Origin of the sequence: Cohnella baijiui (genome assembly GCF_020731285.1) — a bacterium.
Taxonomy (GTDB): Bacteria; Bacillota; Bacilli; order Paenibacillales; family Paenibacillaceae; genus Cohnella.
Genome location: NZ_JAJFOW010000025.1, coordinates 57,672 through 102,784, shown reverse-complemented (window position 1 = coordinate 102,784; position 45,113 = coordinate 57,672). Strand labels below are relative to the sequence as shown.

At 60.3% G+C, this 45,113-nt stretch carries 45 protein-coding genes (1 of these 45 only partly in view); 34 read left to right on the top strand and 11 right to left on the bottom strand.

Features of this window, described 5'->3' with window-relative positions; translation table 11 throughout:
* Positions 1-333 (bottom strand): RNA 2',3'-cyclic phosphodiesterase (gene thpR / locus LKX83_RS20675; RefSeq protein ID WP_227884434.1); only part of this gene is annotated, 333 nt, incomplete at its 3' end.
* Positions 334-459: 126 nt separating this feature from the next.
* Here thpR and serC point away from each other — a divergent pair.
* From serC to LKX83_RS20655, 4 genes are all read left to right on the top strand, one after another.
* Entirely contained in the window at positions 460-1,548 is a 1,089-nt protein-coding gene (gene serC / locus LKX83_RS20670; RefSeq protein WP_227884432.1) for a 3-phosphoserine/phosphohydroxythreonine transaminase, read from the top strand.
* A gap of 137 nt (positions 1,549-1,685) precedes the next feature.
* Positions 1,686-2,153 carry a tRNA (uridine(34)/cytosine(34)/5-carboxymethylaminomethyluridine(34)-2'-O)-methyltransferase TrmL gene (trmL, locus tag LKX83_RS20665; RefSeq protein ID WP_227884429.1) on the top strand — a complete coding sequence of 156 codons (468 nt, stop codon included), beginning with the start codon at positions 1,686-1,688 and terminating at the stop codon, positions 2,151-2,153.
* 161 nt (positions 2,154-2,314) lie between these two features.
* Positions 2,315-2,557: an AbrB/MazE/SpoVT family DNA-binding domain-containing protein gene (locus tag LKX83_RS20660; RefSeq protein ID WP_227884428.1), complete on the top strand. Its 243-nt coding sequence runs from the start codon at positions 2,315-2,317 to the stop codon at positions 2,555-2,557.
* Positions 2,558-3,007: 450 nt separating this feature from the next.
* Positions 3,008-4,201 (top strand): aminotransferase class I/II-fold pyridoxal phosphate-dependent enzyme, encoded by a 1,194-nt coding sequence (locus tag LKX83_RS20655; protein ID WP_227884426.1) that lies wholly within the window; start codon positions 3,008-3,010, stop codon positions 4,199-4,201.
* 64 nt (positions 4,202-4,265) lie between these two features.
* Here the strand turns inward: LKX83_RS20655 and LKX83_RS20650 are convergent, their stop codons facing one another.
* Positions 4,266-4,571: a Rieske (2Fe-2S) protein gene (locus LKX83_RS20650; protein ID WP_227884423.1), complete on the bottom strand. Its 306-nt coding sequence runs from the start codon at positions 4,569-4,571 to the stop codon at positions 4,266-4,268.
* Positions 4,568-5,566, bottom strand: a complete 999-nt coding sequence (locus LKX83_RS20645; RefSeq protein WP_227884422.1) for a DUF2161 family putative PD-(D/E)XK-type phosphodiesterase — start codon at positions 5,564-5,566, stop codon at positions 4,568-4,570. Before LKX83_RS20645 ends, LKX83_RS20650 begins: the two co-directional genes overlap by 4 nt.
* Before the next feature lie 321 nt (positions 5,567-5,887).
* Here LKX83_RS20645 and LKX83_RS20640 point away from each other — a divergent pair, with 321 nt between their 5' ends.
* Both LKX83_RS20640 and LKX83_RS20635 read left to right on the top strand, forming a co-directional pair.
* Positions 5,888-7,783 carry a PrkA family serine protein kinase gene (locus LKX83_RS20640; RefSeq protein WP_227884421.1) on the top strand — a complete coding sequence of 632 codons (1,896 nt, stop codon included), beginning with the start codon at positions 5,888-5,890 and terminating at the stop codon, positions 7,781-7,783.
* A gap of 281 nt (positions 7,784-8,064) precedes the next feature.
* Positions 8,065-9,414, top strand: coding sequence for an MATE family efflux transporter (locus LKX83_RS20635; RefSeq protein WP_227884419.1), 1,350 nt, complete (start codon positions 8,065-8,067; stop codon positions 9,412-9,414).
* Between the two features lie 174 nt (positions 9,415-9,588).
* Here the strand turns inward: LKX83_RS20635 and LKX83_RS20630 are convergent, their stop codons facing one another.
* On the bottom strand, positions 9,589-10,494 hold the full coding sequence (locus LKX83_RS20630) for an SDR family oxidoreductase (protein WP_227884418.1): 906 nt from the start codon (positions 10,492-10,494) through the stop codon (positions 9,589-9,591).
* Positions 10,495-10,560: 66 nt separating this feature from the next.
* The gene (locus LKX83_RS20625; protein ID WP_227884416.1) at positions 10,561-11,964 is read right to left on the bottom strand and encodes a SpoVR family protein; all 1,404 of its coding nucleotides are present in this window, start codon (positions 11,962-11,964) and stop codon (positions 10,561-10,563) included.
* 179 nt (positions 11,965-12,143) lie between these two features.
* Here LKX83_RS20625 and LKX83_RS20620 point away from each other — a divergent pair, with 179 nt between their 5' ends.
* The 3 genes from LKX83_RS20620 to recQ all read left to right on the top strand — a co-directional run bounded on the left by LKX83_RS20620 (position 12,144) and on the right by recQ (position 17,574).
* Positions 12,144-13,295: a GIY-YIG nuclease family protein gene (locus LKX83_RS20620; protein ID WP_227884414.1), complete on the top strand. Its 1,152-nt coding sequence runs from the start codon at positions 12,144-12,146 to the stop codon at positions 13,293-13,295.
* A gap of 85 nt (positions 13,296-13,380) precedes the next feature.
* Positions 13,381-15,726 (top strand): RNA polymerase recycling motor HelD, encoded by a 2,346-nt coding sequence (gene helD, locus LKX83_RS20615; protein ID WP_227884409.1) that lies wholly within the window; start codon positions 13,381-13,383, stop codon positions 15,724-15,726.
* 33 nt (positions 15,727-15,759) lie between these two features.
* Positions 15,760-17,574 carry a DNA helicase RecQ gene (gene recQ, locus LKX83_RS20610; protein ID WP_227884407.1) on the top strand — a complete coding sequence of 605 codons (1,815 nt, stop codon included), beginning with the start codon at positions 15,760-15,762 and terminating at the stop codon, positions 17,572-17,574.
* A 42-nt stretch (positions 17,575-17,616) separates the two neighbouring features.
* On the opposite strand, the gene LKX83_RS20605 is transcribed toward recQ, so the two are convergent.
* From LKX83_RS20605 to LKX83_RS20595, 3 genes are all read right to left on the bottom strand, one after another.
* Complete coding sequence (locus LKX83_RS20605; protein ID WP_227884404.1) at positions 17,617-18,225, bottom strand: 3'-5' exonuclease; 609 nt, start codon at positions 18,223-18,225, stop codon at positions 17,617-17,619.
* A gap of 185 nt (positions 18,226-18,410) precedes the next feature.
* On the bottom strand, positions 18,411-18,857 hold the full coding sequence (locus LKX83_RS20600; RefSeq protein ID WP_227884403.1) for a hypothetical protein: 447 nt from the start codon (positions 18,855-18,857) through the stop codon (positions 18,411-18,413).
* Between the two features lie 14 nt (positions 18,858-18,871).
* Positions 18,872-19,573: a hypothetical protein gene (locus LKX83_RS20595; RefSeq protein WP_227884401.1), complete on the bottom strand. Its 702-nt coding sequence runs from the start codon at positions 19,571-19,573 to the stop codon at positions 18,872-18,874.
* A 209-nt stretch (positions 19,574-19,782) separates the two neighbouring features.
* Here LKX83_RS20595 and LKX83_RS20590 point away from each other — a divergent pair, with 209 nt between their 5' ends.
* The 5 genes from LKX83_RS20590 (at position 19,783) to LKX83_RS20570 (ending at position 23,849) form a co-directional block, all read left to right on the top strand.
* Positions 19,783-20,262: a hypothetical protein gene (locus LKX83_RS20590; RefSeq protein ID WP_227884400.1), complete on the top strand. Its 480-nt coding sequence runs from the start codon at positions 19,783-19,785 to the stop codon at positions 20,260-20,262.
* Positions 20,259-20,753 (top strand): hypothetical protein, encoded by a 495-nt coding sequence (locus LKX83_RS20585; RefSeq protein ID WP_227884399.1) that lies wholly within the window; start codon positions 20,259-20,261, stop codon positions 20,751-20,753. The genes LKX83_RS20590 and LKX83_RS20585 overlap by 4 nt, the downstream gene beginning before the upstream one ends.
* Before the next feature lie 161 nt (positions 20,754-20,914).
* On the top strand, positions 20,915-21,769 hold the full coding sequence (locus LKX83_RS20580) for a phospholipase D family nuclease (RefSeq protein ID WP_227884398.1): 855 nt from the start codon (positions 20,915-20,917) through the stop codon (positions 21,767-21,769).
* A 77-nt stretch (positions 21,770-21,846) separates the two neighbouring features.
* Complete coding sequence (locus tag LKX83_RS20575) at positions 21,847-22,635, top strand: lipase family protein (RefSeq protein ID WP_227884439.1); 789 nt, start codon at positions 21,847-21,849, stop codon at positions 22,633-22,635.
* A gap of 866 nt (positions 22,636-23,501) precedes the next feature.
* On the top strand, positions 23,502-23,849 hold the full coding sequence (locus LKX83_RS20570) for a hypothetical protein (RefSeq protein ID WP_227884397.1): 348 nt from the start codon (positions 23,502-23,504) through the stop codon (positions 23,847-23,849).
* Between the two features lie 122 nt (positions 23,850-23,971).
* On the opposite strand, the gene LKX83_RS20565 is transcribed toward LKX83_RS20570, so the two are convergent.
* On the bottom strand, positions 23,972-24,808 hold the full coding sequence (locus LKX83_RS20565) for an AraC family transcriptional regulator (protein WP_227884395.1): 837 nt from the start codon (positions 24,806-24,808) through the stop codon (positions 23,972-23,974).
* A gap of 127 nt (positions 24,809-24,935) precedes the next feature.
* Between LKX83_RS20565 and LKX83_RS20560 the strand changes: the two genes are divergently transcribed.
* From LKX83_RS20560 to LKX83_RS20550, 3 genes are all read left to right on the top strand, one after another.
* Positions 24,936-25,907 (top strand): Gfo/Idh/MocA family protein, encoded by a 972-nt coding sequence (locus LKX83_RS20560; RefSeq protein ID WP_227884394.1) that lies wholly within the window; start codon positions 24,936-24,938, stop codon positions 25,905-25,907.
* Positions 25,908-25,941: 34 nt separating this feature from the next.
* Positions 25,942-26,706, top strand: coding sequence for a hydroxypyruvate isomerase family protein (locus LKX83_RS20555; RefSeq protein ID WP_227884392.1), 765 nt, complete (start codon positions 25,942-25,944; stop codon positions 26,704-26,706).
* A 198-nt stretch (positions 26,707-26,904) separates the two neighbouring features.
* Entirely contained in the window at positions 26,905-27,411 is a 507-nt protein-coding gene (locus tag LKX83_RS20550; RefSeq protein ID WP_227884391.1) for a DUF2179 domain-containing protein, read from the top strand.
* A gap of 15 nt (positions 27,412-27,426) precedes the next feature.
* On the opposite strand, the gene LKX83_RS20545 is transcribed toward LKX83_RS20550, so the two are convergent.
* Positions 27,427-28,338 carry a helix-turn-helix transcriptional regulator gene (locus LKX83_RS20545; RefSeq protein WP_227884389.1) on the bottom strand — a complete coding sequence of 304 codons (912 nt, stop codon included), beginning with the start codon at positions 28,336-28,338 and terminating at the stop codon, positions 27,427-27,429.
* 194 nt (positions 28,339-28,532) lie between these two features.
* Between LKX83_RS20545 and LKX83_RS20540 the strand changes: the two genes are divergently transcribed.
* The 14 genes from LKX83_RS20540 (at position 28,533) to LKX83_RS20475 (ending at position 40,827) form a co-directional block, all read left to right on the top strand.
* The gene (locus tag LKX83_RS20540; protein WP_227884387.1) at positions 28,533-29,615 is read left to right on the top strand and encodes a glycoside hydrolase family 172 protein; all 1,083 of its coding nucleotides are present in this window, start codon (positions 28,533-28,535) and stop codon (positions 29,613-29,615) included.
* Positions 29,616-29,853: 238 nt separating this feature from the next.
* Positions 29,854-30,879, top strand: a complete 1,026-nt coding sequence (locus LKX83_RS20535) for an acyltransferase family protein (protein WP_227884385.1) — start codon at positions 29,854-29,856, stop codon at positions 30,877-30,879.
* A gap of 189 nt (positions 30,880-31,068) precedes the next feature.
* Complete coding sequence (locus tag LKX83_RS20530) at positions 31,069-32,565, top strand: spore germination protein (RefSeq protein WP_227884382.1); 1,497 nt, start codon at positions 31,069-31,071, stop codon at positions 32,563-32,565.
* 12 nt (positions 32,566-32,577) lie between these two features.
* The gene (locus LKX83_RS20525) at positions 32,578-33,672 is read left to right on the top strand and encodes a GerAB/ArcD/ProY family transporter (protein WP_227884380.1); all 1,095 of its coding nucleotides are present in this window, start codon (positions 32,578-32,580) and stop codon (positions 33,670-33,672) included.
* Positions 33,669-34,778: a Ger(x)C family spore germination protein gene (locus LKX83_RS20520; RefSeq protein WP_227884378.1), complete on the top strand. Its 1,110-nt coding sequence runs from the start codon at positions 33,669-33,671 to the stop codon at positions 34,776-34,778. Before LKX83_RS20525 ends, LKX83_RS20520 begins: the two co-directional genes overlap by 4 nt.
* A gap of 86 nt (positions 34,779-34,864) precedes the next feature.
* Entirely contained in the window at positions 34,865-35,626 is a 762-nt protein-coding gene (locus LKX83_RS20515; RefSeq protein ID WP_227884377.1) for a class I SAM-dependent methyltransferase, read from the top strand.
* Positions 35,627-35,743: 117 nt separating this feature from the next.
* Positions 35,744-36,340, top strand: coding sequence for a bifunctional transcriptional activator/DNA repair enzyme AdaA (locus LKX83_RS20510; protein ID WP_227884375.1), 597 nt, complete (start codon positions 35,744-35,746; stop codon positions 36,338-36,340).
* Positions 36,337-36,867, top strand: a complete 531-nt coding sequence (locus LKX83_RS20505; protein ID WP_227884373.1) for a methylated-DNA--[protein]-cysteine S-methyltransferase — start codon at positions 36,337-36,339, stop codon at positions 36,865-36,867. The genes LKX83_RS20510 and LKX83_RS20505 overlap by 4 nt, the downstream gene beginning before the upstream one ends.
* A gap of 249 nt (positions 36,868-37,116) precedes the next feature.
* A complete protein-coding gene (locus LKX83_RS20500) occupies positions 37,117-38,079 on the top strand; it encodes a D-2-hydroxyacid dehydrogenase family protein (protein ID WP_227884369.1) in 963 nt (320 codons plus the stop codon).
* Positions 38,080-38,202: 123 nt separating this feature from the next.
* Positions 38,203-38,358, top strand: a complete 156-nt coding sequence (locus LKX83_RS20495) for a hypothetical protein (RefSeq protein ID WP_227884366.1) — start codon at positions 38,203-38,205, stop codon at positions 38,356-38,358.
* Positions 38,355-39,491 (top strand): response regulator, encoded by a 1,137-nt coding sequence (locus LKX83_RS20490; RefSeq protein WP_227884364.1) that lies wholly within the window; start codon positions 38,355-38,357, stop codon positions 39,489-39,491. The genes LKX83_RS20495 and LKX83_RS20490 overlap by 4 nt, the downstream gene beginning before the upstream one ends.
* A gap of 112 nt (positions 39,492-39,603) precedes the next feature.
* Positions 39,604-39,888 (top strand): hypothetical protein, encoded by a 285-nt coding sequence (locus LKX83_RS20485; protein ID WP_227884362.1) that lies wholly within the window; start codon positions 39,604-39,606, stop codon positions 39,886-39,888.
* A gap of 193 nt (positions 39,889-40,081) precedes the next feature.
* Complete coding sequence (locus LKX83_RS20480) at positions 40,082-40,591, top strand: zinc ribbon domain-containing protein (RefSeq protein ID WP_227884360.1); 510 nt, start codon at positions 40,082-40,084, stop codon at positions 40,589-40,591.
* Positions 40,592-40,623: 32 nt separating this feature from the next.
* Positions 40,624-40,827: a nuclear transport factor 2 family protein gene (locus LKX83_RS20475; protein ID WP_227884359.1), complete on the top strand. Its 204-nt coding sequence runs from the start codon at positions 40,624-40,626 to the stop codon at positions 40,825-40,827.
* Between the two features lie 201 nt (positions 40,828-41,028).
* Here the strand turns inward: LKX83_RS20475 and LKX83_RS20470 are convergent, their stop codons facing one another.
* Positions 41,029-41,958, bottom strand: a complete 930-nt coding sequence (locus LKX83_RS20470) for a TraB/GumN family protein (protein WP_227884357.1) — start codon at positions 41,956-41,958, stop codon at positions 41,029-41,031.
* 220 nt (positions 41,959-42,178) lie between these two features.
* Here LKX83_RS20470 and LKX83_RS20465 point away from each other — a divergent pair, with 220 nt between their 5' ends.
* From LKX83_RS20465 to LKX83_RS20455, 3 genes are all read left to right on the top strand, one after another.
* Complete coding sequence (locus LKX83_RS20465; RefSeq protein WP_227884355.1) at positions 42,179-42,916, top strand: SIS domain-containing protein; 738 nt, start codon at positions 42,179-42,181, stop codon at positions 42,914-42,916.
* 112 nt (positions 42,917-43,028) lie between these two features.
* Positions 43,029-44,063 carry a LacI family DNA-binding transcriptional regulator gene (locus LKX83_RS20460; RefSeq protein WP_227884353.1) on the top strand — a complete coding sequence of 345 codons (1,035 nt, stop codon included), beginning with the start codon at positions 43,029-43,031 and terminating at the stop codon, positions 44,061-44,063.
* Between the two features lie 162 nt (positions 44,064-44,225).
* Positions 44,226-45,113: the 5' portion of an extracellular solute-binding protein gene (locus LKX83_RS20455; protein WP_227884352.1), read on the top strand. The gene runs 504 nt beyond the window's last position; only the first 888 of its 1,392 coding nucleotides appear in the window; its start codon is at positions 44,226-44,228; its stop codon lies beyond the right edge, outside the window.

Here is a 45,113-nt window from a genome sequence, read left to right as displayed (position 1 = left end):
CGCATGCAGCGCGGCCAGCGCCCCCGGCGCGGCGGGCTCGGCCAGGCCGCACCACAGCACGCGCGGCGCGTCCGCCGGGCCGAAGGTACCCGGCCCGGTCAGCGCAAGCGCGATGGGGGCGGCCTCGGCCGCGGCGGAGCCGGTGGCTTCCGCGATGGCGTCCAGCCGGTCCGCCGGCGTGTCGCCGAGGAAGTGCAGCGTCGCGTGATAATCCGCCGGGTGCGTCCAGCTGCGGAAGGTTAGCGCAGTCCGTATCCGCGCCGCCCGCTCGGCAAGCGAACGGGATGCCTCCTCAGACAGCTCGATTCCAAGGAAAAGGCGAAGGTTATCCATGAACATTCCTCATTTTGTTCGGAAATTTGATGATTTGTCACGCGATCGGGTGTTTTTCCGGTTGCTGGTGGGGGACCGCTTTGTTATGATTAGCCTATCATGATTTTACACAAGGTGGGAATGCAAATGGCTAATCGTGCCTATAATTTCAATGCCGGCCCGGCCGCGCTGCCGCTGGAAGTGCTCGAGCAGGCGCAGGCGGAGATCGTCGAATTCGAGGGCAGCGGCATGTCTCTGATGGAGATGTCGCACCGCGGCGCCATCTATGAAGGCGTGCACCGCGAGACGGAGGACCTGCTCCGGGAATTGCTGAACATTCCGGACGGCTACAAGGTTCTATTCCTCCAAGGCGGCGCGAGCACCCAATTCGCCATGGTCCCGATGAACCTGCTGAAGCCGGGCACCGTCGGCGCGTACGTCGCGACCGGCAGCTGGGCGACCAAAGCGATCGAAGAAGCCAAGCTCTTCGGCGAGACGGCGGTCGCGGCTTCGTCCGAAGCGGACCAATACAAGCGCATCCCCCAAGCTTCGGAGATCGCGCTTCCGGACCAAGCGGCCTATCTGCATCTCACCTCCAACGAGACGATCGAAGGCACGCAATGGCAGTCTTACCCGGATACCGGTGATGTGCCGCTGATCGGCGATTTGTCGAGCGACATTTTGAGCCGTCCGTTGAATGTGTCCCAGTTCGGCCTCATCTATGCGGGCGCGCAAAAGAATCTCGGACCTTCGGGCGTGACGATCGCCATCATCCGCGAAGATCTGATCGGCAAACCCGCCGGCGCTGTGCCGACGATGCTGCGGTACGCGACGCATGCGAAGGCGGATTCGCTCTATAATACGCCGCCGACGTTTGCCATCTATCTGGTCAACCGGGTGCTGAAATGGGTGAAAGCCCAAGGCGGCGCGGCCGGCGTCGAACGCGTCAACTTGGAAAAAGCGGGCCTGCTGTACACTGCCATTGACGGCAGCGACGGCTTCTACCGCGGATTCGCCGACAAAGATAGCCGCTCGAACATGAACGTCACGTTCCGCCTCGCGAGCGAGGAGCTGGAGAAGCTTTTTGCCAAGGAGTCGGAAGCCCAAGGTTTCTCGGGACTCAAAGGTCACCGGAGCGTAGGCGGTCTGCGCGCTTCGATTTACAACGCCGTGCCGCTCGACAGCGTGCGCGCCTTGGTCGAATTCATGAACGATTTCGCCCGCCGTCACGGTTAATGGTGATCCGATAGCTACATGCAAGGAATCGGCTTTTCGAGCGAACCGCGGCCACGGCCGCGGTTTTTGCATGGCCGCCCCTGCCGGCGGCCCAACAGATGGGCGAACGTCGCCCAATAAGGAAGGAAGATGGGAACATGGCATTTCATATCGTGCTCGTGGAGCCGGAAATCCCGGCCAACACGGGGAACATCGCGCGCACCTGCGCGGCGACGGGCACGCATCTGCATCTGGTGCGCCCGCTCGGCTTTTCGACCGACGACCGCGAGTTGAAGCGCGCGGGTCTGGATTATTGGCACGCGGTTCAAATCTCCTACTACGACTCGTTCGACGAACTGCGTGCGGCTTACCCCGAAGGCCGATTTTTCTTCGCAAGCACCCGGTCTTCGAAACGGTACAGCGATGTCAGCTACCGGGACGGCGACTTCCTCGTCTTCGGCAAAGAGACCAAAGGGCTGCCGCAGGCGCTTCTCGATGCGAATCCGGGAACATGCATCCGCATGCCGATGACGGACAAGGTCCGATCGCTGAACTTGGCGAATTCGGCCGCGATCGTCGTGTACGAGGCGCTCCGGCAGAACAATTTCCCTGGGTTGGAAGGATGAGGTTCGACAAAAGTCGGCAAAATTCCCGAATTGTTGCACATTTTTAAGCAAAAACCTGACCGGGCAGGAAATGTTCAGCCGCTATCGAAAGTAAAGGAAAGAGCTAAAGGTTTCAGGTTTGGCTAGCTAGAATACCGGGGAAAGATTGGAGAGGAACTGCATTGAAACCTGCTGGTGTCGTAAGAAAAGTGGATCAGCTCGGCCGGATCGTCCTGCCGAAGTCGTTGCGCAAGCGCTATTCCATGAACGAGGGAGATCCTGTCGAAATTCTTGTACAGGGTGATCATATTATTTTGGAGCGTTATCGTCCTCGTTGCGTGTTCTGCTCGTCGATGGAAGGCGTAGGAGAATTCAAAGAGCGTTATGTTTGCGCGTCCTGCATGAAGGAAATGAACGCCCTGTAAGCAAGCATCGAAAAAAGCCGTCCCCAACCGCAATTGTCGGCGGGGGACGGCTTTTTTGTCCCTGCGGGAACCGGAATGCCATCGGTGCGGAAACGCCAAAAAACGCACCCTTCCCCGGCCGTACGCGCGGCTCTCGGAAAGGGTGCGTCCTGTATGCCGGATCGCCCCGGGTTAGGTAAGCGTTCGGCGGCTGATCGTCAGGCGATCAAAGACCCTTGGTCTTGTCTTCATTGTAAGAAGACGTCAACATCGCGGTAATAAACATCGCCATCACGAGAATGACGATCCAGAACTTGTCGCTCATGCCCAGGAACATCTTCGACACCTCCACTAAACTTCCTTTATTATACCCAACGTTCGCCAAAAAGAAAACGCAAAAAGTTGTGAACACCCGGCATACAATGTAACGTTCGTTGAACTGCGGTCCGCACAGGCGGAGGAGGCGGTACGATGGGGGAAGTCATCAATTGGATGGGCGGCTGGCCCAAGGATGGGCTGCTGTCCGCGGAGGAGTGGGAAGAGATGCGCCGGGAACAGGCACAGGCCGCCCGCGCGGCCGTGCAGGAACGCGCGGCGGCACCCGGGGGGATGCTGCCCGAGCTGCGGGAGCGGATCGCCGCGGGCTGGCTGGGATCGAAGGCGACGGCTCCGGGTGCGTCAGCCTCGATCTGGGCCGCCGCGGGCGCGGACGCGGCGCTGCAGCTTGCTTTCAAGCGCTTGCTGCGGCCGGGCGACATCGTGTTGACGGAGCGTCCGGCGAACCGGATGGCGCTTCAGGCGATTCGGCGCGCGGGCGCCGTGCCGGTCGGCGTTCGGGGGGACAGCGGAGGCATGGATCCGGACGCGGTGGCGGAGGCCATCGAAGAGCTGAAGCCGAAGATGGTGTACGCGGCCCCCGCTTGCACCGATCCCGAGGGAAGGGTCTGGAGCGGGGAGCGGGTCGCGGCATTGGCCGAACGATGCGCCGAGGGAGGAGTGAAGCTGCTGCTGGATGAGCGCCAAGCGGCGCTGGCGGAGCAGCCGGAGATGCGGCCGGCCGGTGCCGGGGGAGAACGGGAAGCTCCCGGCGGCGCCGCTGGAGCGGACATCGAGGAAGCGGCGGAAGAAGGCGCGACGGTGCTGGTTCTGCGCGAGCTTCCGCCGGGTCTGATCGGCGGTCTGCGGTTCGCTTGGCTGTTCGGATCGGGGCTGACCGACGCGGAGGAGCGCTCGCTGGCACAAGCGTACGCCCTCCCAGGCGAAGCGGAGAGCGTATCGGCGGCCGATCAGCTGGCGCTGCTTGCTTATGCGGAGCAGCCGGTCGAGCCGGCGCTGGCGACGCTGCGGTTTGTGTACCGCACGAGACAGACGCTGCTCGCCGAAGCGCTGGGGCGCCATGGGTGGTCCGAGGCGCTTCCAGCCGAGGCGCCGGCCGGCGTCCATACGTGGCTGGCGCTGCCCTTGGGTCTGGATGCGGAGGCGCTGCTGCGGGCCTCCTGGCTGAAGGGCGTGCTGTTCCAGCCGGGGGCCGCCTTTTACGCGTCGAAGCCCGATCCGTTCAAGCTGCGCCTCACGGCTGTCCACTCGGACGAAAAGGAAATCAAGGAAGGCGTGCGGCGCATCGGGGAGGCGATCGGCGAATTTATGGGCCGTTCGTCGGTGTAGCGGGGAGGGGAAGACCGGTGGTCGGCGAAAAAGCCGAGCGGCCGGCGCGATCCGGCGCGGACCGTTAGTACGATTCGCCGGTCGCCACGAGCACGCCGTCCTCGCGCAGCCGCACGTCCCGGCATTGCAGCCGCTCGTCTTCGACGTTCGTGCACCGGCCGTCGGCCTGGTCGAACGTCCAGAAATGCAGCGGGCAAAAAAAGGTCCCTTCCGTCCAGCGGACCTCGCCTCCGGCGTGCGGGCATACCGCAAGCAGAAGACGATAGACGCCGTCCTCGCTCCGAGTGAGCCAATACGGCGTCCCCTCGAGCTCTACTTCCGCCGGCAAGACGGCGAATTGATCGGCCGGGCCGATGATGGTCTCGCTCATATAGATCCTCCTTGGATATCGTCTTCGTTCGGGTCTTCGCCGCCCCGAAGGGCGCCGGGGACGAATGTCGCTTCATCCGCTTCGTCCTCGGCGTCGTCGGGGAATCCGGCCGCGCTGACAACTTCTATCATTAGATCCTCGGTGGCAGCGGCCCTGTCCGTGTCCGCTCCGCTCGCATCCGACGCGGTTGCGGCGGATCCTTCGGCGGCGAGCCATGTCTCCGCCCAGGGAAAACGGGTCGCCCACACCGCCGCGACCTCGCGGTATTCGCGGAGCGCCTCGGTACCGCCGGGCGTCAGCTCGTAGATTCCGCGCCGGGCATTGCGGAACCAGCCGTAGTAGTTGTCGCGCAGCGTCTGGCCGGCATTCGGAATGCCGGTCATCGCCGCGATCTCCCGCGGCGCGAGCGGGCCGGCGCACGACAGGGCGAGCGCGCACTGGAGCGCCCGCTCGCGATACGCCGTCACGAGCTTCCGGCGGACGCTGCCGCCGACGTTGTAGTCGCCGCTGCGGGCGTCGAACTCCCGGAGCAGGCGGGCGGTGCCGCGCTTGCGGCCGCCCGAAGCGTAGATCGCCGGCTGTTCGGCCGCCATCCCCGGCGTGCCTGGAAGCGCCTTCGGGCCAGCCGCAGGCGGCTCGTTCCACACTTCCAGCGTCGGCGCCTTCGTTTTGTAGAACGTCACCGTCATGAGGCCGAGCGCCAGGCGGCGGCACATCGCTGCGATCTCGGAGAACCGCTGGTTGTGCGCGCCTTTCTTCGCGCGGTTGCGCTCTACGGCGAGCCAGACGACGGCGCCGGTTCGCTGGCGCGCCAAGCCCTGAAGCAGCAGGGGGAGCGTAAACGTCTTTTTCATTTCCACGATTACGGGAAGAGGCTCGTCCGCCCGAACGGCGACCAGGTCGCAGCCTCGCACTTCCGCCTTCACTTCGTAGCCGCGCCGGACCCAGTACGCCTTGACCGGTCCGTACAGCTCCGTCTCATACTTGACGGCCATGAGGTACACCTCCGTATTCGCGCGCTTATTTGTCCTATTATAGCATGCTTCCGAATCCGTACGAACGGCCCATACGCAGCCCAGAGAACTGTTTTCGCCGTGGCATTTGGCCCCTTCGTTTCATAGACATGATTGGATAGCCGCGTCCATAGAATAGACGGAACCGCGAATCCCAATGTTAACGAAATGTCATTATTAGGAACCGTCGCGGACAGGCGGCTGTTTTTTCATCCTTATTTTCGGGGCAAATTCGTCCTTGTCGGCGCATAGTTATGTAGTACGTTTCGCAACGGAGAGACAGAGAGCGAGGGAGGAAGCGGCATGGACATCTTCAAGCGTCTCGCGGAGTATCGGACAGAAAGCGAGAAGCTGACATGGTCTGGCACCTTTCGGGATTATATCGACTTGCTGCGCCGCGATCCGGCTCCGGCGATGACCGCCCACGCGCGGGTTTATGACATGATCGTGTCGCACGGCGTGGAGGAGAACGGCGGGAGCAGGAAGTACAAATTTTTCGAAAACGACATTTACGGACTGGACCGGACGATGGAGAAGCTGGTGGAGGAATACTTCCACTCGGCGGCCCGCCGGCTCGACGTTCGCAAGCGAATCCTGCTGCTCATGGGTCCGGTCAGCGGCGGCAAATCCACGATCGTGACTCTTTTGAAAAAAGGGCTGGAGCGGTATTCCCGTACGCATCGCGGTGCCGTCTACGCCATCCAGGGCTGCCCGATGCACGAGGAGCCGCTTCATTTGATCCCGAACGAGCTGCGGCCCGAGGTCGAGAAGGAGCTTGGCGTGCGCATCGAAGGCAACTTGTGCCCCTCGTGCTCGATGCGCCTGCGCACGGAGTTCGGCGGGGATATCGAACTCGTCCCGGTCGAGCGGGTGCTGATTTCGGAGGATCTCCGCACGGGGATCGGCACATTCAGCCCGTCCGATCCGAAGTCGCAGGATATCGCCGACCTGACGGGCAGCATCGACTTCTCGACGATTACCGAATACGGCTCGGAGTCGGACCCGCGCGCCTACCGTTTCGACGGAGAGTTGAACAAAGCCAACCGCGGCCTGATGGAATTCCAGGAGATGCTCAAGTGCGACGAGAAGTTCCTTTGGAACCTGCTGTCGCTCACCCAGGAGGGCAACTTCAAAGCGGGGCGGTTCGCGCTCATCTCCGCCGACGAGTTGATCGTCGCCCACACGAACGAATCCGAGTACAAAGCGTTTATCGCCAACAAGAAAAACGAAGCGCTGCAGTCGCGAATGATCGTCATGCCGGTGCCGTACAACCTCAAGGTGTCGGACGAAGAGAAGATTTACGACAAGCTGATCGGCCAGTCCGATATGAAGCATGTCCATATCGCGCCGCACGCTCTCCGGGCCGCCTCGATCTTCAGCATTCTGACGCGCTTGAAGGACTCGAAGAAGCAGGGCATGGACCTGGTGAAAAAAATGCGGCTGTACGACGGCGAAGAGGTGGAGGGCTACAAGGATGCCGATTTGAAGGAAATGCAGAACGAGTACGCCGACGAAGGCATGTCGGGTATCGACCCGCGCTACGTCATCAACCGGATCTCGAGCGCGCTGATCAAGCACGACCTGCCCTGCGTCAACGCGCTGGACGTCCTGCGCGCGCTGAAGGACGGCCTCGACCAGCATCCTTCGATCACGAAGGAAGAGCGGGAGAAGCATTTGAACTTCATCTCGGTGGCGCGCAAGGAATACGACAACCTGGCCAAGAAAGAAGTGCAGAAGGCGTTCGTCTATTCGTTCGAGGAGTCGGCGCGCACCTTGTTCGAGAACTACCTCGACAACATCGAGGCGTATTGCAACTGGGCGAAAATCAAAGATCCGCTCACCGGGGAGGAAATGGACCCCGACGAGCGTCTCATGCGGTCGATCGAGGAGCAGATCGGAGTATCGGAAAACGCGAAGAAGGCGTTCCGCGAGGAGATTCTGATCCGGATCTCGGCCTATTCGCGCAAGGGGCGCAAGTTCGATTACAGCACCCACGAGCGGCTGCGCGAGGCGATTGAGAAAAAGCTGTTCGCCGATCTCAAGGACATCGTCAAAATCACGACGTCGACGAAAACGCCCGACGAAAACCAGCTGAAGCGGATCAACGAGGTGACGAAACGGCTCATCGACGAGCACGGCTATTGCCCCGTCTGCGCGAACGAGCTGCTGCGGTACGTCGGCAGCTTGTTGAACCGGTAAACGAGCCGAATCGGCGCGGAAGGAACGTTTGGGTCGACGCCGTTTCCCGGATCAAACTTTAGCGCAGCGATGCGGCATCCGGTCAGACGGCGAGTATGAAAGGGCGTCCGGCACTGCAATCGAACCCCGGCAAGAGCGCAACCCGCTCTCCGGGGTTATTCGTTCGACCGGGGAAGTCGGCATGAGTCTTAAGCCCTTTTTAACAAAAAGAAGCGTTGACAGCCGGGGCGGGCATCAGGCAAACTGAGGTCACATCTTACGCGATAGAGGTCATCATTTCGATGAAAGTTACATTGAAAAACTGGTTGCAAATTATGCTGCTCGCCCTGCCCTCTTTGTTCGCCTTTGCGACGCAGACGGTGACGGGCACCGTCAATCTGATCATGGTCGGCCATCTCGGCGTCGTCATCATCGCGGTCGTCGGCGTCTCCAACATCATCATGTACAACGTATTCGCCCTGTTTTCGGGGATTGGACATACGGTGAATTATTTGGTCGCGCAAAACTACGGCTCGAACGAGATGCGTAAAGGCATCCAGCGAACCTATCTCGCGCTGACGGCCAGCGTCGTCATCGCCGTCGTCATCGTGGCTGCCGGATGGCTGTTCAGCGGCGACGTGCTGCGGCTGACCGGCGGCTCCGCGAACTTGGTGGCGACGGGCGACGCCTACCTGGAGCTTCGATTCTACGCGATGGCGTTCGGCATCATCAGCTTCGTCTTCCACGGTTTTTTCCGCGGGGTCGGGGATACGCGCACGTCGATGATCGTCGCCATCGTCTCCAACGGCCTTATGATCGCGCTCACCTACGGCCTCGTCAACGGCGCCTGGGGTTTGCCCGAATGGGGAGTGAAGGGTGCGGGCGCGGCGATCCTGATCGGCGAAGCGTTCCAGCTCGTCCTGTGCCTCGCCGTCTTCTTCGGTCCGATGCACCGCCGCTTCGGTACCCGCTCGCTGCCGCGGCCGGATTGGCGCGAGCTGCGCCTCGTCTTCCAGGAGAGCGGCAAGCTCGGCTTGCAGGAATTTTCGATGAGCGTGTCCATGTACCTGTTCACGATGTTCGTCGCGCGGCTCGGGGACGAGGCGCTCGCGGCGAACGAGGTGGCGCTGAACGTCATGTCGTTCGGCTTTATGCCAGCCTTCGCCTTCGGCTCGACGGCGACGATCCTCGTCGGCCAGGAGATCGGACGCGCACAGCCGCTGCTTGCTCGGCGGGCGGGGACGAATACGGCGTTGATGGGCAGCATCTTCCTCCTGCTGCTCGGGACGGCGGAGCTGATCTGGGCGGTCCCGATCGCCAGGCTATATAGCCACGATCCCGCCGTGTACGAGATCGCGGCGCGGTTGATCCAGGTGTCGGCGTACCTACAAATTTTCGACGGCTTCTACAATTTCTACGCCGGGGGCTTGCGCGGCATCGGGGACACGACGTTCCTCATGCGCATCTCGCTGGCGCTCAGCTTCCTGCTCTTCGTCCCGCTGACGTATTTGTTCGTGAACGTGTTCGATTGGGGCAGCGTCGGCGCATGGCTGTCACTGTATACGTTCCTCACCGCGCTCGGCATGGCCGTGCTCATCCGGTTCTACCGGACGGACTGGCATGCGGTGCGGCTGAAAGAGGCCGGGGCGTAGAGCTTTCGCGGCGGGCGAAGGCGGCGCAGCGGGGGAGGGCTTGCCACCGCCGCGCGGCTGGATTAGAATGGAACTCCGACAAAGAAGAGGCTGTTCGCCCGGGCTTCGTTGCCCGGGGAACAGCCTCTTCCTCTCGCTTGGCGCGGCGGCGCGCACCCGCGCGGACGGCCCGCGTTAGCCGTTGACGACCGTACCGCCGTTCACGTGAAGCACCTGGCCGGCCATGTACGAGGAGTCTTCGCTCGCAAGGTACACGTAGGCGGGGGCCAGCTCGTCCGGCTGGCCGGCGCGCTTCATCGGCGTGTCCGAGCCGAACTTGGCCACCTGCGACTCTTCGAAGGTGGAGGGGATAAGCGGCGTCCAGATCGGACCCGGGGCGACGGCGTTGACGCGGATGCCCTGGCCGATAACGTTCTGGGAGAGCGAGCGCGTAAACGAGACTACGGCCCCTTTGGTCGAGCTGTAATCGAGCAGTTCCGGGCTTCCCTTGTAAGCCGTGATGGACGTCGTGTTGACGATGACGGAGCCGCTCTTTAGATGCGGCATCGCCGCCTGCGCCATGAAAAACATGCCGAAGATGTTCGTGCGGAACGTCCGCTCCAGCTGCTCGGGCGTAATCTGCTCCAGCTTCGGCTGCGGATGCTGCTCGGCGGCGTTGTTCACGAGGATGTGGAGTCCTCCGAGCTGGCCGACCGTCTGTTCGACGGCCTGCTTGCAAAAGGCCGGATCGCCGACGTCGCCGTCGAGGATGAGGCAGCGGCGGCCCTCCTCCTCGACCTGCCGCTGCGTCTCGCGGGCATCCGTATATTCGCTGAGGTAGACGATCGCGACGTTCGCCCCTTCCTTGGCATAAGCGATGGCGACGGCGCGGCCGATGCCGCTGTCGCCGCCGGTGATCAGGGCGACCTTGCCGGCCAGCTTGCCCGCGGGCTTGTAGACCGGCGATTCCGCTTCGGGCGTCGGATACATGTCGCTCTCCAGCCCGGGCTGGCGGTCCTGATGCTGGGGAGGGAAATGATCCGGCCGTTGCGGCGTCGTGTTGGCTGGCGCCGCTGCGCCGGGCTGCGCGTTCTGGGTCATGGTGAACCTCTCCTTTGCGGTTTCTATAGGAGTAAGTTAAACCAATCGGCCCGTTTCTACGCAGTTCTACGCGTTTTTGCGCGTCGTTTTTTTGCCGTCGCAGCTGAACAGCATCGTCTTGCCGTCGACGACCGTCTCCATGTGGACGGGTTTGCCCCAGAGCTTCGACAAATAGGGCAGCGTCCGCTCGGCATACTTCAAATCGAGCTCCACGCCTTCGTACCGATGCGTCACGCAAAGCTCGCCGCTCCGCTGCCAGTCGCCGTCGGTCACCTCCAAATAGGGGAAGCCGCCGTTGACGCGGGAGTATACGAGCTGGTCGCGAATATTTTCCCACGTTTTATCGGTGATCGTCCAGTCGGCCCCTTTTTTCTCGAAGACGTACAGATCCAGCTCCTCGGTCAGGCTTTTCGTCAAGTAGTTGCGCAGGAACGACGGGTCCGAGTCCAGCTCGCGGATCTCGAACATCTTTTCCCGGCCCCAGCGCTTTTCGATATCCTCGAAAATTTTCAGCCCGAGATAATAGGGGTTAAGCGAGCTGCGGGACGGCTGAACGACGGAGGAATTCAACTTGGCGTACTCGATCGTTTCGTCGCTTGTCAGCGAGAGCTCGCGCATGATGCGCTGATGCCAAAACGTCGCCCAGCCTTCGTTCATGATCTTGGTTTCAATCTGCGGCCAAAAGTACAGCATTTCCTCGCGCAGCATCGACATGACGTCCCGCTGCCACGGCTCCAGAAACGGCGCGAACTCCTGGATGAACCAGAGCAGGTCCTTCTCGGGGCGAGGGGGAAACTTGCGCAGCTCCGGCGTATGGTCGATTTCCCGCTGGCGGGCGAGCCGTTCCTCGTCGTCGAGCAGCCACAGATCGTCGTATGGGGACGCGGACGTTCCTCTTCCCGCGCGGCCTTTGTCCTGGCGCTGCTGCCACTCCATGTACCGCTTTTTGTCCAGTCCTTGCGGCCGGACGATGCCCGGATCGACGTGCTCCTGGATCGCCATGACGGCATCGAGAAACTTCTCGACCTCGTCGGTGCCGTATTCGATCTCGTATTGGCGGATGCGCTCGGCGGTCGCCGACATGCTCTCGACCATATCGCGGTTGGAGGTGGAGAAGCGGGCGTTGTTCTTGAAGAAGTCGCAGTGCGCCAGCACGTGCGCGACGATCAGCTTGTTCTGCACGAGGGTGTTGCCGTCGAGGAGGAACGCGTAGCAGGGATTGGAGTTGATGACCAATTCGTAGATTTTGCTGAGGCCGAGGTCGTACTGCATCTTCATGCGATTGAAGTTCTTTCCGAAGCTCCAGTGATGGAAGCGGGTCGGCATGCCGTACGCTCCGAACGTGTAGATGATGTCGGCCGGGCAAATCTCGTACCGCATCGGATAAAAGTCGAGACCGAAACCGCGGGCGATCTCGGTGATCTCTTCAATGGACGCTTCGAGCTTGTGCTGCTCGTCGATGGATGTCATCGGCATAGACCCCCTTCAGAAGCCATAGTTCCCACCACCTATGTATATGTAGGAACACGCCGCCGCGTGACAGCGGGACAGGCCCATCTTCTAGGAAACGCGGGTTGAATCGGGCGCCGCGCTCGCTTATGATAAATAGACGCCAACAAAAGAGAATGTACGTTCGGGAGGTGCCGTCTGTGACGGACTTCGTTTTCCGCGCGAGCGCGTACCCGGACCGGCCGGGCTGCTATCTGATGAAGGACGCGCAGGGCCGGGTACTCTATATAGGCAAGTCCAAGAACATCCGAAGCCGTTTGCGCGCCTACTTCAACGGCACGGACAAGCGGAGGCGGATCGCCGATCTTGTCCCGCAAATCGCGGAGATCGGCTACATCGTCGTCACGAACGAGCGGGAAAGCCTCCTGCTCGAGAACAATCTCATCAAAATCCACAAGCCGCCCTACAACCGCGCGCTGAAGCGCGACAACAGCGGCTATGCGTATTTGCGGCTCACGGACGAGCCCCTGCCCCGGCTGGACGCCTACTACCGGGATCGCCGGCCGGTGCGGGAAGTTCTTGCGGACCGGGCCGGCGACGAAGTCGCGGCGGCTTCCGAAGCCGGCAGCCGGGAAACGTCCTCGGGCGAGAGGTTCGGGCCGTTCGTGAGCGGACGGTTCCGCGAAGCGCTGATCGCTTTTGTGACGGAGCACTACCGGCTCCGCACGTGCGTCACGCTCCCGAAGCGGGCGTGTCTGCTATACCATTTGGGCAAATGCAGCGGCGTTTGCGCGGGCTATATATCCGAGGAGGACTATCGGGAGTCGGCGCGCCAGGCCGCGGAGCTGCTGGAGCACACCGGGGAGCGGCTCATTGCGGCGATGTACGCCCAAATGGAGGCGTACGCGGAGCAGCTGCAGTTCGAGAAGGCGGCACATATGCTCCACCACATCCGCATTCTCGAGCGGCAGCCGGAGCGGCAGATCGTCGATCGGGAGACGGAGGGGAGCCAGGAGGCCGTGTACTTCGGCGAAGACCGCGTCGTCATCGCGGGCGTGCACGAAGGCATGCTGCATCGGCTGGAGACGCTGCCGTGGGAACGAAGCGGCGAGGGTTCGGCTTGCGACCGCTTCCTCGTCCGGCATTACGCGATGGCCCAACGGCCGAACGAGATCATCGCGAGCGAGATCGGCGACGCCCGCGGCGTCCGTACCGCCCTGCGCCGGAGGGGCGAGCCCCCGGTCCGGCTGACGGTGCCGCGACGCGGGCTGAAGTACGAGCTGCTGCAGCTGTGCCGGGCGAATCTGGAGACGCAAATCGAGCTGGAAAACGCGGGCAGGTCGCCCGAATGAGCGGCGGCACGGCTCGGCGCTTGCGCTGGGCGGGTGCTCGTGATACAACAAGTTGTAACGAACCGTACGGGAAAGGAAGAGCGCGGTGCCAGAGGAACAGATCGTTCGGGAAGAGGAAACGAAAAGGCTGTCCGAGGTCATCGGACTGATCGATCGCCGGTTGCTGAAGGAGCTGAGCGTCCTGAGCGAGCGGAGAGGGGACGTCGTCGGCATCCGACAGGAATTCTGGGACGATCTTTCGATCAACTTTTCCGACGCGACGGAGCTGGGGGAAACGTGGAGCAGCATCGTGCAGCAGGCGGAGCTCCTGGTCGAGCGCGAGCGTAGCCACCGCGTGGCGTCGGAGGCGGCCGAGCGGCTCGCCCGCCAGCACGACAATCCGTACTTCGCGCGGATCGACTTCGCGGAGGCTGGGACGGACGGCCCCGCCGAGCGGATCTATATCGGGCGGGGCTCCCTCGTGGGCGAGGACGGAGAGACGTTCTACATTTACGACTGGCGGGCCCCCGTGTCGAGCCTGTTTTACGACCAGGAGCCGGGACCGGTCGCTTACGAGACGCCGGGCGGCGAGATCCAAGGGGAGTTGTCGCTTAAGCGGCAGTTCGTCATCCGGGGCGGCAAGCTGAAGCATCTGTTCGACACGGACGAGACGATCGGCGACGACATCCTGCAGGCGGTGCTCTCGGAAAAGTCGGACACGTCGATGAAAAGCATCGTGGCGACGATCCAAAAGGAGCAGAACCGCATCATCCGCGACGAGCGGCACAGGCTCATCGTCGTCCAAGGCGCCGCCGGCAGCGGCAAGACGTCGGCCGCGCTGCAGCGGATCGCCTATTTGCTGTACCGTTTCCGCGACTCGCTGACGTCGGACCAGATCGTGCTGTTTTCGCCGAATCCGGTGTTCAAAGGGTACGTTTCCCGCGTGCTGCCGGATCTCGGGGAAGCCAACATGCGGCAGATGACGTTCCGCGAGTTGATCGAGGCGCGGCTCGGCCGCCGCTTCGAGGTCGAGGACCTGTTCAGCCAGACCGAAGCGCTCGCCGCCGCCGAAGGGACGCCGGAGGGCGAAGCCCGCGAGAAGGCCGTCCGGTACAAAGGCTCGGAGCATTTCTTCGAGACGGTGGAACGGTATCTGAAACGGCTCGGCCAGTCGGGCGTCCGCTTCCGCCCGCTGCGCTTCCGCGGCGAGACGATCGTATCGGCGGACGAGATGTCGGAGCAGTTCTACGTAGCGTACGGCTCGGAAAGCTTCGGCGACCGGCTGGCCAAGCTGCGGCGCTGGCTGAACGAGCGGCTGTCCGCCTGGGTCGACCGGCAGCTGGAGGAGCCGTGGGTCGAACAAGCCGCGGAGCTCGCGGACGAGGAGGAGATCCAGCGGGCTTACGTGCAGGTCCGACGCGAGGGCGGCTATCACGACGAGGCGTTCGACGACGAGGACAAGATGACGGAGCTGCTTCTGCGCCGCGCCGCCGAGCGGGCGATCGAGCCGCTGCGCCGCGCGGCGAAGGGCTTCCGCTTCCTCGATCCGATCGGCACCTATCGCCAGCTGTTCGCGAGCCGTACGCTGTTCGCGGAATGCGCGCCTGACAGCCGTCTGCCCGATGGGTACGAGTGGATGGCGCAGCGGGCCGAGGAGACGCTCGCGCGCAAGACGATCGATCACGAGGATGCGACGCCGCTGCTCTATTTGATGGAGGCGCTCGAAGGCTTCCGCAAGGTCGAGGGGGAAGTGCGGCATCTGTTCGTGGACGAGGCGCAGGATTACTCGCCGTTCCAGGCGGCGTTTCTGCGACGCCGGTTCCCGCGGGCGCGGATGACGATCCTGGGCGACTTCAACCAGGCGATCTACGCGCAGGCCGAGGAGAGCGGCGGCTTCGGCGGCTGGACGCGGCTCGCGGCGCCCGAGGAGACGTCGGTGTGGCGCCTCTCGACGAGCTATCGCTCGACGAAGCCGATCGTGGAGCTGTCGAAGCGCATCCTCCGGCCGGAGGATGCCGCCGGCATCGCGCCTTTCCATCGCGACGGCGAAGCGCCGTGCATCGAGCGATGCCGGGACGGCGCCGATCTCGCCGACCGGGCGGCCCGCGACATCGCGGAGCTGCTGGCCGCGGGGCACGGGACGATCGGCGTCATCGCGAAGACGGCGCACGAGAGCGGCAACGCCTGCGCCCTCATCAAGGAGCGGCTAGCCGACGACGTGCCGGTCACGCTAGTCTCCGGCGGCTCCGCCAAGCTGCCGAAGGGCGTGTCGGTCCTGCCGTCGTACCTGTCCAAGGGCATCGAGTTCGACGCGGTGATCGTCTGGGACGCTTCGGAGGCAAGGTACGGCCGGGAACGCCACCGCAAGCTGCTGTATACCGTCTGCACCCGCGCGCTGCACGTGCTGCGCGTATTCCATACCGGCGAGCTTTCGCCCTTTTTGCGAGCGTAAAGACTTGCCTCCCGGGAGAGGAGGAGTTCATCCATGGAACAAGCGCGCCGGATACTAAGCCGATTCTTCGGCTACGACGCGTTTCGCAAAGGCCAGGAAGATTTGATCGGCGCGATCCTTGACGGACGCGACGTGCTCGGCGTCATGCCGACCGGCGCCGGCAAGTCCATCTGCTATCAGGTGCCCGCCATGCTGCTGCCGGGCGCGACGCTTGTCGTCTCGCCGCTCATCTCGCTCATGAAGGATCAGGTCGACGCCGTGAACGCGGCGGGCATCCCGGCTACCTTCATTAACAGCTCGTTGTCGGCAAAAGAAACGAACGACCGGCTGAGAGATATTTACGAGGGCAAATACAAGCTGGTCTACATCGCCCCGGAGCGGCTCGAGTCCGAGCGGTTCCGGGGGCTGCTGCGGCAGATCCGCGTGCCGCTCGTCGCGGTGGACGAGGCGCACTGCGTTTCGCAGTGGGGGCACGATTTCCGCCCGAGCTACATGTCGATCGTGCACCTGCTGCGCGACATCGAGCCGCGGCCGGTCATGGCCGCGTTCACCGCAACCGCGACCGACGTCGTCAAGGAAGATATCGTCGCGCGTCTTCGCCTTTCGGAGCCCATTCGCGTGACGACCGGCTACGCCCGGGACAATCTGTCGCTGTCCGTCGTGAAAAACGCGGACAAGCGGGACTATCTCGCGCGCTTCATCCGCGAGCGTCCCGGACAAGCCGGCATCGTCTACGCGTCCACCCGTCGCGAGGTCGACGCCTGCCAGCAGTATTTGGCGGGTCTCGGCTTGTCCGTCGGCAAATACCACGCGGGGCTTGGGGAAGAGGAGCGTGCGGCGACGCAGGAGGCGTTTCTGCGAGACGATCTTCAGCTTATCGTCGCGACCAACGCGTTCGGCATGGGCATCGACAAGTCGAACGTGCGCTACGTCGTGCACCACAACATGCCGAAAAACGTCGAGGCGTATTACCAGGAAGCCGGTCGCGCGGGCCGGGACGGAGAGCCGGGAGAGTGTGTGCTGCTATTTTCCCCGCAGGACGTTGTGACGCAGAAGTTTTTCATCGAGCAGAGCGAGGCGGACGAGGAACGCAAGCGCAACGATTACCGGCTGCTGAACGACATGGTCGAGTATGCGCATACGTCGGATTGCCTGCAGCGCAGCATCGTGCGCTACTTCGGCGAAGAGGGCGGCGAGCCGTGCGGCCGATGCAGCAACTGCACGGACGAACGGGAGCTGAAGGATGTGACGTCGGAGGCGCAGCTCGTCTTCGCCTGCGTCGCCTCGATGAAACAGCGGTTCGGTGTGACGCTGACGGCCAAGGTGCTGCGCGGGGCGAACGATGCCAAGGTGCGCCAGTTCGGCTTCGACAATCTGAGGTGGTACGGCCGGATGAGCGGCTCGTCCGAGAAGGAGATCGTCCAGCTCATCCATGCGCTCGTCGCGGACGGCTATATGAAGCTGTCGGACACCCAATACCCGGTCGTGCTGCTGACGGAGAAGGTACGTCCCGTGCTGAGCGGCGACGAGCGGGTATTCCGGCGGGTGGAGCCGCCCGCCGCGGCTTCGGCCGGCCGGACGCGCTCCGGCTCGCGCGGATCCGGAGGCTCGCAGGTGGCGCCGAAGGACGCGGCGCTGTTCGACCGGCTCCGCGCGCTGCGCAAGGAGATCGCGGACCGGGAAGGCGTGCCGCCGTTCGTCATCTTCCACGACGCGACCTTGAAGGAAATGTGCGAGCTGCGCCCGGCGTCGGAGCATGAGATGCGCCGGGTCAAAGGGATCGGCGACGCCAAGTTCGCCAAGTACGGCCGGGCGTTCGTTTCGCTCATTCGCGAGTGGGCCGAGTGAGACGGCCGCGGATCGCCCGTACCACGTAGCCAATGAGGCGCATTAGGCGTATTTCATCTCAATTTTCTCCATGCGCGCCTGGTCGGGCCGCCACTTCGGCATGCCGTACTTCGGCAGATAGCCTAGCAAGTTCAGCGCGGGCTCGACCGATGCCTCCTCGTTCATCTTGCCGAGAAGCTCCCAACAAGCGTAGACGTCGGACAGGGCTCGGTGCGCATGCTGATTGGCGATGCCGTACCGGGCGCACATGTCGTTCAGCGTATGCGGATATGGATGCCGCATCCGGCTGATCGTCAGCGTATCGAGGAAGTCGTTGGAGAACGAGCGGCCGGCGAGGCGCTGCAGCGCGTGATGCAGGAAGCTGAGATCGAACATCGCGTTATGCGCGACTAGGGTGCTGTCTCCAATCACCCGGTTCAGGATGCGAAAAGCGGTGTCCTCATCCATGCCGAGCGCGAGTTGGGCGTCCGTCAGGCCCGTCAGCTCGGTGATTTTGGGCGCGAGCCGCCCGTCGAAGCGGACGAGCGTCGTGAACTGGCTCACAATTTCGCCTTCGTAGCAGCGGATCGCCGCCATCTCGATGACGCGGTCGCGGGCGGGATCGAGCCCGCTTGTCTCAAAGTCGAATACGGTAATGTTTTGAAGACGCATGGCAATATCCTCCTGCAACGGATTCCTATCCATCCTATTACCCGATTCTGGAACTGTCGAGCGGAACGGATGTTTGGCCCATGCGGGAGCTCTACCAAGGAGGTTGGGCGGTTCGTGAAGCAAGATTTGGTGACGGGAGCCGACCGGGGCGTCGGCTTGGCGTTGACGGAGGCGCTGCTAACGATTCATCGGCGATGGCTGCCGACGGAGAGCGCGCCATACCGCCGGAAGATGCCGCTGATCTGCGCTCCCAGTTCCTCCCCGCACTCGACGAACACCGCGACCTCCGGCCACGGCGTTCGCGGTCTTCGGCCGGTCCCCGCGTGCCTGCCTGCCAGCACGCGTATCGCGTAGCCAATCGCAAATCCGCCGAAAGCTCCGATCAACCCCCACCAGATCGGCCCCCACGGCAGGGCGAAGCCGCAGCTGGCGCCGATGACGGCGCTGGCCGTGGCGCAGGCGAGCCCGACCTCGATGCCGTCCACGCTTCGCTTCTCCGCCGACGCCTTCGGATCCGGCGCGGTGTCCATCCCGACCGCCAGGATGCGGGCCGGATTCACGCCCAGCCGTTCTATCTCGACGAGCGCCTGCTCCAATTCCAGCGTTTGCTCAAAAGTCCCGATGACCAGCACGGACGCCCTCCCGCTTACCCGAAAATATCAAGCTCGGACTTGCCGTAACGCTCGTTCAAGTATTGGCGCTGCTCTTTGCGGAACAGCTCGTTCATCTCGATCGTCGTCATATAGGCATGGTACATGGAGCCTCCTACGACGGATGGCATAAACAGAAGCCACTGCGGCACCAGCATGGCGGTGGAATCCCGCAACTCGCCGGTCAGCAGTTCGAGAACCGCCGGATAAAAGTGGGACAAGTGCGTATAGATCCACCACCAGAAGATGCCGTAAAAGGCCAGACCGAACCGGTGGTTGTAAAGCTGCCCCAAGCCGGGGAACAGGAAGGAATAGTACAAGCCGGCGGCCGGATGCTTGCGTTCGATATATTGGACTTCGAGCGGTGTGAGAAGGACGCGCCGGATCGGAGGCTCGAAAGCTTCCCCCAGCAGCGCCAGCTTGTTTTGAACGAGGCACTGCCGGTAGCTGTCCCATATCGCGAACAGATAAACGGCGATGTAGCCGACGGCCCAGTCGGGGCGGAGGACGGAGGTCGCTCTGCCGAAATGACCGCAGAACGAATTCACCATCGCTTCGTTCACATGCGCCAACGAGTTGATGATGACTTCCGACAGCGTCAGCAGCAATCCTCGCCAATACTGGTTCAGCATGTAATGGCCGAACCCCGGGAATGCCGCCGACCACCAGGCCACCATATAGGGATTTCGTTTAAGCAAGCTTGTCGTGCCCCAGGTGCTCAGTCGAGACAGGGCAGATCTGGATGTAGGATTCATAAATCTAGTTTGTAATTTGTTTCCATATTTATACGTGATTGGTGGGAGGAGGGGGCTTTTTCGGCTCCCTTTTCCTGTTTTCGGTTATTCGAGGGACCCTCAGGACATACTTGAAGGGAATTTTACGCGCGCCGGAAACGGGGGAACGGCCGATGTTGTGGACGGTTTATTTTACCGCCGCTTTCTTGCTGCTAATCGCGCTGTTCACTTGGAAAGGCCATTCGATGCACCTTTTTGAGATTCTGACGGTGTGGATGGCGGTCGTTTTCATGGACGATCTGTATGTCGCTTCCCTGACTCTGCAGCTCGGGTGGATCGAAACCTCCGGCGTAGGCGTGACCGCTTTCGTGCGCATGATTCATCTGCAGATCCTGACGCCGCTCATCGTCGTTTGGGGCATGTCGCTGACCGACCGGATCCGGCCGTTGTACGGGAAATGGATGGCGGGGGCCGCAACGAGCCTCGTGCTCGCGCTCATCCGCATGCATTTATCCTCCTGCGGCGTCATCCGGATCGTCACGGAGAAAGGGAGGATCGTCGATATGCTCGAAGCGCTGCTGCTGATCGTTTACGCGTTCGCCGTTCGGGCCGCCTACCGGGTGCTGCTCCGAAAAGACGGTCTGCGCCTATGAACGCCCTGAATCACGCTTACGTCTGGTTCAACGTCGTAACGCTGCTGGCTGCGTACGGACTGGCGCTGCGGCTGCCTCGGGCGATGCCGGGTTCGATCGCCGCGCTCGTCATGATCTTCAGCCTGACGGCGGCCAAAGGACTCGACGACACGATCGGAATGAAGCCGTACGATTGGTACGATATCAATGTTAGTTCCAGCATCGACTTTTGGGACCTGGTTACCTGGATGATCTATCCGCCGGTCGGCTATTTGTTCGTATACCTTTTTCACGTTTGCCGGATAAGAGGGCTGTCGATACCCGTTTTTTTGCTGTTGTCGGCCCTGATCGGAACAGGGTTCGAATGGCTCGCCACCGTCTGCGGGGTGTTTCACTACAAAGGCTGGTCGCTCCGGTACTCTTTTTTAATGTACTTGGTCGTGCAGGCGGCGACGCTTGCGTTTTTCGTCGTTTTGAAGCGGCAGTACCACAGAACGAAGGCTATGCGCTGAGCGCTTGCCGGAACCGTCCGAGAAGCCGCCGCTACTGGTTGCGGCATCTGCAAGAAGAAATAAGGCGCGTCCGCCCGAACGTCGTTGCCCTCCGCATGGTCTTCCTCTACAATGGGATGAGGTTTGCGCTTGAGGAAAAACGAACCAAGGGGGGGAGCGCCATGCGCAAACCGATCGCGGCCGGGCGCGGCTTGCCGCTACTCGCGACGCTGCTGCTCGCGACGCCGCTGCTCGCGACGCTGCTGCTGGGCGGCTGCAGCTTTGCCGGCGACAAACCGTCTTCGGCCTCCGTTACGGGGCCGCAGTTGGCGTGGGCGTTCACCCAAGCCGATCAGCATCCCGAACAGCGGCTCGTCGAGGTGATCGACGGCGCCCGCCGGACGCTGGACGTCGCCATTTACAGCTTGACTTATCCGGACATCGTCCAAGCCATCAAAAACGCCAAAAAACGGGGCGTCGACGTCCGTCTCGTGACGGACCGCATCCAATCCGGCGGCAAATCGCAGCAGGAAGCGCTGAAGCTCCTAGGGAGCGCCGGTATCCCGATCAAGATCAACCGCCATAGCGGCCTGATGCATCTCAAGATGACGGTTGCCGATCGGGAGGTCGCAACAACTGGGTCTTTTAATTACTCCAAATCCGCAAGCACGACGAACGACGAGATGCTGGTTGTTGTCCGCAATCCCGAGGTAGCGGCCGCGTTCGCGGACGAATTCGAACGGATGTGGAAAGACGATAAAGGGTTCGAGACGATCACGCCGTCGATCGCCCAACCCGGAGAGGTCGTTCCGCCCGCGGATGAAGGAAGTAAGGATGCGAAGGAGGAAGGCGGCGAAGAAGCGGCCGCGTCGGTCGCTCCTTGCACGGCGCCCGAGATCAAAGGCAACATCAACGCAAAGGGCGACAAGATCTATCATGTCCCGGGCGGCGCGAGCTACGACCGCACGAAAGCGGAAGAGATGTTCTGCACCGAAGCCGACGCCGAAGCCGCCGGCTTCCGCCGCGCTTCGAAATAATTCTGCACCTCCGCGCCCGGGCGGCTGTCACGCCGCCCTCCCTATCTTAATAGGATAGGGAGAGGGGCGTGGTGCGCATGCAAGCGCAAGGTTACGACGGAAAAAAAGCCGTTTTTCTGGCGGCCGTTTGCGGACAAACGTATACGCAGTACGACAATCCGGATGGCACGTTCGTGCTCCCGGCCAACTACAAGATGGTAATCGCGTTAAAAGGACGATCGTTCGACGGGTCCCGGGAATGGTTCGGCTTCGTGCTCGAGTCGGCGGACGACGCGATCGTGGCGTTTCGGGGAACGAGCTCGACGTCGGACTGGGTATCCGATGCGATGGCGACGCAAGCCAGGTTCAAATGCGTGAGGGACGGAGGTCTCGTCCACTTCGGGTTTAACGGCATCTACGAGTCGATGCGCGATGAGGTGCTGGCTGCCGTGCGGAAAATATCGGCAAGCAAGCGCCTCTATATTACCGGACATAGCCTGGGCGGGGCTCTGGCCACCCTTTGCGCGTTGGACGTCTCCGCCAATACCCGTTTTCGCGCCCCGAACGTGTACACATTCGGATCCCCGCGGGTCGGCGATGCCTCCTTTGCCGGCTCCTACGGCGCGCGGATCGGGGCCGGCTATCGGATCAACAATCCTTACGACGCGGTCACGCATATTCCTCCGTTCGTGTTCAAGCTGCCCAAGCAGCAGGAGACTTATTATTACACCCATACGCGCCGTTCCGTGTCGCTACCGTTTCAGCGGGGGAGCTTCTCCGCCAACCACATACTCGGCAGCTATTACGGCGAACTGGCGCAGCGGGAGCCGACGTATGCGGAGCGGATGTGCAAGGCCAATCCGGGTCTCTGTCCGGGATCGGCCTAATCATCGCCTAGAGAATCAAATCCATCGGAACGGATCGAAAGCTGTGCATGCCGGGGTAGACCCGCTGCACCGCTTTTTTTGGCTTTATGACGATATCCACTTTACTCAGGAATATTGCCGTTTAGCGCTTTATGACGATATCCCCTTCGCTCAGGAACTTTTCCGTTCGGCCGGATAAAGCATGTCATCGTTCCCGCTCGGCCCCCTTAAAAATGGTTTTTTGACGATATCCCATTGGCTCAGGAACAACCACCGTTTGGCTGGAGCCGCAGGCTTATGAAGGAAAGGATGGAGGACGGCGACTGGCGTTGGAGTACTGTGAAATGCGGTTGTCGAAAGGCCGGGGTAACGAATGACAGAGGCGACCATGATGTCCCTGAGCGAAGGGGATATCGTGCAAAAGAACCGGACGATTCGTGATCCTGAGCGAAAAGGATATCGACAAAAAGGATCTCACCGTCGTCCCCAACCTGAGCGAAGGGGATATCGTGCTAAAGAACCGGACGAATCGTGATCCTGAGCGAAAGGGATATCGACAAAAAGGTTCTCACCGTCGTCCCCAACCTGAGCGAAGGGGATATCGTGCAAAAGAACCGGACGAATCGTGATTCTGAGTGAAAGGGATATCGACTAAAAGGCGCTCGCCGACGTGCCCAACCTGAGCGAAGGGGATATCGTGCAAAAGAACCGGACGAATCGTGATCCTGAGCGAAAGGGATATCGACAAAAAGGTTCTCGCCGACGTGCCCAACCTGAGCGAAGGGGATATCGTGAGAATGCGGTCAAATAAGCAACTGTGAGCTTCCGCCCAAAGCCGTCTAAAGCCGGCATCTCCCTCATAAGTATGAGGGGAGGAGGGAGCCCAAATGGACGAGCAGGTTGCGCGGTATTTCGAGTTGAAACAGCGGCAAAGGGAAATCGAACAGGAACTGGGCGAGCTGCGGACATCGCTGCTCGCGTATGCGGAAGCGAACGGGAGCGCGGGGTGGGAAAACGAAAGCTACCGCGTAAAGATCGTGGAGCAGGAGAGACGGGAGTACGACGACCACAAGCTGTTCGAAGCGCTTCCGGATCCCAGCCTTTGGCGGCTGCTGTCCCGCGCGGACGGAGCCAAGATCGCGAGCCTCGTGAAGCTGGACGTGCTTTCGGAGGCATCGCTGCGCGGAACGTATTCGGTGAAGCCGGTGTCGGCGTTCCAGGTCGAGAAGAAGTGACGACGGATCACGCGTCAGCAGCGCGGCTGAGATGTATGTAAACGAACGGCTCACCGCAAGAACGGCCAGGCCGGGACGGGGAAGCGGGCGCTTCCGACCGCCCGGCTCGGCCGTTTTTCGGTTCAGACGCTGAAATGCTGTCGGAAGGTGGCCGGCGTCATGCCCGCGAGCTTGCGGAAGGTGCTGACGAAGTGGCTGTAATCTTGAAAGCCGACCTGCCCCGCGATCTCTTTGACCGGGCGTCCGGGAAATTTCAAGAGAAACTCCTTGGACTTTTGAATGCGGAATTGAAGCAAATATTGATAGGGACTCATGCCCCAGCTTTTGCGGAACAAGGTGCTTAGATGCTGGGAGCTGATGCCTAGCGTCTCCGCCATTTGCGGAAGGCCGAGGCCAGGATCTCCGTATTGCTCCTCGATGAGCAAATAGAGGGGGGTCAGGCGCTCGTGGCCTTTGGACAAGGAGGGGCGCCCGCTCACCTGGATATGCTGCTTGACCTTCGTCAGAAAAGCATACACCTCGAGCGAGCCGCTCATGCCCGCGAAGTCGAAGCTGTATCGGCACTTCTCCCCGTATTCGGCATGGAGCCGCCCCAGCGGGGAGTCCGCCTCCCAGCCGAACGGCGTCATCATCGGCAGGTCCATCGCCGCGGCGATCGGGTTCGCGAGCGCGCCGTCGAACGTCATATACCAGGTCGACCACTTGGCGGTAAGCGGCCGATAGCTGTGGGGGACGTTCGGCTTCAGCAGGATGCCCTGGTGCGGCGAGAGCCGGAACGTCCGGCCGCCGACCTCGAATTCGCCGCTGCCTTCGACCGTATGGAGCCAGTGGTAGCAGTAGAAGCCCTGATCCCGGAAAATGGCGCTCTGATGCTCGTCGTAACCGATGCTGTCCAGATGAAGCGGGAGGCGCTGGTCCCATTCGGTCGTCACGAAGTGCCGGGAGTAATAATCGGTCATAGCCGCAACTACTTTCATTTTTTTATATGGAATCCGATGTATCTTATATTTTAAATGGATTTTTCTTGATTTACAATGAGGTCAGGAGTTGGATTTTCTTATATAATTACGAGGAGCGTGACCAAAAATGACTGTAAAGCTTGGGTTCATCGGCACGGGCGGGATCGCCAACCATCATCTGCAAAATCTCACCAAGATGGAGGGGGTGCGGCTATCCGCCTTCTATGACGTAGACGCGCAGAGAGCGCAGCAAGCGGCATCCGCGCACGAAGGCGCGAAAGCGTTTTCGAACCTGGACGACATGCTGGACGGATCCGAACTGGACGGATTATATATCTGCGTGCCTCCGATGGCCCACGGCGAGGCGGAGCGCAAGGCGATCGAGCGGGGCATCCCGTTCCTTGTGGAAAAGCCGCTCGGCATCGACGGCACGCTCCCTTCGGATATCGCCGCCGAGGTTCGGGCCAAGGGGCTTCTCACCTCCGTCGGCTACCACTGGCGGTACAACGAATCTGCCGCGACCGCCAAGGAGCTGCTCGCCGGGAGCAAGCCGGGGATGGCGCTGGGCTATTGGATGGGCGGCATGCCGATGGTGCCGTGGTGGCGCGTGCAGGCGGGCTCCGGCGGCCAATTCGTCGAGCAGACGACCCATATCGTCGACCTGCTGCGGTACCTGTGCGGCGAAGTTCGCGAGGTGTATGCGGCCTATGCGCTGCAAGTCATGGATGAGCAGGTGCCCGGCACGGACGTGCCCGACGTCGGGACGGTGACTATGAAGCTGGCGAACGGCATGGTCGCCACGATCTCCAACACCTGCCTCCTGCCCGTCGGCCACCATGTCGGACTAGACATCTATACGGATCGGGGCGTGCTGGAACTGCGCAGCGACGAGCTGCGGGAGGTGACCCGCGAGGGCACGCAAGCCCGCAAAAACGTCGCGAATCCGTACTACGTCGAAGACGAGGCGTTCGTGCACGCCTTGCGCACCGGAGACGCTTCGCGCATTCTCTCGAACTATGACGACGCGCTGCGGACGCACGAGGTGACGGTCGCGGCCAACGCTTCCGCCGCCAGCGGCAAGCCGGTCGCGATCGGCTAAAGAAGCCAAAACGACAGCCAAAGGAGACGAAACGATGAAATGGTCGCTGTGTATCGGCGCATACGCCGGGAAAGACGAAATCTACCATTTGGAAAAAATCAAGGCGCACGGCTTCGACGGGCTCGAATATTACGCCTGGTGGAATCTCGAGGATCTGAAGCGGACGGCCAAGGAGCAGGAACGCATCGGCGTCGGCATCAGCGCGACGTGCACGAAGTTCATCAGCCTCGTGGACGAGTCGCTCCGGGACGCGTATCTTGAAGGCGTGCGCCAGACGATCGAAGCGTGCAAAATCTTGAACGTGCGCTCGGTCATCTCCCAGACAGGCAACGTACTGGACGGCGTCCCGCGCGAGACGCAGCGCCAAACGATGGTCGAGACGCTAAAGCGCTGCGCGCCGTTGTTCGAAGAGGCGGGCATCGTCCTCGAGGTGGAACCGTTAAACGGGCTGATCGATCACGCGGGTCACTTTTTGCAGCGCTCGGACGAGTCGGTGGACGTCGTCGATCAGGTCGGCAGCCCGAACGTGAAGCTCGTTTTCGACGTCTACCACCAGCAGATCACCGAGGGCAACGTCATCCGCAATGCAACGGGCTACCGCGACCGGATCAACCACTATCATATCGCCGACAACCCGGGGCGCAAGCAGCCGGGTACCGGAGAGCTGAACTACGTGAACATTCTCCGCGCGATCCGGGATACGGGCTTCGACGGTTACGTCGGCCTGGAATGCGGCTATACGATCGATACGGACGAGGCCATCGCGCAGTTCAAGGACGAGGTACTGGCCAAGCTGTAGCGCCGCCAGGTTCAAACCGCGTCCGGAGAGGTATATAGGAGGCATATAAAGGGGGTGACCCGCTGGCCGTGAAGGCTGCGGGTCACCCTTTGTCCGTCGACTGTGTGCGGACGTATCCGAATGAACGGTTTCCGTTTGCGGTACGCTAATTCTTCGATTGGCCTATCGCGCCGGGTGCCGCCTTCGAGGAGGTATTTCATGACCGTCATCCTATCGATCATCCTGCTGCAAATCACTTACGTCAGTCTCATGTCGATCCGATTCATCCTGACCGTCAAAGGCATCCGATACGTCGCGGCGCTAATCAGCGCACTCGAAATCGGGCTGTACGTCATCGGATTCAAGCTGGTGCTCGACAACCTGGACAATCCGGTCAACCTTGTGATCTACTGTCTCAGCTACGGCGCGGGCGTCCTGCTCGGGGTCAAGATCGAGGAGTGGCTGGCCATCGGCTATTTGATCGTACAGGTGATCACCAAGGAGGAGTCCGTCGGGTTGGCGGAGTACCTCCGGGAAAAAGGCTACGGCGTCACCCGGTGGGGCGGCGAAGGGAGAGTCGGCAGGCGCTGGGTGCACAGCGTCGTCCTCCCCCGCAAACGCCAGCAGCAGCTGTACCGGGACGTGCTGGCCGTCGATCCGAGCGCCTTTATCGTCAGCTACGAGCCGAAGCGGTTCCACGGCGGGTTCCTGGCGCGCCGGCTGTAGCCGCCGGCAGGCGAGTCACAGCGTAGGCATCCCCGATCTCGACTGGACGTATTGGCTCGGCGGTACGTTTTCCGACTGTTTGAACGCCTTGCTGAAGGCGTAAACGTTGGCGTAGCCGACCTTCTCCGCGATCGCGGTCATGGACAAGCGGCTGTACAGCAGCAGTTCTTTGGCACGCTCCATTCGGCAGCGCATCTGAAAGCGGTGCGGAGACACGCCGAAGCGCTGCTTGAACAGCCTTGAGAAATGATAGAGGCTGAGCGTCGCCTGCTTGGCCAGCTCGCTCAGCCGGATCTCCTCGGCGGCATGCTCCGCGATATACGCCGCGGCGCGGTCGAGGGCGAGGCGATGGCGGCGCAGCAGCGGGTCCCCGCGTTCCTCAAGCCCCTTCAGGATCGCGTATAGCATGCGCAGCACAAGCATCTTCCGCAGCAGCGGGGCGTCTTCGTCCGCCCGGTCGAAGGAACGGATGAGCCGGCGCAGATTGTCCAGCACCTCGCCGTGGTTGTCGATGCGGATGACGTCGGGGAGACCGAGCCGTTCGCCGAGCACGTCCGGGCGCGTCATGCGGCGTTCGGCCGCGCTGCAATCCGACCACGGCTTGAAGTTGATCGGAACGTCGGCAAAGTCGTCGGCGTACAAGGCGTCGAAATGCATATGCGGCATCCAGCATTCGCCGGACGAGCCCACAAACGCGTGCTCTTTCCCGGGCTTGAGCAAGACGATATCGCCCGGCCGGAGCGTATGGCGCTCGTCTTCGATCCGGACGGACAGCTCGCCACGCTCCAGGTAGAGCAGCTCGTAGTCGAAAATAATCCGCCGGCTTAGATGCATCTCGTCCTCGATCCGGTGATCCCACGCCCGGCGGACGTTCGGGGAGAGCTGCATCAAGATCCGGCTGCGGTCCTCCGCAAGAGTCGGGTGCATGGCGATACCTCCAAAATGAGCAAGATCGGACAAACGATCCCCAACCGCGGCAAAGTCGGAAGAAGATTCTCTCTGGTAACATGGACAGGGAAGGGGAACGGCGCAAGCCGTCGTTAAAGCGCTTACGATCATTATAGGCCGCAGGCGCGCCTGATCATAGCCCCGAATTACTTTATCGGAAATGGAGTGTCCACATGTACCCTTTTAACGGATTGGATATGGGACTCGGAAATCTCGCCCGCGTCTCCGGCGCGGTCACTCGCTCCATCAGCGCGGAGAACCCGAACGGCGCCAAAGGCGGCGGGGCTCAGGCGACGACCGGTACCGGCGCGTCTTGCGCGCGAGACCTCGGCATCGGTTGGAAGGTGTCGCCGTCGGTCGACGTGACGCCCGGCATGGTCTATACGATGGCGGAGATCGAAGGTCCCGGCGCCATCCAGCATATTTGGCTGACGTGTCATCCGAATCATTGGCGGACGTTTATTTTGCGCATGTACTGGGACGGCGAAGAGACGCCGTCCGTCGAAGTGCCGCTCGGAGATTTCTTTTGCAACGGCTGGCAGGAGCGCTGCAACGTCAATTCGTTCCCCATCGCGGTGAACCCCGCTGGCGGCATGAACAGCTACTGGCTCATGCCGTTCCGCAAGCGGGCCAAGATCACCGTCGAAAATACCGGCACGGAGGGGACGCACCTCTATTATCAGGTCGACTATACGCTGACCGAGGTCCCGGACGACATGGCTTACTTCCACGCCCAATGGCGCCGCAGCAATCCCGTGCCCTACAAAGACGTGCACACGCTGCTGGACGGCGTGTCGGGGCGGGGGCATTACGTCGGTACGTACCTCGCCTGGCAGGTCAACAACAACGGCTGGTGGGGCGAAGGGGAGATCAAGTTTTACCTGGACGGAGATCACGAATTTCCGACCATCTGCGGCACCGGGACGGAGGATTACTTCGGCGGCGCCTGGAACTTCGAGCAGCCCCAGGGGACGTACTGCAGCTATTCGACGGCGTTTCTCGGCTTGCCGCAAATCTTGAAGCCGGACGGCCTTTACCGGAGCCAGCAGCGCTTCGGCATGTACAGGTGGCATGTCATGGACCCGATCCGCTTTGAGCGGGACTTGCGCGTGACGATCCAGGACCTCGGCTGGCGGTCCGGCGGACGTTATCTTCCGCAGCAGAGCGACATCGCCTCGACGGCATACTGGTACCAGCTGGAGCCGCATGCGCCGTATCCCGTCCTGCCGGGCAACGACGAGCGGGAGGTCATTTAGCGCATCGGCGTCCGATCGAGATAAGCCGTCAGGCCTGCGCCTTGGTGCGCAGGACATCGCGGCCGCAACCTAGGCAGCCTGAGTCTTCGGGCTGCCTAAGCTCGTTCCGGCAAGGCTGCCCGGCCGATTTTCATTCACAAGACCTAACGATTTTGAACGGTTTCGCCTATTTTCGGGCCCGTTCGATTCGGATTATCGTTAAAGTGTTCGGAAAATCCTGCCAGAATGGAGGGAATTCGTGAAGGAACGCAAGAAGTGGGTGGACGTCGCCAGAGGACTCAGCATCATCCTGGTCGTTATGGGACACGCCGGCAACGAGACGATCAATCATTATTTGGGCTGGTTCCGCATGCCACTGTTTTTCCTCGTGAGCGGGCTCTTGTTCAAGGAGGTGCCTGCAGCCGTCTATCGGACCTGGGCCTGGCAGCGGATCAAGCACTTCATGATCCCCTACTTCGCCTATGGCATCTGTATCGCCTGCCTGGTCGCCGTCCGGCTAATGGATCCGATGTCCATTCCCCGCGACCTCCGGCTCCTGGTATACGGCGGGACGGTGCTCGGCGGATGGTACGGCGTATTCTGGTTCATCACCTGCCTGCTGCTGGTGCATCTGCTGATGGGGTTCCTGACGCGGTATCCGCTACGGACCCAAGCGGCCGTCGTAGCGCTCTGCTACGCCGCCGCGCACATCGTCAGCATGACCCCGATGGCGGGTTGGGACATCCCGTGGAACGCCGACGTCGCGCTGATGGCGATCGCGTTTTTCTTCGCGGGCTATGTCGGCAAGTCCGTCTTGCCCATCCTGCTCGCGGGACGGCAGGCGTTTGTGCCGGCGCTGGCGCTGTGGGCGGTCGCGGCCGGGCTCAACATCGCCGGTCGGTGGGACTTTCGCATCGACATGAAGTTGAAAGTGTACACGGTGCCGGTCGTCGATCTGCTGCTGCCGCTCGCCTGCGTGCTCGTCGTGCTTCAGCTTTGCTACTGGGCGGCGCGCTTGCGGACCACGGACGCGCTGGCATTTCTCGGTACGGTGACGATCGCGATCATGTATTTGCACATCCCCGTCAACATCCTGCTGACGTACGGCGTCGGACTCGACTACGGGACGCTCGTCTACACGGCGGTCGGCGTGCTCATCCCGCTTGGCGCGGCATGGCTCATGTCCAAGTCGCGGCTGCTGACCTCGATCTTCCTCGGCCGTCAAGGCTTCGGGCGGAAGCGGACGAAGCCGCCGGCACCCGCGCGGCCCACGACGGCCGCCTGACGGATCCGGCAGTATGCGGAACTTCCGAGGCGGCTGCCGCAGCCCCCGTCTTCCTTCCGGGAAGACGGGGTTTTTTTGCCTGTGCGCGTTCCCTCGAGCGCGCCATCCGACCGTCCGTTCGCGTATCAGGCGAAGGACATTGGGGAACATTGTCCCTGTGCCAACATTTTCCGACGGGGGGCGTACAAGATGATGTTCAGGTTGGGGAAGCTCCTGCTTCGGCTGTTGTCCGCGCCTCGAAGCCCGACGTCTTCCGGCGCGCCGCCCGCGAGGACCGACCAGCCGGAGCCGACGCTGGCCCATATCCTGAAGGAATTCGACAAATGCATGGACGTGTCGCACCGCCGCTTCGCGTCGCTCGGCATGGATGTCGTATATCTTTCCTACTTGGTCGGCAACGAAGAGCTGTACCGCGACATCATCCAACCGTTCTCCAAAGCGAGCGAACGGGAGGCCGCCGTCATCCTCGACAATCCGCCGTATGCGGAAGCCAAGGACGCCACCGCCTGCGTGGACGGCATCCTGGCAGGGAGAGCCGCGATCTTCTTTCGCGACAAAACCTATCTCGTGAAGATAGACACGTCTACCGGCCGGTCGATCGAGCAGTCGGAGTCGGAAACGGTCATCTCCGGTCCGCACGACGGCTTCGTCGAAAACATGGAGCAAAATTTGAGCGTCCTCCGCCGGCGCATCAAAAGCTCGCACCTGAAGACGATCGAGCTGCCTGTCGGCGAGATCTCCAGATCGAACGTTGTGCTCGTCTATCTGGAAGGCATCGCGAACGACGAGCTAGTGCAGATGCTCATCGAGCGCATTAGAAGCGTGGAGATCGACTCCATCATGGACGCGAGCATGTTCGTACAGCTGATCGACGAAAATCCGGACTCCGTGTTCCCGCAGTTTCTGACCACGGAGCGTCCCGATGCCGTTGCATCCAAAATCTTGGGCGGCCGCATCGCCGGCTTCGTCGACGGGAGTCCGTCCGTATTCTGCACGCCGACGTCGTTTTTCGACTTTTTCTCTTCCCCCGACGATTACTATCAGCGCTGGCTGCTCGGCACCTCGCTACGGGTCCTTCGCCTGTTCGGCTTTTTGATCACGATCTGCTTCACCGCTTTTTACGTATCGATCACGACGTTCCATTACGAGATGATTCCGCACACGATGCTCCTCAACTTGACCGAATCGCGCAGCCGCGTGCCGTTCCCGCCGCTCATCGAGGCGCTCCTCATGGAAGGGACGATCGAGCTGCTGCGCGAGGCGGGCGCCCGACTTCCGACCAAGATCGGCCAGACGATCGGCATCGTCGGCGGGATCGTCATCGGCCAGGCGGCGGTGCAGGCCGGCTTTACGAGCAATATCCTGATCATCGCCGTGGCTACCTCGGCGATCGCCTCGTTCGTCATCCCGAGCTACATCATGAGCGCGTCGCTCCGTCTCATCCGGTTCGGTCTCATCATTCTGGCGGGCATCCTGGGGAACCTCGGGCTCATCATGGGAATCGGCTTCGTCATGATCCATCTGGCCGGCATCACCAATCTGGGGACCTCCTATCTGACGCCGCTCGCCCCGTTCAACTTCGGCGACGTGCTGGACACGTTCGTCAGAGGTCCGTTCTGGGCGCTTCGCAAACGCCCGTCGATCGTGAAGACCAAGAACAAGGTTCGGACAAAAATGCGAAAATAGCGGTGGATCAGCGTGAAAGAAAAACTTAACCGATTCCATATCGGCATCTTCATCTACATGATCGAACTGGACGTAACCGTATTTTCCCTGCCCCGCCTCGTCGCCGAGAACTTCGGCACGAACGGCTGGCTGGGCTTGCTGGCGTTGTCTCTCGTCGCCTTTGCGAATATCGGTCTGATCCATTTCGTCTACCGCCTGGGCAAAGGCCGGTCGATCTTCCAGATCATCGAGACTGCCCTTCCCAAATGGTGCGCCTATCCGCTATATGTCCTCCTGGCGGGCTTTTGGCTGTCGGTCGGCGCCTTCATCGGCAAAGATTTTATTTTGATCTTTCAGATGCTGGCGTTCCAGTCGACGGACAGCATGCTTATTTTTTTCATGTACTGTCTGATGGCGTATTTTCTGCTGATCAAAGACCTGTACAGCATCATGAAAGCCGTCACCTTGTTTTTCATCTTGACGACGGCGCTGAACGGGCTGTTCCCCTTCTTCTTCCAGGAATGGAAGCTCATTCGGCTCACGACCTCCTTTTTCCAAGACGCGCAGCCGGGCGGGCATTCGCTCTATGGCATGGCGGAAATGTACACCGTCTTCGTCGGTTACGAGCTTTGCATGCTCATGTTCCCGTATGTGAACGAGAAGAGCAAACTGTTCCAGGGCGTTTACTTCGGCCAGCTCTTTACCGTCTTTCTGCAACAGCTGTTCGTGTGGGTGTCGTTCGGCTTTTTCAGCTTTCCGGAGCTGAAAGTGTTGTCGTATCCGCTGATCCATACGCTCGAGTATGTAGAATTTCCTTTCATCAATCGAATGGAAAACCTCATCTTCCCGTTTTTTCTGTTCTCGAACCTTCTCTCGACCGTATTCTTTTCCTTTGCCAGCATGCTCTGCCTCCGACGCATATTCCCGCAGGCTCGCCCGAAGCTGATCGAGTTCTTTTTGATCCTGGGGGTGTTCCTCTTGGGATACATCCCAAAAATTCTCCGCCAATCCGAGCTGCTCGTGCGCCATTCGTACTTTATCGAAATAGGGATCGCCATCGTCCTGCCGCTCCTGCTGCTGCTTTTCATCAAAGTCGGCCAATGGCGTCAAAAGGAGGTGAAAGTATGAGAGCCTTCCGTTGGATGTTGGTCCTGCTCCTCTTGACGGGTTGTTCGGATCAGCGCATTCTCGAGAAAGTCGGCTTTATCCGGACGATTGCTTACGATCTGGCGGGCAGGGACGGTGCCAAACTGCTGAAGGTCACCATCAGCATCCCGAAAACGAAGCAGGAGGAGAGCATCGTGTATTCGGCTGTCGCGCGCACGAGCAAGCAGGCGCGGGCGATCTTCGACCGCCAGAACAACCGAAGATTGGTGAACGGGCAGCTGCGTCAGATCGTCTTCGGCGAGGCATTGGCCCGAGACGGCATTTGGAGCCACCTGGATGCGATCATGCGGGATCCGTCAGTCGGCATTCACTCGCACGTGGTGGTCGCGGAGGGCGATACGGAAAGAATGATGACCAAAAAGTACGAACAAGGCGGTACGGCCGGGGAGTACATCGACGATCTGCTGCGGGCCGAGTCGGCTTCGCGGGACATTCCCCATACGAATCTGCACTCGTTTATCCGCGACTACTACGACGACGGCATCGAACCGGTGGCGACGATCCTGAAGGAGCTGCCGAACAGCCTGATGGTCGACGGTCTGGCGCTGTTCCGTAAGGATCGCTACGTCGGACGTATTCAGGGCGTGGACAAAATGTATTTCGGCATCCTGAGGGACAGCGTTCATATGGGGGATCTGAACATGGAAGGCGTCAAGATGGGGGAGGAATCCGTTCCGATCTCGATGTCCTACATCCGCAGCCATCGGAAGATCCGGTTCAGTTCGCCGAAGGGTCTGACCCAAGGCAAACGCCTTAAGGTCGATATCGAGATCAAGCTCCGGGGGTCCATGCTGGAATACTACGGACAAGAGCCTTTGGACAGCGTGGCCAATCAGCGGAAGCTGGAGGCCGGCATGTCGAAATATGTCGCGAAAAAGTGCCAATCGCTCATCGGCATCATGCAGCGAAGCAAGACGGACTCGATCGGTCTCGGGCAGCATGTGCGGAACGCGATGCATTACCGGGATTGGAAGAAGCTGGACTGGAACGAGACGTTCGCCGCGGCGGACATAACGGTCCGGGCCAGCGTGAAGATCAAGGACATCGGGAAGCTGATCCGGTCCTGACCCGTTGCGTCTCTCCGTCCCGTGTTGCAAATGCCGCCGACTTCAGGCAAGCTAGGGATAGCTAACGGGAGAGGAGCGGTCGCCGCATGGCCAAAGACAGCAAGATGAGATTCACGAATCGCGTGGAGACGTACGTAAAGTACAGACCCAGCTATCCGAAGGATGCGATCGACTACCTGTACGATACCGCCTTGCTGCGGGCGGCGGAGGAGATCGCCGATATCGGCGCCGGGACGGGCATCTTTACCCGCTTGCTGCTGGAACGGGGGAGCCGCGTGACGGCGCTGGAGCCGAATCGGGCGATGCGGGAGGCGGCAGAGCAGGCTTCCGCGGACGAGCCGGGTTTCCGGTCGCTGCCGGGCGCCGCGGAAGCGACGGGGCTGCCGGACGGTTCGGTCGACGCGATCGTCTGCGCCCAGTCGTTTCATTGGTTCGATCGGGAGGCGGCGAAGGCGGAGTTTCGCCGGATTCTGAAGCCCGGCGGTCGCGTCGCCCTCGTCTGGAACACGCGGAAGACGGAGGGATCGGCGTTTCTCGAGGGCTATGACCGGCTCGTGCACGCGTACAGTCCCGACTACAAGGACGTCGGCCACAAAAACATTTCCCGGGAAACGCTCCAGTCGTTTTTCGCGCCGGGATGGCCGATCGAGGTTTCGTTCCCGTATGCGCAGCTCTTCGACTTCGAAGGGCTAAGCGGTCGGCTGCAGTCCTCGTCTTATATCCCCGTGCCCGGCGATGCCGGCTTCGAGCCGATGATGGCGGAATTGCGCAGCCTCTTCGACCGCTGTCAGGTAGACGGGCGCGTCTCCTTCGATTACGAGACGGAAATATACTGGGGAGAAGTATAGCAAGGGGCGCGTTTCCCATCGGCAATCTCCGGGTATTTCGATATCTTGCGTTTCGACTCCGAAAAGCGTACGGAAGACGGATCGTCGAGGTATACTGGAGACAAGGAGGCGAGCGCGGTGAACGACGAAACGAAGGAATGGCCCGTGACGGACGAGAGGTGGCAAGCGATCGTCGGCAACGATGCGGCGAGCGACGGCGTCTTTTGGTACGCGGTGAAAACGACAGGGATCTTTTGCAGGCCGTCCTGCAAGTCCAAGCCGCCGAACCGGGCAAACGTCCGGGTGTTCTCCGGACCGGAACGGGCGCTCGCCGAGGGCTTCCGTCCGTGCAAGCGGTGCAAGCCGACGGGCGGCCGTCTGCCCGACGACGAATGGGTATCCCAGATCTTGCGATATATCGACCTGCACTATGCGGAGACGATCACGCTCGAGTCGATCGCCGACGCCTGCCACGGCAGTCCGTATCATCTGCATCGGACGTTCAAGCGGGTTCGGGGCGAGACGCCGCTGGCTTACGTGCAGCGCAAGCGGATCGAGCAGGCGATCGGGGATTTGCTCGGGACGGACCGGACCGTCGCGGAGATCGCGGCGCGGGCCGGCATCCCGAACGCGCCGTACTTCGTCACCCTGTTCAAATCCAAAACCGGATGGACGCCCTCCCGCTACCGGGAGCTCCATCGGCCATCCCTTTCCCCCGGAGGTGCCGTAAAATGAAACATCGGGACGATCAAGCGACTCCCCTTTATTGGTCATTATTCGAGCAAGGCGAATGGAAGCTGCATCTGGCTGCCGCGACGTCGGGACTCGTCTATGTCGGGTCGCCGGACGCGCCGTTCGAGGAGATGGCGCGGACGGTAGGCAAGCGGTTCCCGCGCGCGGTCTGGACGCGCGACGACGAGCGGCTCCGCCCGTATGCCGCGGAGCTTGCCGCTTATTTCGGCGGAACTTCCCACGACTTCGCGCTGCCGCACGACCTGGGCGGCACGCCGTTCCAGCGCGCGGTATGGGAGGCGCTGTGCGGCGTGCCCTATGGCGAGACGCTCTCCTATTCGGACATCGCGGCACGCATCGGCCGACCGGCGTCGGTGCGCGCGGTCGGGACCGCGATCGGCGCGAATCCGGTGCTGATCGCCGTGCCTTGCCACCGGATCGTCGGCAAGGGCGGCGCCCTCACCGGCTACCGCGGCGGGCTCGCGATGAAGACGCGGCTGCTGGATCTTGAGCGCCGGGCTGCCCGGTAGATCCGGGCCGAGCGGCGATGCAAGGGTCCATTGAACGGAGCAAACAAAAAGGCCGTCCCCAAGTCGTCTTCAAGACGCGAGGGACGGTCTTTTCTTGCGCGGCAAGGGAGCGAATGTGATAGTATGAGGGCAGCTATGAATTGTTCATTGGAAGGAAATGCGAAAAGAAAATCGCCTATTTTGAAAAGAAAAGTACTTGAGCCATACGTTTGATGAACGGGTTTGAATTTCAGGGAGGCGAATCGAGAAATGAAATGGAAATGTGCCATCCTCGACGATTACCAAGACGTGGCTCTGCGAATGGCCGATTGGTCCGTTCTCTCGGACCGCGTGGAAGTGACGGCTTTCCAAACGCATGTGGAAGGGGAGGAGGCGGTTGCCGCCGCGCTCCGCGATTATGACATCGTCGTCGCCATGCGGGAGCGGACGCCGTTCCCGGCGAGCCTGCTCGATCGGCTGGACCGGCTGAAACTGCTCGTCACCTCGGGCATGCGCAACGCCTCGATCGACCTCGCCGCAGCCGCGCGCCGCGGGATCGTCGTTTGCGGCACGGGCAGCTCTTCCGAGCCTCCGGCGGAGATGGCCTGGGCGCTCATCCTCGGGCTGGCGCGGGGGCTCGCGACGGAGCAGCGCGCGATGCGCGAAGGCGGACCGTGGCAGACGACGATGGGCGCCGATCTGTACGGCAGCACGCTCGGCCTGCTCGGCCTCGGCAAGATCGGCGGCCGAATGGCGCGGATCGCCGCCGCCTTCGGCATGAAGGTCGTCGCCTGGAGCCAAAACCTGACGGCGAACAAGGCGGAAGCCGCCGGCGCCCGGCTGGCGGCCTCCAAGGAAGAGCTGCTCGCCGAGAGCGACTTCGTGTCCATCCATCTCGTGCTGAGCGAGCGGACGCGGGGTCTGGTCGGGGCGGCGGAGCTGGCGCAGATGCGTCCGTCCGCGTATCTCGTCAATACGTCGCGAGCGCCGATCGTCGACCGGGACGCGCTCATCGGGGCGCTGCGCGCGGGACGGATCGCCGGCGCCGGGCTCGACGTGTTCGAGCAAGAGCCGCTCCCGGCGGACGATCCGCTGCGGTCGCTGCCGAACGTGCTGGCGACGCCGCACCTCGGCTACGTGACGCGCGGCAACTACGGGATCTACTTCCGGGAAGCCGTGGAGGACATCGCGGCCTTCCTCGACGGGACGCCGATCCGGCAGTTGTCCTCCTAGCCGCCGGTTTCGGGGAGCAGTCGCCGCCATTGCCGGATCGTGTCGAAATGAAAGGGAAAAGGCGTTTGCGCGTCGAATCTGTTTCCCTAGAATCCTACTAGAAACGGCCGGTGAATGCGCAGCATGCCCCCCAAACCCAAGATCCGACGGGTCGCGGCGATCTCCCTCGTGCTGGCGTTCCTCGCCGTCTTGGCGCTGCCTGCGCTCACGGGAAGCGGAACCAAGGTCACGATCCGCGTCCCGGTCTCCGGGACGATACAGACAGGAGGTCCGATATGATCCATATCGCCGCCGTGGATGACGAATGGCCCGCGCTGAAGCGGGTGGGCAAGCTGCTCGAAACGATGGAAGGCGTTCAGGTGAGCGGACTATTCGGCAGTGCCAGAGAAATGCTGGAGCACGCGCTGACGAAGGCGGACGCTCTCGATCTTGTCCTGCTCGACGTCGAAATGCCGGGGATGCAGGGGCTGGAGCTGGCGCGCCGTCTGCGCGCCGTCCGGCCGGAGATTCAGGTCGTGTTCATCACGGCGTACGCGGAGTTCGCGCGCGACGCCTTCGAAGTGGAGGCGATGGACTATTTGCTTAAGCCGGTCACGGCCGAAGACCTGGAGAAGACGCTCGCGCGGTATGCCCGGCGATTCGGCCGCGAGACGTCGATGCCGGATCGCGAGCCGTCCGAGCCCGGCTTGTCGGTCCGCAGCTTCGGTCCGTTCGACGTCGTTTCGCCGCTGGGCTCCTCCGTCCGCTTTCGCAACTCCAAAAGCCGGGAGCTGCTCGCCTATTTGCACCATCACCGGGGCAGGACGATCGGCAAATCGCAAATTCTTGAGGACCTCTGGCACGGAGGCGACATCGAACGAACCCAAGCCACGCTGCATTCGACAGTCTATCAGCTGCGAAAGGATCTGGAAGCCTGCGGAATCGATTATGCGATCGAGCAGGCCCGGACGGCCGGGGGCAGCTACAGCTTGCGCTGGACCGTGACCCGTGACGACGTGACTGCTTTTCGGACGGAATACGAAATCTTTCAACGGACGTCCTCGCTGACGAACGTCATCCGGGCGATCCAGCTCTACGGGGACGGATACCTGGCCGGGAGCGGGTACGCTTGGGCGGCGCCGCGCCAGGCGGAGCTGGAGCTGATCTTCATCGAACTGCTCGAAGCGATGGCGAACGCCTACGTCCGTCAACAGCGCTACGAGATCGCGCTGAATCCGCTGCAAAAGTGGGCGGAGCTTCTACCGCTAAGCGGACGGCTCCACGCAAAGATGATCGCGCTGCTGCTGCTGACGGGCAAGGAGAAGGACGCGAGAGCCTATCACGAGCTGGCGCTTGAGCTGGCGGATCGGCCGGAGGAGAGCGAGCTGCTGGATTTCGATCGGCTAGCAGCGCATCCGGCTTCATGGTTTTGAGCGGCAGGGATGCTGAAAGGGGTTATAGCTGACGGGAAGCGCTTTCTTTTCAGTTTGCATGCAGACGCGATTTCTATAATCGGTTTATACGCGCCGACAAGGAGGATCTTTTTTGAAGTCGTATCTCATTCTCACCCAACTGTTTTACGCGATTTGCCTGATTCCGTGGCTCCTCGTGGGGGTCCTCTCCTTCATGAGCTTCGATCAAGGCTTCAGCGCAGGCAACGTCGCGTTCGTCGTCGGCATCTGGATGTATCCGGTCGCGGCGATCGCCAGCGCGATGCTGTCCTGGATGTTCCGCAAACGCCGACCGAAGCTGGCGGTAGGCCTCAACCTCATCCCGCTGATCTGGGTGCTCGGTCTGGGCATACCGCTCGCATTTCTAAATTTTTCTTAAAGACGGGTTAAGGCTGTCTTTCGAAAATGCAGACAGGGCAAGGAACCGTTCCCCAAGGGGGACGGTTCTTTCCTGTTGGTAGAAAAAAGAAGAGGAAATTATTTCCTTTACATTCGAATTTGTTGGACCTAAAGTAAGGGATAGCATTTTAGGTCTTCGTAACCATTTTAGATATTTCGTAGGAGGCACTAGGATGGGTTTTTTCGATAAGTTAAAGGATGGAGCCGCGAAAGCTGCGGAAATGGCGAAAGATTCTGTCGAAATCGCCAGGCTGAATACCCAGATTTCGGCGAAGCGAAAGGAATTGGAGCGCGGCTACCTGAAGATCGGCGAAGCGGTATTCCAAGCTTATCAGGCGCAACAGCCATCCGACGCCGAAAGCGTGGTTCAGGAACAAAGCGGACTGATCGTCAACTGCCAATACGAGATCGCGCAGTTGGAACTTAAGATACAAGCGATTAAAAATGAGAAGCGGTGTTCCTGCGGACAGGTCATCCCGATGGATTCCAAGTTCTGCTCCGCCTGCGGACAAAAGTTCGACCCCGTGCCGCCGCAGGCAGATGCCATGGGCGACGTGCCTCCTCCGCCGGCACCGGCGGATCCGACGTACTGTTCGGTCTGTCGCGCGGAAGTGTTAGGGACGGATCGCTTTTGCGAAAGCTGCGGAAATGAATTGACAAAAGAGGCTGCTGGGCTGTCTTAGGAGTAGCGGGAGGAAATCACGGTGTCGCCGAAATGCTGAAGCAGGAACTCAAAGAGAGCAAGTTCAAAATCAAGGATCACAAAATTCTCGAAGTAACCAAGGAAGGCGACCGCGCGACCGTGGCTTACATGGTCAAGATCAGCCGGAACGGCGAAGTGGAAACCAACGACGATTCTTTTGATCTCGTCAAAGTCCACGGGAAATGGTACATCGAAGGAAATCCATTCGACCTGTAAAAGAGAGGGTAACAGGGAGCTTCTCTACAGCCTGAGGGAGTCCTAGACTCCCTCTTCGGCGCTCTACCCGTCATTTAAGCAAAAGAGGGAGTCCATGACTCCCTCTTCGATGCTTCACTCGCCATTTCAGCCATTTTTGCCGCGTCCAATGAAGAGGATAGGGCATGCGCAATTTGTTTTTTTCGTGTTGGCTAATCCGCTTTACTTGGGCATCGTTCTGTAAGTGTTGTACCACTCTACGGCGATTCCCGCATAGCCCGGATGATCCTTGTAGTATTTATCGATCAGCTTGAATTGATCTTCCATGTACTTCAATCCTTCATCGTAATACGTGATGAAAGGAGGGAGTCCCGTTCCTTCCGGGGTCGTCGTTTCGGCGCCGACATATGCCTTTTTCCCCACGGATGCGGCATAATCGACGTCATGCTGGGAAACCTCGATTTGCGCGGCGGCGCTGTCCCGGTAGGACATGATGGCAACCGAATCGACGATGTCCAAGATGTGGTGATCGAGCGGTTTCTCTAAGCCGTCATAAGTTAGACTGATCGGGGAGGGCTCGGCTGTCGCGTACCAGAAAGGGATCGCCACCTCGAAAATCATGCCTTTGTCCGTGTGGACCAACTCTTCGCATTGTTTCAGGACATCAAGGAATTGCGAGCCGTAGCTTTGTACGTTATCGAAAAAGTCCGGCATGCCAAACGGTTCGATATCGTGCTGGAAGCCGTCGAACTTGGTTTTGGGGTGCGTTTTGTTAAAGTCCAGCACGTTCTGGACCGCTTGCAGCGCGAATGAATGGTTGGACTCGAGTGCCCAGTCAGCATCCCCGTCTAGCCCATAGACTCGAATCTTGTTTTTATGGGCGGCTCGGATCAGGGCTTCGAATGGTTCGGGATAGGTCGTCACGAGACTTCCCGTGTAGACGACGAGCAAGTTGATATGATGCTGTTTGGAAAAATGAATGAGGTCGTTTCTGTTCTGCTCGGTCGACACGGAGGAATCGAAGTCCCACACCCACATGGCACGGTTAACCCCATCTTTGTTTTCTCCGGAAAGACTCCCTTCCTGCGCATAAACCGTACCTGCAAAAGCTACCATGGAGATCAACGTCAGCACCAACAGCAATTTTCTCATTTTGGCTGTTCCTCCTTTGAAATTCATGATTCGACTGCTCCGAAACCGTCCCCATTTCCTCCTTCCATATGTAAGCGCTTTACCAAAGATGCATTTAAAGCATACAATGGATGAATTCAAAAATAAATACTAAAATTTAATTTTTATTCAATAAGTTGAATCAAGGATGGGATGAATTATATAATGAATGATATTCCCGAGAAAAGGATGTGATGGGCGGATGTCGTTCAAGTATCTTTCCGTGATTTCCCATATGCTGTCGAGGCTGATGGAAGAGCAGGGGGAAACCATGAATAACGTAGTATCTCTTTTAGAAAATCGTTTTCGCGGCGGAGGGGTTCTGCATGTGTTCGGAGCCGGACATGCGGGGATTGTGACCGAAGAATTGTTCTACCGGGCAGGCGGGTGGATTCCGGTAAACCCCGTTTTCGCCGACGGCATGATGTTGAATACCCGGCCGATCACGAAAACCACGGCTCTAGAACGGCTTCACGGCTATGCGGAGATCGTGATGGAAGGCGTTCCCGTTCAACACGGCGATGTCCTGCTGGTCCATTCCGTTTCGGGAAGAAACGCCCTGCCGATCGAAATCGCACGATGGGCCAAGTCGAAGGGGATCCCGGTCATCGCTTTAACCTCGACTGTCTATTCTTCCGCTCAGAGCTCTCGGCACTGCAGCGGCCGACGGCTTTTTGAGCTTGCGGATTACGTGCTGGACAATATGGCCGAGGTAGGGGATGCGGCGATTCCGCTGCCGAAGTCTGGGCTCAGAACAGGCCCGACATCATCTGTGATCGGCATCGCGATTTTACATGCCATTCTTTCCGAAGTGGCGGAACGAATGGAGAATGCAGGCTTGCGGGCGCCGCTTTTCGTCAGCGCCAATATCGATGGCGGCGAGGAAGCAAACCGGTTGGCGATGGAGCCGTACAAGGGAAGGCTGAGCTACTTGTCATAGGAGAGTGAACGGCAGCCGCATTCTTGACTTTTGCAACTTATTGAATAAATATGATAGGAACAGAGTGAAAATATTGAACTCTATTAAACTGCTGTGATGAGGAGTATTGTCGATGGCTAAAGGCAGAACAACAATGAAGGACATAGCGCAAGCGTTGGGGGTGACTCCCTCCACGGTTTCTTTGGCTATGAAGGACGATCCCCGAATCAGTCAGGAGACGAAACAGCGGGTGATGTCCATGGCGCGAAGCATGAATTTCCGGCTGAATCCGCATATGGTGAATCTGAACCAAAAAAGCCATACGATAGGCATCAGCATCTACGGCTTCGATTTCGCGAATCATCCTTTTATCGGCGGCATGATCGGCGGCATTCAAGCGGAAGCCGGCAAACATGGATTTTCCGTGATGCTTTGCAACAACAACATTGAACGGATCGGCAACAGCAACAAGTCGTTTTTCGTTAATCTGGCCGAGGAAGGAAGAATCGACGGCCTGATTATCCATCGAGGGCATGCGGAAGACATTCGCAAGGTCACCCATTTAGGCATCCCCGTCGTGCTTCTGAATACTCATCATGAGACGCTTCCCGATATTCCGGTCGTGCATGTGGATTTCGAGCATGCCATCTATACGGCGACCGAGCACCTCATTGAGTCGCTCGGCCACAGCAAAATCGGATTTATCGGTTCCAGCCTGTACGACCAAGTAGGGCGCAAAGGCTTGGAAGGCTATAAAGCGGCGTTGGAGAAATACGGACTGCCGTACGACGAATCGAATATCAGGTTTGCCGAATATGACGACCCGGAGCAGGAGTACAAAATCGCTTACGATCTGTTGTCATCGGAAGACAGGCCAACGGCAGTCGTGACGATCGACGATTACTTCGCGATGTACACGATCAACGCGGCATACGATCTGGGATTATCCGTTCCGGAAGAACTCAGCGTCACGGGCGTCTATGATTTTCCGACATCCGCCATGTTGTCCAAGCCGCTCTCCACGATTCGGATTCCGCTCGACGAATTGGGCATGAAAGCATTCCATCTGTTGAACCAGCAGCTTCAGGAAAACGAGATCGCTCAAAAACAGTATTGGATCAGAGGAGATCTGATCACTCGCAAAACGACCCGTTTCGCGAAGCCCTAACATCAAAAACTTGTCTCGTTCGGGGGCAAGTTTATTTTTTGTTTTCTAATTCAAAAAAGTGAATTTAAATTGAATTTTTATATTTACAATCAATTTAATTTCCTTTAACATTACTATCGTAAGAAAAACGCTTACATCGCATATTTGAAGGGGGAAAAGGCTGTGAAAAAACCGTTTTTTTCATTAATAGCCATCGTACTGATCCTCGGCTTGATCTTGGCCGGATGCGGCAGCAAGAACGATGCGGGCGCAGCTTCGGAATCCGGGACGCCGCCTGCAGCGAAGGGTACGGAAAGCAGTGATTCGGCCGACCAAGAACCGGTCACGCTGAAGGTTGCCTTTTTCCAAGGAGGATACGGCGATGTCTGGTTCAAGTACTTGAAAGAGCAGTTCGAAGCTTCCCATAAAAACGTAACCGTAGAGCTGGAAGGCAGCCCGAAAATGGGCGAAATCATCGTTCCCCGCATCGAGGGAAATACGAACGTACCGGACGTCGTGTTCCTGAACGGACTCGATCAAATGAAGAAGTGGGGCCCTTCGGGCAAACTGGTCGATATCTCGGATCTATACGCCACGGCGATGCCGGATGGCAAAACGATTCAAGACACCGCGACGGAAACGGCCTTGCACTCCCAGCAATGGCTGGGCAAGCGTTACAGCGTACCATGGTCCCAATCGCCGCTCGGCATCGTTTATAACGTCGATATTTTCGAAAAGAACGGCTGGACTTATCCGACGACGTGGGAAGAGATGGAGAAGCTGGCGAATGAAATGAAGGCCAAAGGAATCGCGCCGTTTACATATCCGGGCATATACGCCGGTTACCTTAGCGCGCTCGTCTTCCCGGCATATACCCAATTCGGCGGCGACGAATTCGTAAACAAACTCACGAACCCGCAGGAAAGCGATATCCCTGATCTGTACAAAGATCCGGCCTTCCTGAAGACTTATACGCAATTGGAAAGCCTGTTTAAAAACGGCTGGATCATGAAAGGCACGCAAGCGCTGGATCATACCGCATCCCAGATGGAATTCCTGAACGGCAAAGCA

What these genes read in the sequence shown, in the direction of transcription:
- serC (WP_227884432.1), top strand. Translation starts at nt 460, where the DNA reads ATGGCTAATCGTGCCTATAATTTCAATGCCGGCCCGGCCGCGCTGCCG.
- trmL (WP_227884429.1), top strand. Translation starts at nt 1,686, where the DNA reads ATGGCATTTCATATCGTGCTCGTGGAGCCGGAAATCCCGGCCAACACG.
- LKX83_RS20655 (WP_227884426.1), top strand. Translation starts at nt 3,008, where the DNA reads ATGGGGGAAGTCATCAATTGGATGGGCGGCTGGCCCAAGGATGGGCTG.
- LKX83_RS20650 (WP_227884423.1), bottom strand. Translation starts at nt 4,571, where the DNA reads ATGAGCGAGACCATCATCGGCCCGGCCGATCAATTCGCCGTCTTGCCG.
- LKX83_RS20645 (WP_227884422.1), bottom strand. Translation starts at nt 5,566, where the DNA reads ATGGCCGTCAAGTATGAGACGGAGCTGTACGGACCGGTCAAGGCGTAC.
- LKX83_RS20640 (WP_227884421.1), top strand. Translation starts at nt 5,888, where the DNA reads ATGGACATCTTCAAGCGTCTCGCGGAGTATCGGACAGAAAGCGAGAAG.
- LKX83_RS20635 (WP_227884419.1), top strand. Translation starts at nt 8,065, where the DNA reads ATGAAAGTTACATTGAAAAACTGGTTGCAAATTATGCTGCTCGCCCTG.
- LKX83_RS20630 (WP_227884418.1), bottom strand. Translation starts at nt 10,494, where the DNA reads ATGACCCAGAACGCGCAGCCCGGCGCAGCGGCGCCAGCCAACACGACG.
- LKX83_RS20625 (WP_227884416.1), bottom strand. Translation starts at nt 11,964, where the DNA reads ATGACATCCATCGACGAGCAGCACAAGCTCGAAGCGTCCATTGAAGAG.
- recQ (WP_227884407.1), top strand. Translation starts at nt 15,760, where the DNA reads ATGGAACAAGCGCGCCGGATACTAAGCCGATTCTTCGGCTACGACGCG.
- LKX83_RS20605 (WP_227884404.1), bottom strand. Translation starts at nt 18,225, where the DNA reads ATGCGTCTTCAAAACATTACCGTATTCGACTTTGAGACAAGCGGGCTC.
- LKX83_RS20590 (WP_227884400.1), top strand. Translation starts at nt 19,783, where the DNA reads ATGTTGTGGACGGTTTATTTTACCGCCGCTTTCTTGCTGCTAATCGCG.
- LKX83_RS20585 (WP_227884399.1), top strand. Translation starts at nt 20,259, where the DNA reads ATGAACGCCCTGAATCACGCTTACGTCTGGTTCAACGTCGTAACGCTG.
- LKX83_RS20580 (WP_227884398.1), top strand. Translation starts at nt 20,915, where the DNA reads ATGCGCAAACCGATCGCGGCCGGGCGCGGCTTGCCGCTACTCGCGACG.
- LKX83_RS20575 (WP_227884439.1), top strand. Translation starts at nt 21,847, where the DNA reads ATGCAAGCGCAAGGTTACGACGGAAAAAAAGCCGTTTTTCTGGCGGCC.
- LKX83_RS20570 (WP_227884397.1), top strand. Translation starts at nt 23,502, where the DNA reads ATGGACGAGCAGGTTGCGCGGTATTTCGAGTTGAAACAGCGGCAAAGG.
- LKX83_RS20565 (WP_227884395.1), bottom strand. Translation starts at nt 24,808, where the DNA reads ATGACCGATTATTACTCCCGGCACTTCGTGACGACCGAATGGGACCAG.
- LKX83_RS20560 (WP_227884394.1), top strand. Translation starts at nt 24,936, where the DNA reads ATGACTGTAAAGCTTGGGTTCATCGGCACGGGCGGGATCGCCAACCAT.
- LKX83_RS20555 (WP_227884392.1), top strand. Translation starts at nt 25,942, where the DNA reads ATGAAATGGTCGCTGTGTATCGGCGCATACGCCGGGAAAGACGAAATC.
- LKX83_RS20550 (WP_227884391.1), top strand. Translation starts at nt 26,905, where the DNA reads ATGACCGTCATCCTATCGATCATCCTGCTGCAAATCACTTACGTCAGT.
- LKX83_RS20545 (WP_227884389.1), bottom strand. Translation starts at nt 28,338, where the DNA reads ATGCACCCGACTCTTGCGGAGGACCGCAGCCGGATCTTGATGCAGCTC.
- LKX83_RS20540 (WP_227884387.1), top strand. Translation starts at nt 28,533, where the DNA reads ATGTACCCTTTTAACGGATTGGATATGGGACTCGGAAATCTCGCCCGC.
- LKX83_RS20530 (WP_227884382.1), top strand. Translation starts at nt 31,069, where the DNA reads ATGATGTTCAGGTTGGGGAAGCTCCTGCTTCGGCTGTTGTCCGCGCCT.
- LKX83_RS20520 (WP_227884378.1), top strand. Translation starts at nt 33,669, where the DNA reads ATGAGAGCCTTCCGTTGGATGTTGGTCCTGCTCCTCTTGACGGGTTGT.
- LKX83_RS20515 (WP_227884377.1), top strand. Translation starts at nt 34,865, where the DNA reads ATGGCCAAAGACAGCAAGATGAGATTCACGAATCGCGTGGAGACGTAC.
- LKX83_RS20505 (WP_227884373.1), top strand. Translation starts at nt 36,337, where the DNA reads ATGAAACATCGGGACGATCAAGCGACTCCCCTTTATTGGTCATTATTC.
- LKX83_RS20500 (WP_227884369.1), top strand. Translation starts at nt 37,117, where the DNA reads ATGAAATGGAAATGTGCCATCCTCGACGATTACCAAGACGTGGCTCTG.
- LKX83_RS20495 (WP_227884366.1), top strand. Translation starts at nt 38,203, where the DNA reads ATGCCCCCCAAACCCAAGATCCGACGGGTCGCGGCGATCTCCCTCGTG.
- LKX83_RS20490 (WP_227884364.1), top strand. Translation starts at nt 38,355, where the DNA reads ATGATCCATATCGCCGCCGTGGATGACGAATGGCCCGCGCTGAAGCGG.
- LKX83_RS20480 (WP_227884360.1), top strand. Translation starts at nt 40,082, where the DNA reads ATGGGTTTTTTCGATAAGTTAAAGGATGGAGCCGCGAAAGCTGCGGAA.
- LKX83_RS20475 (WP_227884359.1), top strand. Translation starts at nt 40,624, where the DNA reads ATGCTGAAGCAGGAACTCAAAGAGAGCAAGTTCAAAATCAAGGATCAC.
- LKX83_RS20470 (WP_227884357.1), bottom strand. Translation starts at nt 41,958, where the DNA reads ATGAGAAAATTGCTGTTGGTGCTGACGTTGATCTCCATGGTAGCTTTT.
- LKX83_RS20465 (WP_227884355.1), top strand. Translation starts at nt 42,179, where the DNA reads ATGTCGTTCAAGTATCTTTCCGTGATTTCCCATATGCTGTCGAGGCTG.
- LKX83_RS20460 (WP_227884353.1), top strand. Translation starts at nt 43,029, where the DNA reads ATGGCTAAAGGCAGAACAACAATGAAGGACATAGCGCAAGCGTTGGGG.